Source organism: Rhodopseudomonas telluris (assembly GCF_042432815.1).
Lineage (GTDB): Bacteria > Pseudomonadota > Alphaproteobacteria > Rhizobiales > Xanthobacteraceae > Rhodopseudomonas > Rhodopseudomonas telluris.
Genome location: NZ_JBHLWM010000001.1, coordinates 622080 through 677836, shown reverse-complemented (window position 1 = coordinate 677836; position 55757 = coordinate 622080). Strand labels below are relative to the sequence as shown.

General features: G+C 66.5%; 53 protein-coding genes and 1 tRNA gene (2 of these 54 cut by a window edge). 24 read left to right on the top strand and 30 right to left on the bottom strand.

Translation table 11 applies throughout. The annotated features are described in order from the left end of the window. On the bottom strand, positions 1–333 hold the 5' portion of the coding sequence (locus tag ACFFJ6_RS03100; protein WP_378384240.1) for an aspartate aminotransferase family protein. It extends 1047 nt beyond the left edge of the window; the window shows 333 of its 1380 coding nt (coding positions 1–333); its start codon is at positions 331–333; its stop codon lies off the left edge, out of view. Positions 334–657: 324 nt separating this feature from the next. On the opposite strand from ACFFJ6_RS03100, the gene ACFFJ6_RS03095 reads away from it, so the two are divergent. From ACFFJ6_RS03095 to ACFFJ6_RS03085, 3 genes are read left to right on the top strand one after another with little or no spacing between them, the layout of a single operon-like run. After that, on the top strand, positions 658–1494 hold the full coding sequence (locus ACFFJ6_RS03095; protein WP_378384237.1) for a DeoR/GlpR family DNA-binding transcription regulator: 837 nt from the start codon (positions 658–660) through the stop codon (positions 1492–1494). 59 nt (positions 1495–1553) lie between these two features. Then, on the top strand, positions 1554–2501 hold the full coding sequence (locus tag ACFFJ6_RS03090) for a helix-turn-helix domain-containing protein (protein WP_378384235.1): 948 nt from the start codon (positions 1554–1556) through the stop codon (positions 2499–2501). Between the two features lie 48 nt (positions 2502–2549). Further along, positions 2550–3344 (top strand): inositol monophosphatase family protein, encoded by a 795-nt coding sequence (locus ACFFJ6_RS03085; protein ID WP_378384232.1) that lies wholly within the window; start codon positions 2550–2552, stop codon positions 3342–3344. Between the two features lie 31 nt (positions 3345–3375). Here ACFFJ6_RS03085 and ACFFJ6_RS03080 read toward each other — a convergent pair whose 3' ends face one another. Beyond that, complete coding sequence (locus ACFFJ6_RS03080) at positions 3376–3885, bottom strand: winged helix-turn-helix transcriptional regulator (RefSeq protein WP_378384230.1); 510 nt, start codon at positions 3883–3885, stop codon at positions 3376–3378. A gap of 123 nt (positions 3886–4008) precedes the next feature. Here ACFFJ6_RS03080 and ACFFJ6_RS03075 point away from each other — a divergent pair, with 123 nt between their 5' ends. After that, positions 4009–5259 carry an MFS transporter gene (locus tag ACFFJ6_RS03075; RefSeq protein ID WP_378384227.1) on the top strand — a complete coding sequence of 417 codons (1251 nt, stop codon included), beginning with the start codon at positions 4009–4011 and terminating at the stop codon, positions 5257–5259. On the opposite strand, the gene ACFFJ6_RS03070 is transcribed toward ACFFJ6_RS03075, so the two are convergent. Continuing rightward, positions 5216–6172, bottom strand: a complete 957-nt coding sequence (locus ACFFJ6_RS03070) for a phosphotransferase (protein ID WP_378384225.1) — start codon at positions 6170–6172, stop codon at positions 5216–5218. The genes ACFFJ6_RS03075 and ACFFJ6_RS03070 overlap by 44 nt on opposite strands. Continuing rightward, positions 6172–7125, bottom strand: a complete 954-nt coding sequence (locus ACFFJ6_RS03065; protein WP_378384222.1) for a phosphotransferase — start codon at positions 7123–7125, stop codon at positions 6172–6174. Before ACFFJ6_RS03065 ends, ACFFJ6_RS03070 begins: the two co-directional genes overlap by 1 nt. 205 nt (positions 7126–7330) lie before the next feature. Between ACFFJ6_RS03065 and ACFFJ6_RS03060 the strand changes: the two genes are divergently transcribed. Then, the gene (locus ACFFJ6_RS03060; RefSeq protein ID WP_378384220.1) at positions 7331–8731 is read left to right on the top strand and encodes an amidase; all 1401 of its coding nucleotides are present in this window, start codon (positions 7331–7333) and stop codon (positions 8729–8731) included. A gap of 10 nt (positions 8732–8741) precedes the next feature. Further along, entirely contained in the window at positions 8742–9959 is a 1218-nt protein-coding gene (locus tag ACFFJ6_RS03055; RefSeq protein ID WP_378384217.1) for a Zn-dependent hydrolase, read from the top strand. A 407-nt stretch (positions 9960–10366) separates the two neighbouring features. On the opposite strand, the gene ACFFJ6_RS03050 is transcribed toward ACFFJ6_RS03055, so the two are convergent. The 4 genes from ACFFJ6_RS03050 to ACFFJ6_RS03035 all read right to left on the bottom strand — a co-directional run bounded on the left by ACFFJ6_RS03050 (position 10367) and on the right by ACFFJ6_RS03035 (position 15730). Then, the gene (locus ACFFJ6_RS03050; RefSeq protein WP_378384215.1) at positions 10367–12193 is read right to left on the bottom strand and encodes an ABC transporter ATP-binding protein; all 1827 of its coding nucleotides are present in this window, start codon (positions 12191–12193) and stop codon (positions 10367–10369) included. Positions 12194–12195: 2 nt separating this feature from the next. Beyond that, positions 12196–13110, bottom strand: a complete 915-nt coding sequence (locus ACFFJ6_RS03045) for an ABC transporter permease (protein ID WP_378384212.1) — start codon at positions 13108–13110, stop codon at positions 12196–12198. A 1-nt stretch (position 13111) separates the two neighbouring features. Then, positions 13112–14092 (bottom strand): ABC transporter permease, encoded by a 981-nt coding sequence (locus ACFFJ6_RS03040; protein WP_378384209.1) that lies wholly within the window; start codon positions 14090–14092, stop codon positions 13112–13114. A 75-nt stretch (positions 14093–14167) separates the two neighbouring features. After that, positions 14168–15730: an ABC transporter substrate-binding protein gene (locus ACFFJ6_RS03035; RefSeq protein WP_254983231.1), complete on the bottom strand. Its 1563-nt coding sequence runs from the start codon at positions 15728–15730 to the stop codon at positions 14168–14170. A 358-nt stretch (positions 15731–16088) separates the two neighbouring features. Here ACFFJ6_RS03035 and ACFFJ6_RS03030 point away from each other — a divergent pair, with 358 nt between their 5' ends. After that, positions 16089–16880: an HAD-IIA family hydrolase gene (locus tag ACFFJ6_RS03030; protein WP_378385716.1), complete on the top strand. Its 792-nt coding sequence runs from the start codon at positions 16089–16091 to the stop codon at positions 16878–16880. Positions 16881–16890: 10 nt separating this feature from the next. Here the strand turns inward: ACFFJ6_RS03030 and ACFFJ6_RS03025 are convergent, their stop codons facing one another. The 6 genes from ACFFJ6_RS03025 to ACFFJ6_RS03000 form a co-directional block, all read right to left on the bottom strand. After that, the gene (locus ACFFJ6_RS03025; protein WP_378385714.1) at positions 16891–18801 is read right to left on the bottom strand and encodes a nitric oxide reductase activation protein NorD; all 1911 of its coding nucleotides are present in this window, start codon (positions 18799–18801) and stop codon (positions 16891–16893) included. Between the two features lie 148 nt (positions 18802–18949). Further along, positions 18950–19762 (bottom strand): CbbQ/NirQ/NorQ/GpvN family protein, encoded by an 813-nt coding sequence (locus tag ACFFJ6_RS03020; RefSeq protein ID WP_378384206.1) that lies wholly within the window; start codon positions 19760–19762, stop codon positions 18950–18952. Positions 19763–19825: 63 nt separating this feature from the next. Beyond that, on the bottom strand, positions 19826–21172 hold the full coding sequence (locus ACFFJ6_RS03015; RefSeq protein ID WP_378385712.1) for a cbb3-type cytochrome c oxidase subunit I: 1347 nt from the start codon (positions 21170–21172) through the stop codon (positions 19826–19828). Positions 21173–21209: 37 nt separating this feature from the next. Continuing rightward, positions 21210–21662, bottom strand: a complete 453-nt coding sequence (locus tag ACFFJ6_RS03010; RefSeq protein WP_378384203.1) for a c-type cytochrome — start codon at positions 21660–21662, stop codon at positions 21210–21212. 104 nt (positions 21663–21766) lie between these two features. Further along, the gene (locus ACFFJ6_RS03005; protein ID WP_378384201.1) at positions 21767–22003 is read right to left on the bottom strand and encodes a cytochrome C oxidase subunit IV family protein; all 237 of its coding nucleotides are present in this window, start codon (positions 22001–22003) and stop codon (positions 21767–21769) included. 37 nt (positions 22004–22040) lie between these two features. Further along, a complete protein-coding gene (locus ACFFJ6_RS03000; RefSeq protein ID WP_378384198.1) occupies positions 22041–22634 on the bottom strand; it encodes a cytochrome c oxidase subunit 3 in 594 nt (197 codons plus the stop codon). Between the two features lie 151 nt (positions 22635–22785). Between ACFFJ6_RS03000 and ACFFJ6_RS02995 the strand changes: the two genes are divergently transcribed. Beyond that, positions 22786–22941 (top strand): hypothetical protein, encoded by a 156-nt coding sequence (locus ACFFJ6_RS02995; RefSeq protein WP_378384196.1) that lies wholly within the window; start codon positions 22786–22788, stop codon positions 22939–22941. A 12-nt stretch (positions 22942–22953) separates the two neighbouring features. Here the strand turns inward: ACFFJ6_RS02995 and ACFFJ6_RS02990 are convergent, their stop codons facing one another. The 5 genes from ACFFJ6_RS02990 to ACFFJ6_RS02970 form a co-directional block, all read right to left on the bottom strand. Beyond that, positions 22954–23934 carry an NADPH:quinone oxidoreductase family protein gene (locus tag ACFFJ6_RS02990; protein ID WP_378384193.1) on the bottom strand — a complete coding sequence of 327 codons (981 nt, stop codon included), beginning with the start codon at positions 23932–23934 and terminating at the stop codon, positions 22954–22956. Between the two features lie 189 nt (positions 23935–24123). Then, positions 24124–24200, bottom strand: a tRNA-Pro gene (locus ACFFJ6_RS02985). A 121-nt stretch (positions 24201–24321) separates the two neighbouring features. After that, positions 24322–25212: an amidohydrolase family protein gene (locus tag ACFFJ6_RS02980; protein ID WP_378384191.1), complete on the bottom strand. Its 891-nt coding sequence runs from the start codon at positions 25210–25212 to the stop codon at positions 24322–24324. Between the two features lie 4 nt (positions 25213–25216). Beyond that, positions 25217–26503 (bottom strand): MFS transporter, encoded by a 1287-nt coding sequence (locus ACFFJ6_RS02975; protein WP_378384188.1) that lies wholly within the window; start codon positions 26501–26503, stop codon positions 25217–25219. Positions 26504–26627: 124 nt separating this feature from the next. Beyond that, positions 26628–27434 carry a helix-turn-helix domain-containing protein gene (locus tag ACFFJ6_RS02970; protein ID WP_378384186.1) on the bottom strand — a complete coding sequence of 269 codons (807 nt, stop codon included), beginning with the start codon at positions 27432–27434 and terminating at the stop codon, positions 26628–26630. A gap of 332 nt (positions 27435–27766) precedes the next feature. On the opposite strand from ACFFJ6_RS02970, the gene ACFFJ6_RS02965 reads away from it, so the two are divergent. Together ACFFJ6_RS02965 and ACFFJ6_RS02960 are read left to right on the top strand one after the other, a co-directional pair. Further along, complete coding sequence (locus tag ACFFJ6_RS02965; RefSeq protein ID WP_378384183.1) at positions 27767–28750, top strand: L-threonylcarbamoyladenylate synthase; 984 nt, start codon at positions 27767–27769, stop codon at positions 28748–28750. 122 nt (positions 28751–28872) lie between these two features. Further along, the gene (locus ACFFJ6_RS02960) at positions 28873–30300 is read left to right on the top strand and encodes an FAD-binding oxidoreductase (protein WP_378384181.1); all 1428 of its coding nucleotides are present in this window, start codon (positions 28873–28875) and stop codon (positions 30298–30300) included. 139 nt (positions 30301–30439) lie between these two features. On the opposite strand, the gene ACFFJ6_RS02955 is transcribed toward ACFFJ6_RS02960, so the two are convergent. Further along, entirely contained in the window at positions 30440–31213 is a 774-nt protein-coding gene (locus ACFFJ6_RS02955; RefSeq protein ID WP_378384179.1) for an SOS response-associated peptidase, read from the bottom strand. Positions 31214–31277: 64 nt separating this feature from the next. On the opposite strand from ACFFJ6_RS02955, the gene ACFFJ6_RS02950 reads away from it, so the two are divergent. The 4 genes from ACFFJ6_RS02950 (at position 31278) to ACFFJ6_RS02935 (ending at position 33041) form a co-directional block, all read left to right on the top strand. Next, entirely contained in the window at positions 31278–31784 is a 507-nt protein-coding gene (locus ACFFJ6_RS02950; RefSeq protein WP_378385710.1) for a hypothetical protein, read from the top strand. 6 nt (positions 31785–31790) lie between these two features. Further along, positions 31791–32213 carry an NUDIX hydrolase gene (locus ACFFJ6_RS02945; protein WP_378384176.1) on the top strand — a complete coding sequence of 141 codons (423 nt, stop codon included), beginning with the start codon at positions 31791–31793 and terminating at the stop codon, positions 32211–32213. Positions 32214–32273: 60 nt separating this feature from the next. Beyond that, a complete protein-coding gene (locus ACFFJ6_RS02940) occupies positions 32274–32651 on the top strand; it encodes a TIGR02301 family protein (RefSeq protein ID WP_378384173.1) in 378 nt (125 codons plus the stop codon). Between the two features lie 126 nt (positions 32652–32777). Next, positions 32778–33041 (top strand): hypothetical protein, encoded by a 264-nt coding sequence (locus tag ACFFJ6_RS02935; protein ID WP_378384171.1) that lies wholly within the window; start codon positions 32778–32780, stop codon positions 33039–33041. Between the two features lie 110 nt (positions 33042–33151). On the opposite strand, the gene ACFFJ6_RS02930 is transcribed toward ACFFJ6_RS02935, so the two are convergent. Next, positions 33152–33307, bottom strand: coding sequence for a hypothetical protein (locus ACFFJ6_RS02930; RefSeq protein WP_378384168.1), 156 nt, complete (start codon positions 33305–33307; stop codon positions 33152–33154). A gap of 252 nt (positions 33308–33559) precedes the next feature. Here ACFFJ6_RS02930 and ACFFJ6_RS02925 point away from each other — a divergent pair, with 252 nt between their 5' ends. Further along, positions 33560–33697, top strand: coding sequence for a hypothetical protein (locus ACFFJ6_RS02925; RefSeq protein ID WP_378384166.1), 138 nt, complete (start codon positions 33560–33562; stop codon positions 33695–33697). Between the two features lie 228 nt (positions 33698–33925). Here the strand turns inward: ACFFJ6_RS02925 and ACFFJ6_RS02920 are convergent, their stop codons facing one another. Continuing rightward, positions 33926–35260 carry a dihydroorotase gene (locus ACFFJ6_RS02920; protein ID WP_378384164.1) on the bottom strand — a complete coding sequence of 445 codons (1335 nt, stop codon included), beginning with the start codon at positions 35258–35260 and terminating at the stop codon, positions 33926–33928. Between the two features lie 176 nt (positions 35261–35436). On the opposite strand from ACFFJ6_RS02920, the gene ygfZ reads away from it, so the two are divergent. Further along, a complete protein-coding gene (ygfZ, locus tag ACFFJ6_RS02915) occupies positions 35437–36318 on the top strand; it encodes a CAF17-like 4Fe-4S cluster assembly/insertion protein YgfZ (RefSeq protein ID WP_378384162.1) in 882 nt (293 codons plus the stop codon). Next, complete coding sequence (locus tag ACFFJ6_RS02910; RefSeq protein WP_378384160.1) at positions 36315–36971, top strand: DNA-3-methyladenine glycosylase I; 657 nt, start codon at positions 36315–36317, stop codon at positions 36969–36971. The genes ygfZ and ACFFJ6_RS02910 overlap by 4 nt, the downstream gene beginning before the upstream one ends. Here ACFFJ6_RS02910 and ACFFJ6_RS02905 read toward each other — a convergent pair. Continuing rightward, on the bottom strand, positions 36962–37135 hold the full coding sequence (locus ACFFJ6_RS02905) for a hypothetical protein (RefSeq protein ID WP_378384158.1): 174 nt from the start codon (positions 37133–37135) through the stop codon (positions 36962–36964). The two genes, ACFFJ6_RS02910 and ACFFJ6_RS02905, sit on opposite strands and share 10 nt — an antisense overlap. Positions 37136–37363: 228 nt before the next feature. On the opposite strand from ACFFJ6_RS02905, the gene ACFFJ6_RS02900 reads away from it, so the two are divergent. From ACFFJ6_RS02900 to ACFFJ6_RS02885, 4 genes are all read left to right on the top strand, one after another. Next, on the top strand, positions 37364–37999 hold the full coding sequence (locus tag ACFFJ6_RS02900) for a YfbR-like 5'-deoxynucleotidase (protein ID WP_378384156.1): 636 nt from the start codon (positions 37364–37366) through the stop codon (positions 37997–37999). Positions 38000–38127: 128 nt separating this feature from the next. Further along, positions 38128–38634, top strand: a complete 507-nt coding sequence (locus ACFFJ6_RS02895) for a tyrosine phosphatase family protein (protein ID WP_378384154.1) — start codon at positions 38128–38130, stop codon at positions 38632–38634. Positions 38635–38647: 13 nt separating this feature from the next. Beyond that, a complete protein-coding gene (locus tag ACFFJ6_RS02890) occupies positions 38648–39652 on the top strand; it encodes an NUDIX hydrolase (RefSeq protein ID WP_378384152.1) in 1005 nt (334 codons plus the stop codon). A gap of 53 nt (positions 39653–39705) precedes the next feature. After that, on the top strand, positions 39706–42408 hold the full coding sequence (locus ACFFJ6_RS02885; protein ID WP_378384150.1) for a DUF2339 domain-containing protein: 2703 nt from the start codon (positions 39706–39708) through the stop codon (positions 42406–42408). Positions 42409–42741: 333 nt separating this feature from the next. Here ACFFJ6_RS02885 and ACFFJ6_RS02880 read toward each other — a convergent pair whose 3' ends face one another. Next, complete coding sequence (locus ACFFJ6_RS02880) at positions 42742–43320, bottom strand: hypothetical protein (RefSeq protein ID WP_378384148.1); 579 nt, start codon at positions 43318–43320, stop codon at positions 42742–42744. Positions 43321–43420: 100 nt separating this feature from the next. Beyond that, positions 43421–44407, bottom strand: a complete 987-nt coding sequence (gene acuI / locus ACFFJ6_RS02875) for an acrylyl-CoA reductase (NADPH) (RefSeq protein ID WP_378384146.1) — start codon at positions 44405–44407, stop codon at positions 43421–43423. Between the two features lie 335 nt (positions 44408–44742). On the opposite strand from acuI, the gene nadA reads away from it, so the two are divergent. From nadA to nadC, 3 genes are all read left to right on the top strand, one after another. Next, complete coding sequence (gene nadA / locus ACFFJ6_RS02870) at positions 44743–45855, top strand: quinolinate synthase NadA (RefSeq protein ID WP_378384145.1); 1113 nt, start codon at positions 44743–44745, stop codon at positions 45853–45855. A gap of 103 nt (positions 45856–45958) precedes the next feature. Continuing rightward, positions 45959–47578 (top strand): L-aspartate oxidase, encoded by a 1620-nt coding sequence (locus ACFFJ6_RS02865; RefSeq protein WP_378384143.1) that lies wholly within the window; start codon positions 45959–45961, stop codon positions 47576–47578. 34 nt (positions 47579–47612) lie between these two features. Beyond that, the gene (gene nadC / locus ACFFJ6_RS02860; protein WP_378384141.1) at positions 47613–48488 is read left to right on the top strand and encodes a carboxylating nicotinate-nucleotide diphosphorylase; all 876 of its coding nucleotides are present in this window, start codon (positions 47613–47615) and stop codon (positions 48486–48488) included. A 415-nt stretch (positions 48489–48903) separates the two neighbouring features. On the opposite strand, the gene ACFFJ6_RS02855 is transcribed toward nadC, so the two are convergent. The 5 genes from ACFFJ6_RS02855 to ACFFJ6_RS02835 all read right to left on the bottom strand — a co-directional run. Beyond that, positions 48904–50307, bottom strand: a complete 1404-nt coding sequence (locus tag ACFFJ6_RS02855; RefSeq protein ID WP_378384139.1) for a cell wall hydrolase — start codon at positions 50305–50307, stop codon at positions 48904–48906. Between the two features lie 359 nt (positions 50308–50666). Next, positions 50667–53810: an efflux RND transporter permease subunit gene (locus tag ACFFJ6_RS02850; RefSeq protein ID WP_378384137.1), complete on the bottom strand. Its 3144-nt coding sequence runs from the start codon at positions 53808–53810 to the stop codon at positions 50667–50669. After that, positions 53807–55210: an efflux RND transporter periplasmic adaptor subunit gene (locus ACFFJ6_RS02845; RefSeq protein WP_378384135.1), complete on the bottom strand. Its 1404-nt coding sequence runs from the start codon at positions 55208–55210 to the stop codon at positions 53807–53809. Before ACFFJ6_RS02845 ends, ACFFJ6_RS02850 begins: the two co-directional genes overlap by 4 nt. Further along, positions 55207–55611 (bottom strand): FixH family protein, encoded by a 405-nt coding sequence (locus ACFFJ6_RS02840; protein WP_378384133.1) that lies wholly within the window; start codon positions 55609–55611, stop codon positions 55207–55209. The genes ACFFJ6_RS02845 and ACFFJ6_RS02840 overlap by 4 nt, the downstream gene beginning before the upstream one ends. Positions 55612–55707: 96 nt before the next feature. Beyond that, positions 55708–55757: the 3' portion of a hypothetical protein gene (locus ACFFJ6_RS02835; protein ID WP_378384131.1), read on the bottom strand. Its footprint extends 424 nt past the window's final position; 50 of the gene's 474 nt are visible here — the last part of the coding sequence; the start codon falls outside the window, past its right edge; it ends in the stop codon at positions 55708–55710.

Below are 55757 nucleotides of genomic sequence, written 5' to 3'. Positions count from 1 at the left end.
ACGGGTGTGGGTGTTGAGCTGTGCGGCCTGCCGGCTGATCGCCGCCACCACGGCCGGATGCGAATGGCCAACCGAGGGCACATTATTATAGACATCGAGATAGCGGCGGCCATCGGCGTCGATCATCCAGACGCCCTCGGCGCGCACCATGCGGATCGGCTCCTGATAGAACAGCACGGAACTCGAGCCGAACGAACGCATCCGGCGCTGCAGCGCCGCGCGCAATTCCGGATCGGCGGGGCCGGCCGCGTTCGGATCGAACGCGTTCAACGCCAGGATTTCCTTGTCGCGCGCCACGTGCCCTCCCTCGACATTCGCCTGCGAGCTGTGCATCGCAACACATCCCGACCCGGCGCACTGTGAGCCAAGGTGGAAGCTCCCACAACCTCGCCACAACGTCGGCAACGGCATTGCGGAACGATGGATGAGGTTTCCTGCACCGCATTGCAACGGGACCTCATCATTCGATGTGCACCGCCGATAGGGAGTATTAGCCGGCCGCTCCGCCTATTATTTGCGCAGGGCGCCGCCCAACATATGGGGGAGTTGCCACATTCTTGGTGTGGACTCGCAACCCCGTCGGCCTGAAGCTCCGCACATGGACCGGACTGCAGATCCCCCCGTCGGGGATCGTGAAGCCGGTCTCGTCGAGGGCGCATGGTAAGCATCCCGGTCACGTCAGATTCCGACCAGCTCGCGGTTCGAAAATCGCGGCGTCCCGATGGCGACCGACTGTCCAAATCGGCCCGCCACCAGCACATCATCTCGCAACTCACCGCTGCGCCGACGCTGCGCGCCTCCGAGCTTGCCGCCGTGCTCGGCGTCTCGACCGAGACGATCCGGCGTGACCTCATGGAGCTGCAGGAGCAGAAACTGATCAATCGCACCTATGGGGGCGCCTCGCGGCCGTTCGCGCTGGAGCCCTCGCTGGTGGATCGCAAGCGGCTGCTGATCGTCGAGCGCGAAGCGATCGCGGCGGCCATCGCCGAGCTGATCCAGCCCAACGAGGTGCTGATGCTCGGCGCCGGCGCGACGACGTTTCATGTCGCCCGCCGGCTCGCCGCCACCGCGCGCGACATCACCGTGATCGTCAACGATTTCGCGATCGCCGGCGCGCTCGCCACCAACGGATCGATCCGCATCCTGTGCTGCCCCGGCCGCTATCACGCCACCGAAGGTTACGTGTTCGGCACGCAGACGATCGCCAGCATCAACAGCTACGAGGCCAACCGCGCCATCGTCGGCGCCACCGGCGTCGGCGCGCGCGGCATCAACGACGCCGACGAGGAAGCCGGCGCGGTGTACGGCGCGATGGTGAAGCGCGCGGCCGAGGCCATCATCGTGGCCGACCACAGCAAGTTCGAGCAGCGCGCCCTCACGGTGTTCGCGCAATGGAGCGAAATCGACCGCTTCGTCACGGACCGCCCCCCCGAAGGCGCGCTCGCCACCGCCGTGCGTGAAGCGGGCACCGAACTCATCGTCGCCCCATGCTGATCTCCCGAGACTCTTCTTCGTCCGCCCCGCCAGAAAGGGTAATTGCCATGCATGACACCATGACCAGAAGCACCCCGACGACGATGCGGCAGATCCAGATCGGCCGCCTGCAGATCGACAGCGTCGCTGCCGATCAGGCCTATGTCTGGAAAAGCGAGATCGCCGACCTCGACCGCGACGCCTGCTACATCCTGGCGATCCCGACCTCGGGATGCGTGACGCTGACACAGTGCGGCGAGACCAAGATTGTCCGCGCGGGCGAATACGTGCTGCTCGGCCAGCGCGGCTCGACGGCGCTGTCGGCGGCGGCCGGCCTGCGGATGCTGATGCTGCACATCCCGGCCACGGAGCTGCGCGGCCGGCTGGTGTCGGTCGAGGATCACGTCGGCGGCCGGTTCTGCGCCAATGAGCGCATGACCTGCCTGCTGGTCGATCTGGTGAAGGGCATCGCCGATCTGTTCGCCGATCGCGCGCCGCCGAACCCGCAGGCGCTCGCCACCGAGATCGTCAGCTTCGTGGCGCTGACGCTCGGCGCCGAAGATCGCGGCGCCGCGATCGACGTGCGCAACACCCGCTATCAGTTGCGTCGCAGAATCTTCGATTTCATCGAGAAGCATCTCGGCGACCAGAACCTGTCGCCCCGCAAGATCGCCGAGAGCAGCCGGATCTCGATGAGCTATCTCTACAGCCTGTTCAACGACGACGAGACCACCGTCGGCCAGTTCGTGCAGGTGAAGCGCCTGCAGCGCGCCTACGAATTGCTGGTCGCCGATCCCAAGGGCCATCGCACCGTGGCCGAGGTCGCTTACGAAGTCGGCTTCAAGAACGTCTCCCACTTCTCGCGCAGCTTCAGCCGGCACTTCAGCATTGCGCCGCGTGACGTGCGCCAGGCCGGCAGCGCCGATCCGGCGGCGGCTGCAAAGCCAGCGCGCGACCGCAAGGCCGCAGGCGCGCGTCGCTTCGGCACGGCCTATTGGGAAGCCGACCGGCTGCAGGAGACGGCCTAGCCGGTCTCCACCTTCCTTCCTGTTTAACGACCCCTGCCGGAGTTTCCCGTGGCCACGTCCGATCACGCCTCGATCGAAGCCGAGCTTGTCCCGTTCTTCAACGATCTCGCCGACGCCGCCGGCGTCATCGCGCGTCATCACTTCCGTACCCGGATCGACTTCGAACAGAAGGACGACCTGTCTCCGGTGACGATCGCCGACCAGGGCATCGAGCGTGAGTTGCGGCGACGGATCGAAGCCCGCTTCCCGGACCACGGCATTCTCGGCGAGGAGATGGGCTCGACGCCGGGCGAGCGATACACCTGGTATCTCGACCCGATCGACGGCACCAAAAGCTTTATCTCCGGAATGCCGCTGTTCGGCACGCTGATCGCACTGAACGACGATCGCGAGGGCTGCGTCGTCGCCGGGATGATCGACATGCCGGCGCTCGGCGAGCGCTGGTACGGCACCGCTGACGGCGCCACGTTCAACGGCCTGCCGGTGAGCGTCAGCGCCACCACCGAGCTGGCTGCGGCACAGATCTACACCTCGTCGCCGGATTTCTTCACCCCGGAGGACTGGCAGCGCTACGACACGCTCAGCCGCAAGGCGATGTTCCGCCGGTTCGGCGGCGACTGCTATCAATACGGCCTGCTTGCCTCGGGCTATTGCGACCTCGTGGTCGAGACCTCGCTGAAGTCGTTCGACTTCATGGCGCTGGTGCCGGTCATCGAAGGCGCCGGCGGCATCATCCGCGACTGGGCTGGGCGCCCGCTCGACCCAAGCTCCGACGGCCGCGTCATCGCGGCGGCGAACGAGAAGCTGCTGGAGCAGGCGCTGGAGGTGCTGGATCGGGCGTGAGCCGGACGGCTCTCGTCTGGCACTCTTGCTGTCACGCCTGCCCGCCGCGTCGATCGGTTCGCGTTGAACGCGAGCGCACGCGTTGCCGCGCCGCCTTTACTGGTTTGCGCACGGCGGTCTCGTCCCAAGCCAACGGACGACCATCCTTCGCACGCAGCTCGAGCCTGGCGACAGGAGCCCCGCGTTCGGCGTCGACGATTGAGGATCGCGGTTCGCCCGGGTCATAGAGATGGTCTTCACCCCACTGGCGCAGCGCGACGATCACGAGGAAGAGCGCGCGGCCTTTGGCTGTCAGGACGTATTCGTTGTAGGCGCTGCCGTCCGAGGCCGGCGCGATTGTCAGGATGCCGCGCTCGGTCAGATCGCGAAGCCGCGTCGCCAGCATGCCCTTGGCGATGCCCAGATTGGTTTGAAACCCGCCGAAGCGCCGGATGCCATCAAAGGCGTCCCGGATGATCAGCAGCGACCACCAGTCCCCGATGACATCGAGTGCGCGGGCCACCGGGCACTCCGCGTTCCGCATGCTGACCCGCTTCACCATCGGCCCGCTCCCTGTCGGCGATCTGGTCTTAAAATAGAACTAGAACGGACGCGCCGCAAGTAGTCTTATGATGAGACTATTTAGGTGAGTGGAGGAAATGCGATGCGGCGCGCGGATGGAAGCATGGCTCAGGACGCCGGGACGCCCGGCGCGTCGCGGCTTACCTCCCTGATCTTCGCCGTCGCCGCCGGCCTCAGTGTGGCGAACATCTATTACGCGCAGCCGCTGCTCGACGCGATGGCGGCGGATTTCGGCATCGCTCCCGCCGTGATCGGCGCAGTCGTGACGCTGACCCAGATCGGCTACGGGCTGGGACTGATCTTCATCGTTCCACTCGGCGATCTGCTCGATCGTCGCCGTCTCATCATCGTCCAGGGATTGCTGTCGGCTGTTGCGCTGATTGCCGTCGCGACCGCACGAACGGAGGCGATCCTGTTCGCCGGTATGGCGGCGATCGGGCTCCTCGCCGTGGTGGTTCAGGTTCTGGTCGCATTTGCCGCGACGTTGGCCGCGCCGACGGAGCGGGGCAAGGCAATCGGAGCCGTGACGAGCGGTGTCGTGATCGGAATCCTCGCTGCGCGTTTTGTCGCGGGACTACTCGCCGATCTCGGCGGCTGGCGGGCCGTCTACGCGACCTCCGCCGCACTGACGCTGGTGATGGTGGCTTTGCTCGCCCAAGTCCTGCCACGCCATCTGCCGCGGGACAGCGACGACAGCTATCCGGCGGCGGTGCGCTCGATCCCGCGCCTGTTCTCGCGCGACCCGATCTCGGTCGGACGCGGCCTTCTGGCGTTGCTGATTTTCGCGTCGTTCAGCGCGTTCTGGACGGCGCTGGTGCTTCCTCTCAGTGCCGAGCCGTTCGGTTATTCGCATACCCGGATCGGACTGTTCGGGCTCGTCGGCATGGCGGGGGCCATCGCGGCGACCGCCGCGGGCAAACTGGCCGACCGCGGTCTCGGCCAATGGACCACCGGCATTTCGCTATTGCTGTTGCTCGCGTCGTGGGCCCTGCTCGCCCTGTTGCCGGTGTCGATCGTCGCACTGATCGTCGGGATCGTCGTTCTCGACCTCTCGGTCCAGGCGGTTCATGTCACCAATCAAAGCATCCTGTTGGGCCGGCACCCGGAGGCGCGCAGCCGATTGATCGGCGGCTACATGGTGTTCTATTCGATCGGAAGCGCGCTCGGCGCGATCGCCGCGACGATCGCCTTCTCCCGGGCGGGCTGGGCCGGGGTGTCGACGCTCGGCGCCGGATTCAGCTTGCTGGCCTTGCTGGTCTGGTCGCTCACGCTTCGGCTCGGGACGGTGTGCGCGGCCGCGACGGATGCGATCACACCATCCGCAGCCAGCTGTCCCAGCGCGGATCGTACATGAGGCTGCGGGCGCGCATGTATTTCCAGATGCCGTATTTCTGGTAGTCGAAGTCCCACTCCTTGAGCTTGCGGTTGACCACAGCCCAGGAGGCCCATTTGATATCGGCCAGCGAGCGGTTGAGGATCACGCGCGCGACCATCGAGGGGCGGACCTCGCCGCAATATTGCTCGATCAGGCCGAGCGTGAGCTGCTCGTCGAAGAACATTTCGGCGAACAGCACGCCGAGTTCGTAGCTGCGCTCATTGTTCGAGGCGAATTCGTAGTCGATCAGCCGCATCGGCTTCGGCGCCGACGGATCGGCGCTGATCAGGAAGTTGCCCGGCATCGGATCGTTGAAGCACGGCACCAGATCGAGGCCGGACGCCATGAAGGCGTCCTTGGCCTGGCGATAGCGATGCTCGATCCACGGCATGTCGGCGGGGAAATGCGCGCCGAGTTCTCGGCCCTGCTCGATGTGCTCCTCGATCATGTCGAAGATCGTCTTGGTCTGCGCCAGCGCCGGGCCGGCATGCAGCCGGCGATACAGCGCCAAAACGTCCGACTGGATCGCGGCGTCGCCGAAATCGCCGTTGGTGCAGGCGCGATAGCCTTCAAGGAATTCGCTGACTTCGAGGCCGTCCTCGGCATCGAAGAACACCACCTCGGGCGCGATCTGCATCGCATGGGCGTTGCGCGCCGCCTCGTTGGCGGTGACGCGGTCGATGAACATCTCCGAGCCTTCGCCCGGCACCTTGACGAAGTAGCGACGGTCGTCGCCGTCGATCTCGACGATCCAGTTCTGGTTCATCAGGCCGCCGACCAGCGACGCGTAGCTGAAGCCACGTCCCTGCCATTGCGGCACGCGCTTCACCGCCGCTTCCAGCGCCTGTTCGTGCTCGGTGCCGGCCTCGCCGGCGCGCCGCTTGATCGACATCAGACCCTCCGCACCATGTCGCCGAAGCGCGGCTCACGCACGGCCATCGAGCAGCGCAGGAAGCGCCAGCTCGCGAATTTGTAAAACTCGAACGTGTTGCGCGGCGATTTTGCCGACAGCAGCGCGCCGATCAGTCCATGGCGCAGATCGTCGGCGATGCCGTAGATCCGCGTGCGATTGAACGCCGATTCGTCGAAGCCGCCGGTCGCGCGGATGAAGGCGTCGCGCGCTTCCGGCTCGCGGTCGAACGCTTCGACCAGAAGGCTGCCGAGATCCTCCAGCGGATCGGCATTGCCGGCGCGGTCCCAATCGATCAGCCGAACTTCGCCCGCATCGCTGATCAGGATGTTGGAGACGTTGCCGTCGCCATGGATCGGCGCGGTCTGCACCGGCACGCTGGCCAGCGCCGCCGCGGCGAAGCGCAACTCCGCCATCATCCAGTCGATGTCGGAGGGCAGCTGCGCGTTGATCTCCTTCACCGCCTGATAGAACCGCTCGATCTCGTCGAACACGCCGGCGCTGCGAGGCAGCGGTGGTCCCTCTTGAAAGCGTTTGCGCGCGGCGATCACCGCGTCGACCAGCTTGGGATCGAGCATTCGCTCCAGCGTGCCGACGCGCCAGCCGGCGTTGAGGTCTTCCATCACCAGCACGCCGGTGGCGGCGTCGGCGACATACACCTTCGGGCCGATACCGAGCTTGGAGGCGCGCTGCGCCGCCTCGAACCCGCAGGCGACGTCGATATACAGCGCCGCGTCGGGGTCCATCACCTTGACGAACAGGCTCTCGCCGCTCGCTTTGTCGGTGGCCCGCCACGGCGCGCCGTCAACGCCGCGCCAGCTCGGCGAGGCCAGCACGGACAGCGCCGGTTCGATCACCAGCGACCGGTCGCTCCAGCCCGGAACGGCAGCGACGTGGCTTCGGACCTGCTGCATCTGCGCGTCGAAACTGATCATCAATTCTCCCGACCTTGCGCACGCCGCATGCCGTCGCCGGCAGCGGCCTGTCTCCTGCGTGAAGTTTCCTCAGGATCGCCGCAAAGGGGATGTCCGCCGTTCCACCAAATCGTGCCGATGAAATCTCCCGTCGTTTGCCGGTCCGCAAAGTCCGCTATCCCGAAGGGAAAGGCCCCGCATGTCCGGGGCGGCTGCGGAGTGACGGATGTCGATTGAAGAGCTGATTGCCATGAATCTCGGCGACCTCGCGGACGCCTATGCGGCGCGCAAGCTGTCGCCGGTCGAGGTGCTGCAAACCGTCATGGCGCATGCCGAGGCCGTCAATCCCGCCATCAACGCGCTGTTCTGCTTCCGCCCGGACGAGGCGCTGAGCGCCGCGCGCGCCTCCGAGGCGCGGTGGAAGGCGAACACGCCGGCCGGCCCCCTCGACGGCGTGCCGATGACCGTGAAGGACAGCGTCGCGATGGTCGGCTGGCCGTATCTGCACGGCATCAAGGCCAATGCGGAGCTGCCGCCATCGAGCTACAACTCGCCGCCGGCGATCGCCCTGCAGGAGAGCGGCGCGGTGATCTTTGCAAAGACCACCATGCCGGATTGCGGCCTGCTCGCCGCCGGCGTCAGCTCGATGCACGGCATCACCCGCAACCCGTGGGGCCTCAAGTGGAACACCGGCGGCTCGTCCGCGGGAGCCGGTGCCTCGGTCGCGGCCGGCGCCGGCCTGGTATCGGTCGGCACCGATATCGCCGGCTCGGTGCGCTTGCCGGCGGGCCACTGCGGCCTCGCCTCGCTGAAGCCGACGCACGGCCGCATCCCGCATCTGCCCGCCGATACGATGCGGATGGCCGGCCCGATGGCGCGCAGCGTCGACGACGCCGCGCGGCTGCTCACCGTGCTGACGCGCGCCGACGAACGCGACACCTGGAGCTTCCCGAACGACGGCACCCAGTATCACCAGCGTCTCGGCCGCGACATCAAGGGCCTTCGCATCGGCGTGCTGACCGACATGGGCTTCGGCGCGAAGCCGGAGCCCGCGGTGCGCGGGGCGATCGAGGCCGCCGGCCGATTGCTCGCCGGCGCCGGCGCGATCGTCGAACCGATGGCGCCGCCGCTCGATTTCGACGGCTACGCGCCGATCGACCTGTTCCTGCAGGTGCGCGGCTTCGTCGAAGTCAGCGGCCTGCCGCCGCATGGCGACGACGGCATCAATCCTTACGTCAAGGCGTGGGCGATGGGCGGCGAGCGCCATTCCGGCGCCGACATGTATCGGGCGCTCGGCGCGATCGGGAAGATGAAGACGGCACTGCTCGCGGCGTTCGAAGGCTGGGACTACGTGATCGCGCCGGTGCTGCCGGTGGTGAACTTCCCGGCCGAGGAGCCCGGCGTATCGCGCGAGGTGCCGCTCGCCCACACGGTGTTCACCGCGATGTTCAACCAGACCGGCCAGCCGGCCGCCACCGTGTGCACCGCGTTCGACGACAGGCATCTGCCGATCGGCGTGCAGGTGATCGGCCATCGCTGCGACGATCTCGGCGTGCTGCAGATCGCCAAGGCGCTCGAGCAGCTTCGCGAGGTGACGATGGACTGGCCGCTGACGCCGCGGGCCTGAGGAGAGCAGCGTGGCGCCAGAACTGCACCAACTCCTCGCGACCTTCGCCGGCTTCGGCGCGACCGAAAATGGCGGCGTCTGCCGCCTCACCGGGACACCGGAGGACAAGGCCGCACGCGATCAGTTCGCCGTCGAACTTGCGCAGCGCGGGCTGCGGCTCGATCTCGACGCGATCGGCAACATGTTCGGCACCGCGCTGCTGGCGTCCCAATCGTCGGACGCGGTGCTGGTCGGCTCGCATCTCGACAGCCAGCCGACCGGCGGACGCTATGACGGCGTGTATGGCGTGCTTGCAGGCCTGCTCGCGGTCGAGACGATCGCGGCGCGCGCGGCGGCGATGCCCGGCGCGGCGCGGCGCAACCTCGTCGTCGTCAACTGGACCAACGAGGAGGGCGCGCGGTTTCAGCCGAGCCTCACCGGCAGCTCGGTCTATGCCGGCACACAGTCGCTCGAACAGGCGCTGGCGCTGGCGGACGGAAACGGCGCGACGCTCGGCGATGCGCTCGCGGCGATCGGTTATCGCGGCACCGGCGCGCTGCCGCTGACGCCGCTGCGCTACGTCGAACTGCACATCGAGCAGGGCGCCCGGCTGGAAGACAGCGCCACCGAGATCGGCCTGGTGGAAGGCGCCTGGTCGGCGCGAAAGATCTCCGTGGTGTTCGAGGGCGAAGCCTCGCACACCGGCCCGATGCCGATGCCGCGCCGCCGCGACGCGCTGCGCGCCGCGGCGCGCTGCATCGACATGCTCTACGAGGATCTCGACGAGGGCGCCCATGCGTCGGCCGCGCGGATCAGCGTCTATCCGAATTCACCGAACGTCGTGCCGTCGCGCGTGCAGGTGTGGTTCGAGATCCGCCACGAAGACGAAGCCGTCGCCACCGCTATCGGCGATCGCTTCCTGTCGCGGATCGACTCGGCGATCGCGCCGCTCGGTGTCTCGGCCTCGATCGCCATCGACGAGCGCCGCGGCACCGCGCTGCTCGATGCGGCGGGAGTCAAGATCGTGGAACGCGTCGCCGACGAACTCGGCTTCAGCTCGATGCGGATGAAGACCGTCGCCGGCCACGACGCGCTCGCGCTGCAGAAACGCGTACCCGCGACGCTGATCTTCGTCCCGAGCCACAACGGCCTCAGCCACAACGCCCACGAATTTACGGCGCCCGAGGCGCTGGACAAGGGCTTGGCGGTCCTGACCGAGACGCTGTGGAAGATGGTGACGGCGGAGTAGCTCTCGCGCAACAGAGAGGAATGCTTCGCTGAACGCCGGGCTCAGCCCACCGCCACATGAGTTAGAGAAAGACAAAGACCGTGTCCCGGTGCGCGATGCGGCATGCAATGCCGCTTCGCAGACCCGGGACCCCGGTTGCTTTGCACGCGTTGCCCGGAGCCCTGGTTGATCCCCGAAGAAACCGGGGCCCCGGATCTGCAGCGCACCACGCCGCAAGGGCGGCGCGTTGCGCAGCTTCCGGGGCACGGGAAGTTGGAGAGTTACGTCGCGCCTTGCGCGCTGTTCACACCTCTCCGTCATTGCGAGGAGCGCAGCGACGAAGCAATCCAACGCCACGCATGCGGCCATGGATTGCTTCGCTTCGCTCGCAATGACGCGCGGCGAGGTCGAGGATCACTTCAGCGGCCTTACGCCGCCGCCGGCTCGGCCTCCGCAGTATCGAGCAGGTGACACGCGGCAAACCGCCCGGGCTGATGTTCCTGCAGGCGCGGGGTTTCGACGCGGCAGCGGGCGAAGGCTTTCGGGCAGCGCGAGGCGAAGCTGCAGCCGGGGGGGATGTCGATCGGGCTCGGCGGCTCGCCTTCGAGCAGAAAGTCGCCGGCGTTGAACGGCTTCTCCTCCAGCGTCGGCGCCGCCGACAGCAGCGCCTTGGTGTAGGGATGCTGCGGATCGAAGAACAGATCGCGGTTGTCGGCGATCTCGACCATCTCGCCCAGATACATCACGGCGATCCGGGTACAGACTTTGCGCACCATCGCCAGATCGTGCGAGATGAACACGTAAGTGAGATCGTTCTTGGCCTGCAGCCGCGAGAACAGATCGATCAGCTTGCCCTGCTCGCGCTGATCGATCGCCGACAGCGTCTCGTCGAGGATCAGCAGCTTCGGATCGAGGATCAGCGCGCGGGCGATCGAGATGCGCTGGCGCTCGCCCGTCGACAGCGCGTTCGGCAGCGCGTCATAGAGTTTCGCCGGCAGACCAACCTCGGCCATCGCGGCAGTCACTTTCGCGCGCATCTCTTTGCGCGGGATTTCGCCGCGAATCCGCAAGCTTTCCTCGATCATGCGGCCGACCGTGGTACGCGGCGGCAGCGCCGTGTAGGGATCCTGCAGCAGCAGCTGGAATTCGTTGCGCTTGCGGATCAGCTCGCGCGGCGTCAGCTTGGCGAGGTCCGTGCCGCCGAGCACGATCGTGCCGGTGTCGGGCGTCTCCAGCCACGCCAGCATGCGCGTCAGAGTCGACTTACCGCAGCCGGACTCGCCGACGATGCCGAAATTCTCGCGCGGCATGATGTCGAGCGTGACGCCACGCACCGCCTGAATGTTGCGATAGGTGTTGAAAGTGCCGCGCTTGCGCTGGCGATACGTCCGATGCACGCCGGCGACCCGCATCAACGGCGCTTCGCCCTCGGCGTGGCGCCGGACTGCCGGCCCCTCGCCGGCCGACCAGATCCGCGGCACGCTGTCGATCGCGCTGCGCGCGGCGTCGGTCTGCGGCGCCTTCAGCAGATCCTCGAACGGCTGCTCCTCGACGAAGCGTCCGTGATGCATCAGCGCGGTGCGCTTGCCGAACTGGCCGAGGATCGGCAGCGACGAGGTCAGGTAGATCGTCGCCATCTTGTGGCGCAGGCAGAGATCGTGCAGTAGCGCCACGATCTGCGCCGCGATGGTGACGTCGAGCGGCTGGGTGATGTTGTCGGCGATCAGCACCGCCGGCTCGGCGCAGATCGCGTCGACGATCATCGCACGCTGCATCATGCCGCCGGAGAACTTCGACGGATATTCGTAGTAGCGCTCCGCCGGCGACGGAATCCGCACCTCGCCGAGCAACTGGACGACGCGCTCGCGGCACTCGTTCGGAGTCCATTCCGGGCGCACGCTGTGCAGCTTCTCGGCGATCTGGACGCCGACCGGCATGGTCGGATCGAGCGAACTCTGCGGTTTGGAGCCGATATAGGCGATGTCGCGGCCGACCCGGAACGTGCCGGTCGACGTTTTCTTCAGCGTATCATGCCCGGCGAACATCACGCGGCCGGACCGATAGGTCAGGCTATCCGGCAGCCAGTCGGCCAGCGCGCGGCTCAGCATGGTCTTGCCGCCGCCGCTTTCCGCATAGATGCCGAAGATCTCCGAGGTGTGCAGGCGGAAGCTGATGCCGTCGAGGATCGGCGCGGTGCCCTCGGCGCGCGGCCCGACGGTGAGATTGTCGACTTCGAGGATCAGCGACAGATCCATCTTCACAGGCCTCCGTACACCCGGTTGCGGGCCTTCTCGAGCGCGGCGCCCATCAGGTTGATCGATGTCAGCGCGATCGCGAGGAATACGCCGGGGCTGGTGGCGATCCACCAGGCGTTGATCAGATATTTGCGCGAGTCGGCGATGATACTGCCGAAGCTCGGCGTCGGCGGCTGGATGCCGAGCCCGAGAAAGCCGAGGATCGCCTCGAAGATCATCATGCGCGCGACGTCGAGCACCGCCACGAAGGCGATCGGCGGCAGGATGTTGGGCGCGGCGAACAACAGCAGAATGCGCCAGTCGCCGGCGCCGAGCACGCGCAGGCCGCGGACATATTCCAGCCCGCGCTCGGTCACGGCGGCGCTGCGCGCCACGCGGGCGTAGAGCGGCCACCCCGACAGCGCCAGCACGATGATGATGGTCGGCACCGTCGGCCGCGACACGCCGAGGATGGTGATGGCCAGGATGATCATCGGGATCGAGAGCTGCGCGTCGGTGATGCGCATGATGATGGTGTCCCACCATTTGCCCTTGAAGCCGGCGAACAGGCCGAGGCCGCAGCCGATGATGAAGATCAGCAGCACCGTGACGATGCCGATCAGCAGCGAGTAGCGGAGCCCGATCAGGCAGCGCAGCAGCATGTCGCGGCCGAGCTGGTCGGTGCCGAGCGGGTGACCCCAGCTCCATTTGTCGCCGAGGAACAGCGGCGGCAGGAACTTGTCCTTCACCACCATCTTGGTGGCGCTCATCGACGAGATTTCCGGCACGATCGCCGACGCCAGCAGCAGCGCCAGGAACACGAACAGCCCGATCCGAAAGCTGGTCATGCCCCAGGCGGCCGACAGGATGCGGCGATTGACCGACTGCGTCGCGGCGGCAGGCTCGGGCGCGATGGTCACGGTCGAGGCCAGCGTCATCTCAAAGCTCCACGCGCGGATCGATCAGATAGGCGACCAGATCGACGATGATGTTGATGAACACGAACACCGCGCTGGTGGTGATGGCGATGCCTTGAATGACCGGAAAGTCGCGGCCGACCACCGAGACCACGGTCAGGTTGCCGAGGCCCGGGTAGTCGAAGATATACTCGATCACCAGCACGCCGCCGATCAGCGTCGAGAGCTGGATGCCGAGCAGATTGACCAGCGGCACGGCGGCATTGCGCAGCGCGTGCGCATAGACGATGCGCCGCCGCGACAGGCCGCGCACCCGCGCCTCGTCGATGAACGGCGCCTGCATCACCTCGCCGAACGAGGTGGTCAGCGTGCGGATGATGAACGGCGCGATCTCCACCGACAGCACCAGCGCCGGCAGCAGCACATAGGAGAAGCCCTGATAGCCGAGCGCCGGCAGCAGATTGAGCTTCACCGACAGGAACAGGATCAGCACGATCGCCAGCCAGAAATTCGGGATCGACACGAACAGCGATTGCAGGCCGAACGCGAGCTTGTTCGGCCAGCCGTCGGGTCTGAGCCCGCCGGCGATGCCGACCGGGAACGACAGCAGCAGCGCGAACACCAGCGCGACGGCGCCGAGCTGCAGCGTGAACGGCAGGCGCTCGAGGATCAGGTCTGTCACCGGCGCCATGTCGGACTTGGTCGGATCGACATATTGGCCGCCGGCCGCCACCATGCCGCTGCGCGGCCGCAGATAGGATTGACCGAGGTCGCCCTGCAGCAGCCCCGCCATGTAGCGCCCATACTGGACGATGATCGGGTCGCGCAGCCCCATCTTGGTGGCGACTTTCTCGACCACGTCGGCCGGCGCCATGCCGCCGACGATCAGCCGCACCGGATCGCCCGGCACCACGCGCAGCAGCGTGAAGATGATGAACGAGGTGATGCCGATGATCAGGAAGCCCTGCAGAATCCGCTTGATCAGGAATTCGAGGATCAACATGAAGGCGTCCTGTCCATCGTCAGAAGAAGGCACGGCGGACCGGGATGCCCCCCGGTCCGCCGCGTTGGTGACCGATCAGGCCAGCGTGGCCTTGGTCATGTCCTGCATGCCGTTCGGGTAGATGTAGAGGCCGTCCAGCTTCTTGCTGTAAGCGTGGATGAACACCGAGGTGAACAGCGCCAGCGCCGGAGCCTTCTTGGCGATGGTCGGCAACGTCTCGGTCTGCAGGATCTTCTTACGTTCTTCCAGAGACGGCGCGTTGCGCTCCTTGTCGAGCACTGCGTCGATTTCCTTGTCGACGATGCCGGTGATGCGCTTCGATGACGAGTGGAAGTGCGTGCGCAGGACGAGATCGGGCTCCGGCGAACCGGTGCACCAGCCGCAGTCGATCATGTTGCCTTCGCCGCCGCCGGGCTTGTCGTACAAAAGGTTGCCCCAGGCCGCGACTTCCAGCGTCTGCAGGTTCACCTTGAAGCCCTGCTCCTGCAGCATGCCGGTGATCAGCTCGGCGTATTCCTTGGTCTTCGGATAGAAGCCGACGGAGGTGTAGTAAGTGAGCTCCGGCAGGCCCGCGCCCTTCGGAAAGCCGGCCTCGGCGAGCAGCTTCTGCGCCTTGTCCGGATCGTATTCCGGATAGTCGGCGACCTCGGCATAGCCGAACTTCACCGGAGAGATATGCGCCTTGGAGAAGGTGCCCGAGACCCCGAGAATTTCCAGGATCTGCTTGCGGTCGATCGAATGGCAGGCGGCGAGCCGGATGCGCGGATCGTCGAACGGCTTCTTCGAGCAGCGGAAGAACAGATATTTGTTCTCGACCGAGATCGCCTTGTGGATGTTGAAGCGCTTGTCTTTGGAGATGGTCTCGACCTGCTCCTGCTCGAGCCGCTCGATGATGTCGGCCTCGCCGTTGAGCAGCGACAGCGTGCGCGTCGTGGTGTCGCCGACGAACTTGTACTCGACGCCCGGGATCTTCGGCGCGCCCATGAAGAAGTCCGGGTTGGCCTTCAGCACCGTGGTGTCGCCCTTCTGCTCGACATACATGAACGGGCCGGTGCCGTTCATGCGCGCCGAAAGCTGGGCCTTGTTGGCGACGTCCTTGGCCGACATGATCGGCAGGAACGACGACAGGTAGTAGAACAGCGTCGCCGGGTAGCCCTGCTCCTTGGTGTTGATGCGGCAGGTGAAGTCGTCGACGATGTCGACCTTGACGAGGCCGGGGTACCACTGCGCCGGACGGTCGGGCAGGCAGCCGTATTCATAGGTCGCCTTGACGTCGGCCGAGGTAAACGGCGCGCCGTTGTGGAATTTGACGCCCTTGCGCAGCTTCACTTCCATGGTAAAGGGATCGATCGGCGTCAGCGACTCGGCGAGTTCGAAGATCAGCTCGTCCGGCTTCTCGGGCTTCATCGGCGCGCGGGTCAGATAGCCGAACACGAAGCCTTCGACGATCAGCTGGCCGAGATTGGTGTGGGTGGTCGGGTCCCAGTTGCCGGTGAGGGCCTCGGCGCCGAGGAAGCGCAGCGTCCGGCCTTCCGCCGCGAAGGCGGAGTTGAACAGGAAATTGGGATCGACGCGGCCGAATCCCAGCGCGGCCGCCCCCGCGGCGCCGCCCAGCAACAGGTTTCTGCGATTGATCATGGTGCCCTTTCCCCTCGGGGTGATTATCAGGTGACGCCGAATGCCGCGGACCGCGTTCAGTCGCTTCGCTCGCAGAGCAAGGACACCGGGGCGGCATCGTCCCCGTGACACTGTGAAGCCTAGACCAACTGCCCGCGCGGCCTGATACCCGCTGCTCCACGATTCCGTTGCTCACGCTTCTCCCGCAGGCATGAACCGGACTCCGGGTCGGATGTGCTGTTGCAGTGCGGCTTATTGCGCGCGCACAACGCCCTTTCGACGTGCAGAACATGAACGGTGCATGGGCAGAAATGGCCTGCGTGAGTCCCCTCGCCTATCGTCCCGGGCGATCATGAGCAGAAGGAGACGCGATTTGGCTGTGGCCGGCGGAGACGGAACTGCGATCCGGGGTATCATCTCGGATCTCGACGGAGTGTTGTATCGCGGTGATCAGCCGATCGCGGAATCAATCGAGGCCTTCAAAGTCTGGCACGCACGCGGCGTGCCCTACGCCTTCGTCACCAACAACGCGACCAAGTCAGCCGCACAATTCGCCGCCAAGCTCGAACGCATGGGCGTGCCGACCACGGCCGCGCAGGTGTTCAACGCCGTGTCGGCCACCGCCAGCCTGATGCAGCAGCGCTGGCAACCGGGCACGCGCGTGTTCGCGATCGGCGAGGCGCCGCTGTTCGAAGCGATCGAAGAAGCCGGCTACACGCTGGCCGGCGACGACGCCGACGTCGTCGTGCTCGGCTTCGACTACGCGCTCAACTACGACAAGCTACGCACCGCGGTTCGCGCGGCCCTGAACGGCGCAAGCGTCGTCGTCACCAACCCCGACCTGCTGACGCCCGCCGACGACGGCTTCGAGCCCTGCGTCGGCGTGCTCGGCGCAGCCGTGACTGCCGCGGTGCCTGCGGTCGTGCCGATCGTGGTCGGCAAGCCGCAGCCGTTCATGGTCGAGGCGGCGCTGGCACATGTCGGCACCGGCAAATCCGAGACCATCATGATCGGCGATCAAGTCGCAACTGACATCGTCGCGGGTCAGCGCGCCGGAATTCGGTCGTTTCTGGTTGCCACAGGTTTGCCTCATACTCCGGTGGCGGGTGTAACGCCGGATCGGATCATCGCCAACCTGCGCGACCTGATCGACGAGGTCGGCGCGACCTAGTCCTCTCGGCTCAGCGCATCAGGTGCTGATAGATCCGCGGCAGCGCGGACGGCAGTCGCTCGACCTGGCCGACAATCGCATAGCCGGCACGGCCGAACAGTGGCGCGAAGTAATCCTGCGCATCGACATCAATGGTGACGCCGAACACCGCGACGCCGCTGCGCCGCGCCTGCTGTACCGCCTTCCGGCTGTCCTCCAGCGCGAAACGGCCTTCATAGTGATCGACGTCGTTCGGCTTGCCGTCGGTCAGCAGCAGCACCAGCTTCTTGCGCTGCGGCTGCGCGGCGAGTTCGGCAGTGGCGTGGCGCAGCGCAGCGCCGATCCGCGTGTAGTAGCCCGGCCGCAGCGCGGCGATCCGCTGCTCCACGAGCGGCCCCATCTGTTCGCCGAACGCCTTCACGGTCTCGACCCGCACCCAGTCGCGGCGCCGCGACGTGAAGGTGAGGATGCTGTGAGCATCGCCGCAAGCGGCGAGTCCGTGGGCCAGCACCATCAGCGCTTCCTTCTCGACATCGAGCACGCGGCGATTGTCGATCCACGCATCCGTCGACAGCGACACGTCGACCAGCAGCGTCACCGCGAGATCGCGCGCCTGCGCCCGCGCGGCGAGATGCAGCCGCTCCGACCCGGCGCTGCCCGCGGACAGATCGCAGCGCGCCCGCACCACGGCGTCGAGATCGAGATCGTTGCCGTCGGGCTGCGCCCGCAGCACCTCGTGTCGCGGCCGCAATGTCTCGAACTGGCGCTTTACCCGCTCGATGAGCGCGCGCGTCGCGTCGCTGCAGTGCCAGACTTCGCCCGTGGCCGAGGCTGGCCCGGCTACGACGCGACAGTGATCCGGCAGATAGGCGGCGCGCTTGTAGTCCCACTCCGGATACAGCTTGCCAGCCGTGCGTCGCCCGGCCTCGACCGCCTGCGGCGGCAGATCGAGGTCGAAGCGGAACTTACTCGACGGTTTCTTGGTGGATCTGCCGAGCGTGATCTCATCGAGATCGTCAGCGGCCTGATCGGCATGCTCGTCGTCGTCCTCATCGGTCGGGCGATCGACGTTGACCATCTCGGCCATCGCCAGGATCTTCTCGAATCGGTTGAGCGCCAGCGGATCGCGCTGCGGGCCGTCATTGGTCTTGCGCTTGGCGGCCTTGCGGCGCGGCTCCGAGGTTTGGCGCGCCGCGGTGTCGCCCGGCTCGTCGGCCTCGCGGCGAGAAGCATCATCCGGACGAGTCCAAACCTCACCCCACATCGGACACGGCAGAAACGTTTGATAGACGGACGGCGCCTTCGGCGGCAGCTCTGCATCGCCGGTGATGATCCGCCATAGCGCAGGATCGGGCCGCGCATCGGCTCCGAGCAGCGAAAGGATCAGCGTTTCAATGTCGCGCTCGATACGCGACAGGGACCGCCTCGGCCGCGCTTGCACCAAAGCACAGCCGAGATCGGCGTATACGCTGCTCAGACCGGGAAACGCCGCGAGTACAGCGCGCGTCGTTTGCTCCGCGCGGCGCAGCACGCGGAGATCCCGACGCAGCGGATCAGTCTCGGTGATCGCCTCCTCCGACCCCACCGCGAACCACGCCGCGAGCCAGCGATACAACGCGCGATTGAGCGCCGCATCCGGAAACAGCGCGATCCGCTCCGGCAGGAACAACGTCGCCTCGTCGCGACCGGGCTGCGCCAACCGTTCTTCACCGAGGCCGATGCGCTGCTTCCAGCCGAGCCGATGACCGGATGTTCGCGCTCCGGCCGGCGCGAGCTGGACGCCAACCTCGCCACCGAGCCCGCGATACATCACGCCGAGCGCACCGCGCTCGTCACTCAGCAACGCCGCCGCCTCCGGATAGTCCGCGTAACTCGCCGCCCGCCCAACCATTCGGTGCCAGGCCCGGCCGACGGTTTCTTCGAGTTCGAGGAAGTCGAGCATCGTCGTCGTCCAATCAACAGGTATCACCTCTCCTCCGTCATTCCGGGACGCGCCTCTTGGCGCGCGCCCGGAATCCATAGCCCCTGCTTGGGAGTATGGATTCCGGGTTCGCCGCTGCGCGGCGTCCCGGAGTGACGAGAGGCATGAGCTAGCCGATCACCGCTTGCGCGACTTCGATCAGCGCCGCCTTGACGTCCGCATCGTCGGTGAGCGGCTCGATCATGGCCGCGAGCACGGCGTCGCGGAGTGGCAGGCCTTCGGCGATCAGGCTGGCGCAGTACACCAGCAGGCGCGTCGAGACGCCCTCTTCGAGATCGTGGCCCTTGAGATGGCGCAGCCGCGCCGCGAGCGTCACCAGCGGCGCGACGCGCTCCGGCACTAGCCCGCTTTCGGCAGCGACCACGGCGACTTCCTGCGCATGCGGCAGGAAACCGAATTCGATCGCGGCGAAGCGCTGCCGTGTCGACGGCTTCAACGCTTTGAGCAGGCTCTGGTAGCCGGGATTGTACGACACCACGAGCATGAAATGCGGCGGTGCGATGAGCTGCTCGCCGGTGCGCTCGAGTGGCAGTACGCGGCGGTCGTCGGCGAGCGGATGCAGCACCACCGCGACGTCCTTGCGCGCCTCGACCACCTCGTCGAGATAGCAGATGCCGCCCTGCCGCACCGCGCGGGTCAGCGGCCCGTCGACCCACACCGTCTCGCCGCCCTTGAGCAGATAGCGGCCCGTGAGATCGGCGGCGGTGAGATCGTCGTGGCACGACACGGTGAACAACGGCAGGCCAAGCTTCGCCGCCATATGGGCGACGAAGCGTGTCTTGCCGCAGCCGGTCGGCCCCTTGACCAGCAGCGGCACCCGCCGCTTCCAGGCCAGCTCGAACAGGGCGCATTCGTGCCCCGCCGGCGCGTAGTAAGGCAGCGGGGGGGCGTTGGCGTCGATGGCATGCAAGGCGGGCTTCATGGCGATGTCTCCCAACGAGGAAAAGACTGGCGGCCACGGCGTCATCCTGGCCGCCAGTTCGGCCTATTCGGCCGGTTGCAGGGCGCCGCTGAGGGCGGCCTGCTTGGTGCGTCCGGGAACCAGAATCGCCCAGACGAACATCAGCGCGGAGATCAGCACGCAGACGCCGGACCCGAGCCGCACCCAGTAGAACAGAGCGAGCTGATCCTGCACCTCGATGAAGCTCTGGCCGAGCACGCGCTGCAGATGCACCTGGATGACGCCGGCGAAGGTCAGCGCGAAGGTCATCACGCTCATCGCCGTGCACATCAGCCAGAACGAGGCGATCGACAGCATCTGGTTGTAGGGCGCGCGGCCGCGCAGTTGCGGGATCGCGTAGGTCATCATCGCCAGGTTCAACATCACATAGGCGCCGAAGAAGGCGAGATGGCCGTGAGCCGCGGTGACCTGGGTGCCGTGGGTGTAGTAGTTCACGCTGGACAACGTGTGCAGGAAGCCCCAGACGCCGGCACCGAAGAACGCCATCACCGAGCAGCCGACCGACCACAGCAGCGCGGCGCGGTTCTCGTGCTTGCGGCCGGCCTTCCAGGTCATCTGCACGGTGAAGATCACCATGGTGAAGAACGGCGCGACTTCGAGCGTCGAGAACAAGGAGCCGATCCACTGCCAATAGCCCGGCGCGCCGATCCAGTAATAATGATGGCCGGTGCCGAGGATGCCGGAGAACAGCGCGAGCCCGATGATGACGTAGAGCCATTTCTCGACCACTTCACGGTCGATGCCGTTGAGCTTGATCATCAGGAACGCCAAAACCGACGCCATGATCAATTCCCAGACGCCCTCGACCCAGAGATGAACGACGTACCACCAGTACATCTTGTCGAGCCCGAGATTGGCCGGGTTGTAGAACGAGAACAGGAAGAAGATCGCGACGCCCCACAGCCCGAACAGCAGGATGTTGGTCACCGTGGTCTTGCGCCCCTTCAGCACCGTCATGGTGATGTTGAACAGGAACATCAGGCAAACCACGACGATGCCGATCTTGATCACGAACGGCTGCTCGAGGAATTCGCGCCCTTCGTGATAGTGGAACAGATATCCGACCACCGCGGCGCCGGCCGCACCGAAGAACAGCCAGAATTGCAGCTTGGCGAGGAACGGGCTGAACAGCTCGTTCTCGCTCTCCTCGGGCACCAAATAATAGGTGCAGCCCATGAAGCCCATCAGCAACCAGACGATCAGCGCGTTGGTGTGGATCATCCGGACGATGTTGAAGGGCAGCAATTCGGACAACGTATTCGGCAGCACGTAGATCGTGCCGGCCAGCACACCGAACGAGACCTGGGCGAGAAACAGCGTCAGCGCGCCGTAGAAATACAGCAGCGCGACCTTCTGGGTTTGATATTTGATCATGACGGTCTTCCGATGAAGGGCGATTGAAGGCGGATCAGCCGGCGTTATTCGGCGGCCAGGACTGGGTCTTGATCCGGCTGGTCCATTCGAGGAAATCGGCGAGGTCGTTGACCTCCTGATCGCTCAGATGGAATTGCGGCATCTGGCGACGGCCTTCGACGCCGGAGGGCTGTGAGGCCATCCAGGATTTCAGCATCTCGCGGGCCTGCGCGGGATCCTTGTCACCGCCCCAGCGGACCCAGACATTGCCGACCTCTGGCGCGTAATAGGCGCCTTCACCGAGCAGCGTGTGGCAATTGATGCAGGAATTCTTCTCCCAGATGTGCTTTCCGCGCGCCACCGCGGCGGTCAGCGTCGACGCATCGGTCGACCGCGTCACGATGTAGTAATGGCTGTGCGCGGTAAGGCCGACGAAGATCGCGAAGAAGAATGCCGAGCCGCCGAAGAAGACGTTGCGGGCGGCGGATTTGGTGAGGCGCTCGGCCATCACGAGGTTCCTTTCGATGCGGAGGATGTGGAGCTTGCAGCTTCGCAACCGATGCTATCGAAGGCGGCAACAGCAACGTTGTGCTGGCACAACGTTCAAGGCGATCAGCGCAGGAGTTGCGCGAGGCCAGGGATCAGCGCGGCGAGCGCGACGAAGCCGATCCACACCCAAAGGATGGCACGCCAGGGACCGGCGGCATTTCGGAAGCCGAAGTAATCAAGCACGAGCAGCCGGGCCTTGACCGCAGCGATCGCAATCAGCAGCGCGCCGCCGACGAAGCCAGCGGCCGGACCGCGGCTGAGCGCGATGGTTACTCCGGTGAGGATCAGCAATGCCGGCAAGGCGCGATCGCGTCGATCAGAGAGCCGCATCATCCCCTCACCGCATCAGATAGATGATTGGGACCAACATCAGCCAGACGAGGTCGACCATGTGCCAGAACGCGGCGCCGGTCTCGACATCGGCCGGCTCGGCACGCCAGGCCACAACGGCGAGAATGACGAGGCCGAGCACGACGTGCAGCAGATGGAAACCGGTGAGCAGGAAGTACAGCGTGAAGAACGCACTGGTCTCGACGTCGATACCGCGGCCGATCTCGTCGGCATATTCGACCAGCTTGAGTGCGATGAAGAGAACGCCGAGCAGGCCGGCGCCCGCGAGCCATCGCCGGGCGGCGGCGCGCGCGTCGGCCTGGGCCGAGGCGCAGGCGCGGGCCGCACACCAGCCGCTCGTGATCAGACAAAGGGTGTTGACAGACGCGATCAACGGATCGAGCTGCGCCTGCCCCGCTGCGAATGTAGTAGGGTCGAGCGCCTTCGCCACCGCAAACGCCACCAGCAGCGCGCCGAACGCGGCGAGTTCGCTGAAGATCAGCAGCCAGATCATCGGATGGCCGGGCAGCGAGTCCAGCACGGAGGCTTCGGACGCCGCCGTCGGCACGTCGGCCATGGTCGCAGGGGGACAGGAGGTCATGGCGCGACCGTAACGGTCGATCCGACTCGCCGTTTGTCGCGGCACAAGCTCGCGGCATTTTCCGCCGATCGCCCGAAAGGTTGTGCTGCGGCAAACACGATCGACCCGCGGCCGCTAGGGTCTCGCCACGTTACGCCGACCGGAGGCCGCCATGACCGAAGCGCAATGGGGATTGATCGTCGTCACCGCCATCATCATCGTGTTCGCCGCGGCGATGCGGTCGATCGGCGCGCTGCGGACAGGCGGCACGGTCACGGCGATCGTCGTCACGATCGTCGTGGCGACGTCGCTGTTTCTCACGCAATAGTGGCGCGTGAAACTACGCGCCGATCCTGACCACCATCTTGCCGAGCGCCGCGCGCGTCGTCATCGCCGTGAAGGCATCGCGAAACTCCGCGAACGGAAACACCCGGCCGACGACAGGCACGAGTTCACCATCGCGCAGCCAGGCAAACAGCTGCCGCATCGCCTCGTCACGCACCGCCGACTCTCGACGAGCGATCTGGGCCAGATCGACGCCGAGCAGCGCGCCGCCCTTGAGCAGCGGCAGGTTGAACGGCAGCGCCGGGATCGTGCCGGCCGCAAAGCCGACCACGAGGTGGCGCCCGTTCCAGGCGATCGAGCGGAAGGCCTGCAGACTCACCTCACCGCCGACCGGATCGTAGATCACGTCGGGGCCGTGCCCGCCCGTAAGCTCTTTCAACTGGTCGCGCCAGTCCGCGCGGGTGTAGTCGACGGCCGCATCGGCGCCGTGTTCGATGGCGAACTGGCGTTTCTCCTCGGTTGAAGCCGCCGCGATGACCCGCGCGCCGAGCAGCTTGCCGATCTGCACCGCCGCAATGCCGACACCTCCGGCAGCACCGAGAACCAGCAGGATGTCGCCGGCCTGAAGCCGCGCGCGGTAGCGCAACGCATAGAGACCCGTCAGATAGTTGGCGAAGAACGAGGCGCCGATCTCTGGCGCGAGCCCTTCGGGGGCCACCATCAGATCCGTCGCCGGCACACAGATGTATTCGGCGAGACCGCCGTTCCGGGCCATCCCGATGACCGGTGTCCCCGGCAGCGGCGCGGACACGCCATCGGCCGCCTGATCGACGACGCCAGAGAATTCCGTTCCGGGCGTGAAAGGCAACGGATCTTTGGTCTGATAAAGCCCTTGCACCTTGAGCCCGTCGACGAAGCCCACCGCGGCCGCCTGGATGCGGACCCGCACCATGCCGGGCGCGAGAAAAGGTTCTGGCACATCCTTGATGCCGATATTCTCGATGCGGCTAAAATCGTCGACCACGACTGCTTTCATGTCATCCTCTTGGCGAGATCTGCCTCCTGCATAGCCGGAAAACGGCGACAGTGAACAGGCTCGCCAGCGCATGGCGTAGCGACATGAAGGGCACCCGCGGCGCGACCGGGGTGCAAAAAGCAGGACAATCTTACGAGCCCCGTGGCTTCGCCACCGGGGGTGCAGACTGATGATTTTTCGGGGAAATCTTGGTCGGAGTGGCAGGATTCGAACCTGCGACCCCTGCGTCCCGAACGCAGTGCTCTACCGGGCTGAGCCACACTCCGACAAGGTGGCCGGCTTATAGCGTCCGCCTTCCGGCTTCGCAAGCGTTCCTATGGGGACAATTCGAGGATTTTATCCAAGCCGCCGTCCGCAGACGGGGGCGACGGCGTCAACGAACGTGACTCAGCTCAGAACGGGCGTAAAGCCATAAAAACGCTGCGCGTTTTCGGCCAGTACGCGATCGCGGGCAGCGGCGTCGGGCACCCAGTCGGCGAGCAGATCGAGCAGATCGCCGACATTCATCATGTGCTGCCAGGTCGCGACATGCGGCCAGTCACTGCCCCAGACGCAACGATCGGGCGCGGTCTCGTGCAGCAGCCGCGCGAACGGGATCGTGTCGGCATAGGGGAAACCAGCGACCGTGTTGCGATAGGCGCCCGACAGCTTCACCCAGGCCCCGTCCCGCACCAGCGACACCAGCGTCTGGAAGCCCGGATCATCGATGCCGCGTGCCACCGGGAAGTGGCCCCAGTGGTCGACGATGAAGGGCACCGGCAGCCGTCCGAGCTGCGGCGCCAGCGGCACGAGGTCTTTGGCGTCGATCAGGAACTGCAGGTGCCATCCCAGGTCCTTGGCCATCGCCGCGTATTCGCCGACGCGTTCGAACCCGATGCCACCGCCATACAGGATGTTGAGGCGAAGGCCGACAATGCCGGCGTCCTTCAGCGCCGCCAGCTCCTTGTCCGACAGACCGAGCGGGATCACCGCGATTCCCTTCAGCCGGTCCGGATGGGCCCGCAGCGTTTCCAATAGCAGCCGGTTGTCGGTGCCGTGCACGCTGACCTGCACCAGCACGCCATAGGTCATGCCGGTGGCGTCGAGCATCGCCAGATAGGCCTCCGTTGTCGCCGCCGGCGGCGTGTAGCTGCGGCCTTCGACGAACGGATAGGCCGGCGGCAGCCCGATGACATGGGCGTGGGTGTCGACGGCTCCCGGCGGCACGACGAAGCGAGTCGGCGGGCGCGGCGACGGATCGGGCCCTGGACAGGCCGGAGCCGGATCCGTCGAGGTCACAGGCTCACTCATCGGCGCTGAGCACGGTGCCGCGGGTTTCCGGCAGCGCGTAGGCCGCCGCGAAGAACAGCACATAGGCGAACATCGCAAACAGACAAATAGCGTTCGCCAACGTGGTCACTTGCGACAGATAGCCGACCAGGAACGGAAACAGCGCGCCGACGCCGCGGCCGAAATTATAGCAGAAGCCCTGTCCCGAGCCGCGCAGGCTGGTCGGAAAAAGCTCGGTCAGAAACGCGCCCATGCCGGAGAAATAGCCGGAAGCGAAGAAGCCGAGCGGGAAGCCCAGCACCCACAGCATCTCGTTCGACAGCGGAAGCTGGGTATAGGCCAGCACCACCACCATCGCGCCCAGCGAGAAGGTGAGGAACAGGCTGCGGCGGCCGAACCGATCAGCGAACCAGGCGCCGACCAGATAACCGACGAAAGACCCGACAATCAGCGTCGCCAGATAGCCGGTCGAACCGACGATCGAGAGCTTGCGCTCGGTCGTCAGGAAGCGCGGCACCCAGAAGGTGATCGCGTAGTAACCGCCCTGACATCCGGTGGCGACCAGCGAGGCCAGGATCGTCGTCTTCAGAATACGCCCCTGGAAGATCGCGAGGATCGAACGGCTGCCGCCCGCCGCCGTGATCCTGGCGCGGGTTTGCGCCGCGACTTCCGGCTCCTTCACATAGGCACGCAGATACAGCACCAGCAGCGCCGGCAGCGCGCCGATCGCGAACATCCAGCGCCACGCCTGCTCGGGCGGCAGCAGCGAGAACAGCGCGGCTTGCGCCAGCACCGCCATGCCCCAGCCAACCGCCCAGCCCGACTGCACCGAGCCGACTGCACGGCCACGATATTGCGGACGGATGGTCTCGCCGATCAGCACCGCGCCGGCCGCCCACTCACCGCCGAAACCGAAGCCGAGCAGCGCACGCAGGATCAGCAATTGTTCGAAGTTCTGCGCGAACGCGCACAGCAGCGAGAACAGCGAGAACCAGATGATGGTGAGTTGCAGCGTGCGGACTCGGCCGATCCGATCGGCCAGATAGCCCGCGGCCCAGCCGCCAACAGCGGAAGCGAGCAGCGTCACCGTGCCCGCGAGGCCGGCCGAGCCGGCGTCGACTTTCCACAGCGCGATGATCGTCCCGATCACCAGCGGGTAGATCATGAAATCCATGCCGTCGAGCGCCCAGCCCGTCGCGCAGGCCCAGAAGGTGCGCTTCTCGGGAACGGTCATGTCTTTGTAGAAGCCGGTCAGGCTGGTATCCGCGATCGGCGCGACCGTGCTCGAAGATGTCGTCATCGTATCCTCCCTCGCTCGCCTTCACCGGGCGATCGCTCGTGTGCGACAAATTTATCAATCGAGAGGACGCGTCTGCCGGAAAATTGTCAGCTGACCGTGGAGACGGCGGCTTTCTGTCGAAAAATTACTCGCGGCCACGCTGCAGCCGGCGATAGCGCGCAGGGCTTTCGCCGGTCACCTGACGGAACGCGACGCCGAAATGAGATTGCGACGAGAAGCCGACGCCCAGCGCGATTTCGACAATCGGAAGGTCCGACGTCTCGAGCAATCGTCTGGCGGCAGCTATCCGCTGTTCGACAACGAAGCGATGCGGCGTCATCCCGGTGGAGCGCTTGAAGCTGCGGATGAAGTTGGACGGACTCATGCCCGCAACCTGCGCCATCGCCGCCAAGGTGATCGGCGCTCCGGGATCCGACCTGACAAACTCGGCGATCCGCTCGCGCACCGGTCCTTCCAGCGGCGCGGTTTGCTCGGCTGGGGTCGAACGCGGCGCCGAATAGCGATCCGTCAGATGCAGGGCGAGCGTGTAGGCGAGTTGCTCAGCCAGCAACGCGTTCGGCCGTCCACCGCTCTCGCTGGCCTCGACGAGACGCTTGGCCGACGCTTCGAGCAGCGCATCGTCGACATCCCAAGCGGTGTCCCGCAGCGCGATCGCATCGGCTGCGCCGAGGGAACGCCCGACATCCCTGAGCAGCGGCTCGCCCAGATACAACAGCAACAGCTTGCCCTGATTGGTGTCGGGCACGGCATCGACCACTACCCGTCGCCCGGGCTGGCCGATGCGAAATCGCCCGGCATGGACCGGCGCGTCGCGCCGCACCTTGCCGTTCTCGATCAGGACATGACGGCGAACGTCATACAACGTGATCGCGACCGTCGGGACCGGTAGCTCGCCGAACTCATAGAGATGCGGGCCCGTCACTTCGCTCACTGCAGCGGCAAATCCTGTCGTTGACCAAAGATCGATCAGAGCGGATTGCCTGCGGCCGGTGACGCGTTCGGCATGAAGCAGCGGGTTGAGTTGCATCGGATAAGCGCCTGTGTGAACAATCCATCCTCACTCTATATTGGAACGCGTTGCAAGTCCGTCGCACGGCCTCTTTCGACCTTCTTCAAACGGGATTTCACGCGTGCGCGGAGGAAGGCTTCGCGATTTGGGCGAGCACCTGATCCATTTCGATCATGACGTCTCCCGCGTGTGATGCAGCGCAGCGCGTCGACTTTGCTACTTCGCATCTGCGCGAATTGCGATATGAACCGGGCATGATGCTCGACCTGACCACCACCAGACTGACCGCCGGGGATGCCGAGGCTGCCGCGCACGCCTTGCGAGGCGGCAGCCTGGTCGCGTTCCCGACCGAGACGGTCTATGGGCTGGGCGCGGATGCCACCAACGCCGACGCCGTCGCGCGGCTCTACGCCGCCAAGGGAAGGCCGTCATTCAACCCTCTGATCGCCCACGTTGCCGATCTGGCTGCAGCGCGCGCGGTCGCCAAACTCGACGAGGTGTCACTGCGATTGGCCGAGGCCTTTTGGCCTGGGCCGCTGACGCTGGTCCTGCCCAAGGCAACGAATTGTTCGGTTTGCGATCTCGCCACCGCCGGACTCGTTAGCGTGGCCCTGCGCGTGCCCGCGCATCCGGTGGCACAGTCGATCCTACGAGCATTCGGAGGACCGGTCGTTGCGCCCTCCGCCAACCGCTCCGGCCACGTCTCCCCGACCACAGCGGCCCATGTCGCAGCGGACCTCGACGGGCGCATCGACGTCATCGTCGACGGCGGCCCTGTGATGGTCGGGGTCGAATCCACGATCATCGGCTGCCTCGGCGTACCCGTGCTGCTACGTCCCGGAGGTGTGCCGCGCGAGGCGATCGAGCGTGTGCTGGGGCGGACGCTTAGCACACCCATGGCAATCCCTGATGCCGGCCGTGCGCCGGTCGCGCCTGGGATGCTGGCATCGCACTACGCGCCGCGTGCCCGCGTGCGTCTCGAGGCGACGACCGTCGAGTCGGGCGAAGCCCTGCTGGCGTTTGGTCCCGACCTGCCTCCGGGTGCAGAAACGGCCGTCGCGGTGCGCAATCTATCTACGCGCGGCGATCTCGCTGAAGCCGCGGCCCGTCTGTTCGGCGCGCTGCGTGCTCTCGATGAGGTCGAAGCGCGCGCGATCGCAGTGATGCCGATTCCAACGCACGGCCTTGGTGAGGCGATCAACGATCGCCTGCGCCGCGCCGCCGCGCCGCGCCCATGAAGACCGGACCAACAAATCATTGCGTCGTCGCGAGCGGCGCGAAGCCATCGAGAACCGCCTGATAGGCGCTCCGCATTGCTTCGCCGCTCGGCTCCTCGCAACGACAGGGAAGAGGAAACATCATGAACATCGTCGCCCCGCACTCGCCCGAGGCTCTGTCCTCCGACCTGATCGCGCGCTTTGCGGCAATCGTCGGCGACAGGCATGCCCTGACGGATCCGATCGAACTCGAGGCTTACGTCACCGAGGAGCGCAATCTGTATCACGGCCGGTCGCCGTTGGTGCTGCGTCCGGGATCGACTGCGGAAGTCGCGGCGATCTGCAAGCTCGCGCACGACACGCGCGTCGCTCTGGTGCCACAGGGCGGCAATACCGGGCTTGTCGGCGGCCAGACGCCGCACAATGGCGAGGTCGTGATCTCGTTGAAGCGGATGGACAAGATCCGGGAAATCGACCTCGCGTCGAATACCATGACGGTCGAAGCCGGAGTCATTCTGCAGACCGCGCAGGAGCGCGCCGCGAATATCGACCGGCTGTTTCCGCTGTCGCTCGGCGCGCAGGGAAGTTGCACCATCGGCGGCAATCTGGCGACCAATGCCGGCGGCACTGCCGCGCTCGCCTACGGGTTGGCCCGCGACATGGCGCTCGGCGTGGAAGTCGTCCTCGCCGACGGCCGCGTGCTGAACCTGCTGTCGAAGTTGAAAAAGGACAACACCGGCTACGACCTGCGCGACCTGTTCATCGGCGCCGAAGGGACGCTCGGCATCATCACGGCTGCGACGCTGAAGCTGTTTCCGAAGCCACGGGCGGTGGAAACCGCATTCGTCGGACTGCAGTCGCCCGAGGCCGCGCTGCAATTGCTCTGCATCGCCCAGCGAGAAGCCGCGGGCCATCTCACCAGCTTCGAACTGATCGCCGAGATCGCGCTCGATTTCTCGGTGCGCCACGCCCATAACCGAGACCCACTGGAGAGCCGCTATCCGTGGTACGTGCTGATGGAGCTGTCGTCGATGCGCGAGGCCGCGCGCGGCGCCCTCGAGGCGATTCTCGAACGGGGTTTCGAGGACGGCATTGTCGATGACGCGGCGATCGCCGCGTCGCTACAGCAACAGGAAGCTTTCTGGAAACTACGCGAGGAGATCTCGCCGGCGCAGAAGCCGGAAGGTGGCTCGATCAAGCACGACATCTCGGTCCCGGTCGCCGCGGTTCCGGCCTTCATCACAGAGGCGAACGCGGCGGTGATCGAGCTGATCCCCGGCGCACGGCCGGTGCCATTCGGCCATCTCGGCGACGGCAACATCCACTACAATGTCAGCCAGCCGGTGGACGCCGATAAAGCCGAATTTCTCGCGCGCTGGCACGAGGTCAACAGCGTCGTGTTCGCGATCGTGCTGCGGCATGGCGGATCGATCTCGGCCGAACACGGCATCGGCGTGATGAAGCGCGACGAGCTCCCGAGCGTGAAGGACCCCACCGCGATGGAACTGATGCGCTCGATCAAGTCGCTGCTCGATCCGCACGGCATCATGAACCCTGGCAAGGTCGTGTAGTCACCGAGAAGAAAGTCGGCAGCACAAGCCACGGCGCGAAGGACGCCTTGGCGCCCTTGGCTGGCAGGCGCACACTTCGCTAAGTCGTCGAACAAATTGACGTGGATGCCCGAGGTCGCCAACAGGGCCGAGGAAGCGTTCAAAAAAACGAGCCCTGCCCGCTGTCTTCCGTCGGCAGCTTCGCCCGCCCGGCGCGCTTCGCCGCCGGCGGTTTCGGTGCCCGGGCCTGGACGGCCTGCGCCTCCTCGTCCGAAATCGGCAGGATCAGTTGCGGGTTGTCGTTGGCGACGCGGTTGACAGCGCTGGACACCGCGCACCAGACGAACAGGCCGTCCGGCGGCGAGCGAAGTAATCCGGCGACGCCTTCGACATCCGTTTCATCGGCGTCGAGCCAACACGCATAGTCGTCGGGCGCGATCGTGACGGGCACGCGGTCGTGCAGCTCGGTCATCCTGCCTTCGGCCGCAGTGGTCACGATCGCGACCGTGTCGAGTTCCTCGCCATTGGAGCCCACCCAGGTCTCCCAGACGCCGGCGAAACCGATCGGCCCGCCGCCCTGCGGCTGAATAAAATAGGGCTGCTTGCGTGAGCCGATCGCCCTCCACTCGTAGTAGCCATCTGTCGGAACGAGACAGCGGCGACGCCGGATCGCGTTGCGGAACGCGGGCTTCTCGAACACGGTTTCGGCGCGGGCATTGATCACCAGCGCAAACGCCTTCGGATCTTTCACCCAGGACGGCAGAAATCCCCACCGCATCAGCCGGAATCGACGCGCACCACCGTCGAGGATCACGACAGGAATGGGTTGGGTGGGCGCGATGTTGTAGCGCGCCGGGAAGTTTGGCTGATCCACATAGGCGAAGGCCTCGCGAATGGCTGCCGGTGCAGAAGTAATGACAAAGCGTCCGCACATTGCGCGTTTATCCCAGGTGGATTCTTCAGAGCCTATTAACCCCGGTATCCGAAGAATACCATTGATGGCATCGATGCAAACCAGCCCCTCACCGCGCCCAGGATCATCGGGTGGCGCAGATGCCGCCGCGCGTGCGGCGGAGCTGTCGGCTGCGAATATCAATCCGAAAACCGGGCTCGCAACCGACTATTTGAACCACTTCAACGAAGCCATCATGCTGCTCGAAATGATTCCGGACATGCCCGAATGTTCGGAGGACTTCCTCGGCTGGCAGCCCCTGTCCTATGCGGAACACTTCAAGCTCTCGAACTTCAAGGCGCGCGATCTCGCGATCGACGCCTATGAACATGCCGATCCCGGCATCCGCCAGGACTTCGACGAAGTCACCAGCAACATGACCGCGATTCTTTCGGCGATCGGCGATGCCATGCGCGGCGCCAAGCAGGATTCGACGCGCACCAAGCTGGCGGAGGAAGCGGTCGGTTGGATCAAACCGCTGATCGGGCGCGCCGGCGGCATCATCAACGGCCAGGGTAGCGCAGCGGACGTCGACTTCATCATGTCGCACTGACCAGCCGTGTCTTCGGAACCACCCCGCCATCCTCAACTCGCCGTCAGCGCCTCCATTTTTCGCGACGGCCGCGTGCTGCTGGTCCGCCGCGCGCGATCGCCCGGCAAGGGCTTCTATTCCCTGCCCGGCGGCCGGGTCGAATTCGGCGAAACGCTCGAAGCGGCATTGACGCGCGAGATCGCGGAGGAGACCGCTCTGACCGTCAGAATCACCGGTCTCTCCGGTTGGCGCGAGGTCGTGCCGGGGCCGACGAATGCCGGGCACTACGTGATTCTGTCCTTCGCAGCACGTTGGATCGCCGGCGATCCGGCACTGAACGACGAACTCGACGACGCCGTCTGGGTGGCCCCCGAGTCGGTCGGCAAGTTCAAGGTCACCGAGGGCCTGCCGGCGATCGTCGCGGCCGCGCGCGCCCTGATCGGAACCTGACCCGCCATAAGCTTGCCGCTGCGGCGGAAAAAGCCTATCAGGCCGCGTCGGGATCCCCTCATGCTGAAGCGCCTGTTCGCCCTTTCACTCGTGGTTGCGACCTGCAGCCTTGCCCCGGCGCGCGCGCAGGACGGCGCCGCGCCGTTCGATGCCGACCTCCAACGCTTCGCCGAGATTCTGGGAACGCTGCATTACCTGCGCGGAATCTGCGGCAGCAATGAAGGCGCCAAATGGCGCAACGAGATGCAGGCCTTGATCGACGCCGAAACGCCCTCAGGAGAGCGTCGCACCCGGCTGATCGCCGGATTCAATCGGGGCTACAACGGGTTCCAGCAGACCTATCGGACCTGCACGCCGGCCGCCAAGGTGGCGATTCGCCGATATCTCGAGGAAGGTTCCAAGATCTCCCGCGATCTGACCGCCCGCTACGCGAACTGAGCGGACCTCGGGTTTATCCCAGGCCGTTAACCTTTCCTAAAGAACTCCCTAGCCGGCGTCCGTGTGCGTGGTAACACTTCGGAATTGCCGGTCCGCAGTGGACCGGGCCCTACCTTGTTGAGATTCATGAGCGTCACGACTTACCCTCCCGAGCGCGACCTGCAGGCTGACCGCGAGCAGAAGCAGACGGCGCTCAGCTATCTCAGCGAAGCCTGGGCCGAGGCCTTGCACGACGGCGTCGACGGCGATTGCCTGGCGCAGGCGAGCTTGTTCACCGCCTTCGCGGAGCTGGTCGGCACCTACGGCGAGGATGCCGTGGCGAAGTTCGTCGAGGGCCTTCCGGGCCGGGTTCGCAACGGCGAATTCTCGATCGCGCTCGCAAAGCAGTAACGGCTCCCTGCAAGCGTCTGACGCCCGTCGCAAGCGGGCTCCGATACGCAGGCCGCATTTGACGGATTGTCCGCTGCACTTGGCCGTACGGAATGAGCCGACGCCGAACCTCAGTTTCGCGCGAAGGCCTGAAGCCCCTTGAAGGTGAGTCGCTTCGGATCCTTGACGCCCGCCAGATAAAATCGGCGGATGAATTCGGTCACGGCGGTTCGGTCACATCCGGTCAAGGTCACGATGGCATCGACCGCGGTCTTCTGAGCTTCCATCTGGAATCCCCCTTAGGCGTATCGGTCACTCCACGACCCGGCGATCGTTGCGACTTTCAAAGGCTGCGCCGCATTCGTTGATTTGCTGTTAACCAACGCCTCGAACCCGATCCGGCGCGCGCCAGCCGAATCGTGTGCCATCATCGCTGATGATACTCGCGGCGAGGATACGCAGAATCCCCCACCGGAGTTCCCCTGAGGTGCTGACAAAATGACGCAGGGCCTCAGCGCGCCTCGTGTCGGCTGCTGTCAATGCGCAGGCTCCATGCGGCTCGCGATCAGTTCGGCCGCCGCCGCCGAAATCGCAAGGACGAGATCGTGCTCGACTCGACTGGCCTCTACCGCGGCGATCTCGTGGTATTCAACACCACGATCGACGTGCCGGGCTGAAGCGTTCTGCCTCGTAGCATCAAAGCAGGCGCTCTGGATCGCTCACAACAAGCAAGACCTCATGGTGAGGAGGCGCGCAGCGCCGTCTCGAACCATGCGCCGCCGGCACTGCGTGGCCCCATCCTTCGAGACGCCCGGCTTCGCCGGGCTCCTCAGGATGAGGAGTCAGTGTACTTGGGCACGTCGCTTCAATTAGTCGAGGACGATGCCTTCCAGGACAAGCACAGCCTATGGCTTCAGCGTCTCCAGAAACCGCACCGGCTCGCCGGTGGACGGGGTCGTCAGTTCGCCCTGCCACATCACTTTGGCGCCGCGTACGAAGGTGCCTACCGGCCAGCCGGTGACGCGGACGCCGTCATAGGGCGTCCAGCCGGCGCGCGAGGCGACCCAGTCGTTGGTGATGGTCTCGCTTCGCTTGAGATCGACCACCGTGAAGTCGGCGTCGAAGCCGGCGGCAATGCGGCCCTTGCAGGCGATGTTGAACAGCCGCGCCGGGCCGGCGCTGGTGAGATCGACAAAGCGCGCCAGCGACAGCCGGCCGGCATTGACGTGATCCAGCATGGTCGGCACCAGCGTCTGTACGCCGGTCATGCCCGAGGGCGAGGCCGGATAGACCTTGGCCTTCTCTTCGAGCGTATGCGGCGCGTGGTCGGAGCCGAGCACATCGACGACGCCCTGGGCCAGACCGTGCCAGATGCCGTCGCGATGCCAGGCGTCGCGCACCGGCGGATTCATCTGCGCCTTGGTGCCGAGCCGCTCGTAACACTCCGGCGCCACCAGCGTCAGGTGATGCGGCGTCACCTCGACCGATGCGACGTCCTTATGCTCGCGTAAAAACTCCATCTCCTGCCGCGTCGAGATATGCAGCACGTGGATCCGCTTGCCGGTCTCGCGCGCGATCGCCACCAGCCGCTGTGTCGCCTGCAACGCCGCAACGTCGTCGCGCCAGACCGGATGCGAGCGCGGGTCGCCCTCGATCCGCTCGCCCTTGCGGTCGTTGAGCCGATACTCGTCTTCGGCGTGGAACGCCGCGCGACGCTGAATCACCGACAGGATGCGGCGCAGGCTCGGATCATCCTCGACCAGCAGGCTGCCGGTCGACGAGCCGATGAACACTTTCACGCCGGCGCAGCCGCGGGCGCGCTCGAGCTTGGGCAACTCCTCGACATTGTCGCGGGTGCCGCCGATGAAGAACGCAAAGTCGCAATGCATCCGGTGCTCGGCACGCGCGACCTTGTCGGTGAAGGTCTCCTCGGTCACCGTCAGCGGATTGGTGTTGGGCATTTCGAACACCGCGGTGACGCCGCCCATCACGGCGCTGCGCGAGCCGGTTTCGAGGTCTTCTTTGTGGGTGAGCCCCGGCTCGCGGAAATGCACCTGGGTGTCGATCACGCCAGGCAGCACATGCAGGCCGCGGCAATCGATCGTCTCGCCGGCCTGTTCGGCGCCGAGCGAGCCCAGCGCGGCGATCCGGCCATCCTTGATGCCGATGTCGCTAACGCCCTCGCCGTCCTGGTTGACGATGGTGCCGCCCTTCAGAATCGTGTCGAATGTGCCGGTCATGGTCCTCGAAAGCCTCTCGGCGGTGCGCATCTTGCAGGGCTTGTCGACCAAGCCTTGTTTGAGCGTGCCTTGTTGCGTGCGGTTCGGCCGCTTATTTTGGCAGTCATAGCCGGCCCGGGCGTCTGCGCAAAGGACGTTCCTGACCGGCGTTTCGGCAGAATTCGATCGAGAATTTGATGAAGGCGACATTTCTTTCCGACCGTGGCGTGCTCAAGATCAGCGGTCCCGACGCACGGCACCTGCTGAACGGCTTGGTCACCACCGACCTGACCAAGCTGGTTCCCGGGCAGGGCCGGTTCGGTGCGCTGCTGACGCCGCAAGGCAAGATCGTCAGCGATTTCTTCATCACGGAGCTGCCGCCCGAAGACGATGGCGGCCTGCTGCTCGATTGCCCAAAGGCGCTCGCCGAACCGCTCGCTACCAAGCTGAAATTCTACAAGCTGCGCGCCAAGGTGCTGATCGAGAACCTGTCCGACCGACTCGGCGTGCTGGCGGTGTGGGACGGCGTGCTGGCGCAGCCGCCCGAAATGGGCTTCGTCGATCCGCGCGCCGACCAGCTCGGCTGGCGAGTCATCGTTCCGGAATTGCTGGCAGAAGCGACCGCTGAAGCGCTCGGAGCCACGCTCGTCGCGCCAAGCGATTACGACACGCACAGGATCGCCTGCGGCGTGCCAAACGGCGGCGCCGACTTCGCCTATTCGGACGCGTTCCCGCATGAGGCCAATATGGACCGGCTGCACGGCGTCGATTTCAGCAAGGGCTGCTACATCGGCCAAGAGGTGGTGTCGCGGATGCACCATCGCGGCACCGCGCGCACCCGGATCGTGCGCGTGACCTTCGACGGCGACGCGCCGCAGGCCGGCAGCGACATCGCTGCAGGCGACAAGGCTGTCGGCACGATGGGGTCATCGGTGCCCGGCCGCGGGCTGGCGCTGCTGCGGATCGACCGTGTCGCCGAAGCGCGCCAGGCCGGACTGTCGCTCGTTGCTGGCGGCGTCACGCTGACGATCGCCGATCCCGACGACTTGACGCCCGCGCAGCGCAGGACCGGCACATGAGCCGCGGCCCCCGGCTCGGCGCCGATGGACTGAATCGCTGCCCGTGGCCGGGCGACGATCCCTTGTACGTCGCCTATCACGACACCGAATGGGGCGTCCCCGAATACGACGACCGCGCGCTGTTCGAGAAACTGATCCTCGACGGCTTTCAGGCCGGGCTGTCGTGGATCACCATCCTGCGCAAGCGCGACAATTTCCGCCGCGCCTTCGACGATTTCGATCCGGCCAAGATCGCGCGCTACGACGCAGACAAGATCGCCGCGCTGATGAACGATGTCGGCATTGTCCGTAACCGCGCCAAGATCGAAGGTGCGATCGGCAGCGCCAAAGCATGGCTGAAAATCCAGGAGGAAGGCCCCGGCTTTTCCAAATGGCTGTGGGGCTTCGTCGGCGGCGCACCGAAGGTGAACGCGTTCAAGACCACCGCGGGCGTGCCAGCTTCGACGCCGCTGTCGGTGAAAATTTCAAAGGAGCTGTCGGCGCGCGGATTTAAATTCGTCGGGCCGACCATCGTGTACGCCTTCATGCAGGCGGTCGGCATGGTCAACGATCATCTGGTCGACTGCCATTGCCACGCGCGGTGCGGCGCCATGACGAAACCGCAGCGGCGCATCGCTACTAAGCAGCCGAACCGGACCGTGCGTCAGCGCTGATCGACGGTCCGCCGCAGCACCATCTCGGACAGCGTCACCACCAGCTTCTTCAGCGATTCGTTCTCTTGCTGGAGCGACTCCAGTGTCGGTTCGGGCGCGCGCGCGTCATGCGTGCTCCCCGGCGGTGATCGCTTCACATCGGAGCGGGCAGACTGTCCGGCCATTTAATTCAACTCCCCAGGACTAGGATTAATTCGAACGCGCGGCGAATCTGCCGATTTAATTAACGTATCCTTATTTAATTTTTGCGGGCTGCTCAATGTCTCAAACAGCCCGTGCAAAACTTCGACGACACGGTGGCCGAGATCGGGCGGGCGGGCCCGCTCCGCACGGAACCGCGACCTCGGATTGCTGTCGATATGGCCGGCGAATCGCACTACTGACGAAGCCGTATGAGCAAAGCCGCCCCGCCCTCACGAGCCGCAGATCGCGTCTGGCAACGCATGTTGTCCGGCCGTCGTCTCGACCTTCTCGATCCATCGCCGCTCGATATCGAGATCGCCGACATCGCCCATGGCCTCGCGCGGGTTGCGCGATGGAATGGCCAGACCAGCGGCGCGAATATCTTTTCGGTGGCGCAGCACACGCTGCTGGTCGAAGCGGTGATGCGGCAGAAAAGCCCGCGGATCGACGCGCGCCTGCGCCTTGCCGCGCTGCTGCACGACGCGCCGGAATACGTGATCGGCGACATGATCTCGCCGTTCAAGGCGGTGATTGGCGCATCTTATAAGAGCGTCGAGAAGCGGTTGCTGGGAGCGATCCACATTCGCTTCGGGCTGCCGGCGGAACTCGACGAGGCGATCGAACGGCAGATCAAGGCGGCCGATCGCGGCGCTGCTTACCTCGAAGCAACTGCTTTGGCTGGCTTCACAAAAGCCGAGGCGAAGCGGCTGTTCGGCAACGATCCCAGGCTGCCGCCGAGCGTGCAGGACGATTATCTGACGCCGTGGTCGGCCGGAAAGGCCGAAAAGCGGTTCCTCGCCCGCTTCGACGCACTATGCGGCAAACCTGGGGCAGTCGCCGGGTGAGCCGAATTGGTGCGATGCGTTCGCATTTTTCGGTCCCCTGCCGTCCCCAGTTGGCAACCGCTCGCGTCATCGCGCTTTCACCGCCCCGGGCGCAGGATTAAGATCGCCCGCAACTCCGGGAAGGCTCCATGATTCACGTCTGCTCGCTCGCAGCCCTGCACCCGACCGTCGCGGCGACTGGCGCCAGCCATATCCTGTCGGTGATGGCGAATGTCGACCAGGTGCAGCGCCCCGCTTCGGTGCTCGAGGTCAACCATCTGCGGATCTCGATGGATGACATCACCGAGCACATGGACGGCTTCGTCGCGCCGAACGAAACCCATGTGGCCGACCTGCTCCACTTCGTCCGCGGCTGGGACCGCGCGGCGCCGCTGGTGGTGCATTGCTACGCGGGGATCAGCCGTTCGACCGCGAGCGCCTTCGCGGCCGCCTGCGCGCTCAACCCGCATCGCGACGAGCTGACGATCGCGCGGCAGATCCGCGACGCCTCGCCGAGCGCCTACCCCAACCGACTGATCGTGACGCTCGCCGACCGCGCGCTCGGCCGCGACGGCCGGATGCTGCGGGCGCTCGAGGCGATCGGACCGGGCAATCTCGGCGTCGAGGGCCAGCCGTTCCGCATCGATCTCGAATGACGATCGCAACCGCATGAGCGACAAGCTTTCGAGCGCCGACAAGCTTGCGAGCGATAGTCCGCCGATCCCGATCGAGATCGGACTAACCGCCGCGATCGTCGCGATCGAGAACAACGAGCCGCTGATCCTGACCGCGTCCGGCGGCAGCGCCGGCCTCGGCCTGCCGTACGGGCCGTTCGACGCGATCTCGCATCGGACGCTGGAAATCGGCCTGCGCGCATGGGTGGAGGAGCAGACCGGGCTGCGGCTCGGCTATGTCGAGCAGCTCTACACCTTCGGCGACCGTGGCCGTCACGCGCGGATCGGCGACACCGACGTGCACGTCGCCTCGATCGGTTACCTGGCGCTGACCCGCGCGGTCGACAACGCCGCGCGCGCCGCCGGCGCGAGCTTCGAGCCGTGGTATCGCTTCTTCCCCTGGGAAGACTGGCGCGAACGACGCCCCGAGATCATCGAGCGCAGCATCATTCCCGAACTCACGACCTGGGCGAACCAGGCCGAACAGCCCGACACCGCGCGTGCGCTGGCGCGCAAGGATCGGGTGCGGCTGTATTTCGGCATCGACGGCGCGCAGTGGGACGAGGAGCGCGTGCTCGACCGCTACGAGCTACTCTATGAGGCCGGCCTGATCGAAGAGGCTCGGCGCGACGGCCGCCCCGCGGCGCTGGCCCGCGCGAAGCTGCCGCCGCTCGGCGTGGCGATGCGATTCGATCATCGCCGCATCCTGGCGACCGCGATCGCGCGGCTGCGCGCCAAGCTCAAATACCGTCCGGTGGTCTTCGAATTGCTCCCGCCGGAATTCACGCTGACGGACTTGCAGCACACCGTCGAGGCCATTTCGGGCCGCCATTTGCACAAGCAGAACTTCCGGCGGCTGGTCGAAGCCGGGGCGCTCGTCGAACCAACCGGCGAGATGTCGACACGAACAGGCGGACGTCCCGCCGCGCTGTTCCGCTTCCGCCGCGAAGTGCTGCAGGAGCGCCCGGCGCCGGGCCTGCGCGTGCGCGGCCGGCGCTGATCCCGTAATATCCGCGACCAGCCCCGAGTCCGGGCGCCGCGCCTGGAGACATGATGTTCGAACTGCTGTCGCTCGTGATCGCCCTCGTCGCCTTGATGCTGGCGCGCAAGGCCAACAACCGCTCCCTCGCGCTGCAGGCGCGGCTCGACGCGCTGCAAGCCGGTCAGCCGCTGGCGCCGCGGCCGAGCGCCACAGCCGCCACGGCGCCGCCTCGCACGCCCGTCGTGGGCGAAGTGCCGCTGGCGCCCGACCTTCAACCTGCCGAGGAAATCACGACGACCGCGGCGGCTGAGCCTGCCGAGCCCGCGCTGTCCCCCACCGAACAGCCGGCGGCCACGGCCGTGCCGCCCGCGGCTCCTGCATCGCCGGAAGCGAAGCCCGGTTTCGAAGAGCGCATCGGCACTCGCTGGGTGGTGTGGGTCGGCGGCCTGACGCTGGCGCTCGGCGGCTTCTTCATGGTGCGCTACTCGATCGAGCAAGGCCTGCTGGGCCCGGGCGTGCGCGTGCTGCTCGGCGGCCTGTTCGCGCTGGCGCTGCTCGGCGCCGGCGAATGGACGCGGCGCAAGGACGACGTCGCCAACATCCGCACGCTGCCGATCGCCAACATCCCGGCGATCCTCACCGCCGCCGGCACCGCGACGGCGTTCGCGACGGTGTATGCCGCCTACGCGCTGTACGACTTCCTTGCGCCAGCCAGCGCCTTCATCCTGCTCGGACTGGTCGCGCTCGGCACGCTCGCGGCGGCGCTGCTACACGGCCCCGCGCTGGCCGGACTCGGCGTCGTTGCCGGCTTCGTCACGCCGATCCTGGTGTCGTCGGGCAAGCCGGACTACTGGGCGCTGTATATCTATCTGGCGGTGATCACCGCAGCCTCGTTCGGCCTCGCCCGAATCCGGCTGTGGCGATGGCTGGCGCTGGCGACGATCGCGCTCGCCTTCCTATGGACGCTGCCGGGGCTCGACATCGTGGCGCAATCGCTGGCGCCTCCGACCTTCCACGTCATCGCCAGCTTCGCGCTCGCCGCGCTGCTGGTGGTCGGCGGCTTCCTGTTCGGACCGTCGCAGGACGACGGCCGGATCGAACCGATCTCGTCCGGATCGCTGGCGACTTTCCTACTCGCGGCCGCGCTGATCGTGGTCGATTGCGGCCACAGCGATGCGGCGATGATCGTGTTCGCGCTGCTGGTCGCCGCGACGCTCGGCATCGCCTGGCGCGCGGCGTCGGCGACCGCGGCCGTCGCGGCCGCCGCTGTGCTGGCGGCCCTGGTGTTCCTGCTGTGGGCGGTGCGGACGATGCCCGAACTGCTCGTGCTGCAGGGTGCGCCGCTGCCCGGCATCGACGCGGATCCGCTCGCCGGTTCGGTGACGACGCATCTGATCGTCGCGGCGTTGTTCGCGCTCGGCTTCGGCGGCGCCGGCCTGCTGGCGCAGGGCCGCGGCACCAACGCGGCCGTGCCGGTTGTGTGGGCCGCAGCGGGCGTATTCGCGCCGCTGGCGCTGCTGATCGCGCTGTATGCGCGCATTGCTCATCTCGATCGCTCGATCCCGTTCGCGATCGTTGCGGTGCTGATCGCCGCGGCGTTCGGCGCGGCGACGGAAGCACTCAGCAAACGCGACAAACGTCCCGGCCTCGCGATCTCGACGGCGCTCTACGCCACCGGCACGCTCGGCGCCTTGGCGCTGGCGCTGACCTTCGCGCTGGAGAAGGGCTGGCTGACGATCGCGCTGGCGCTGATGAGCGCGGCCACCGCCTGGATCTCGCTGCAGCGGCCGATCCCGTTCCTGCGCTGGCTCGCCGCGATCCTCGCCGCCATCGTGGTGATGCGGATCGGCTGGGAACCGCGCATCGTCGGCGATGCGGTCGGCACCACGCCGATCTTCAACTGGCTGCTGTGGGGCTATGGCGTGCCGGCGGCGTCGTTCTGGCTGGGCAGCGTCTGGCTGCGCCGGCGCGGCGACGACGTGCCGCTACGCATGGTGGAATCCGCCGCGATCCTGTTCACCGTGCTGCTGGCCTTCCTGCAGATCCGCCACGCGGTGAACGGCGGCGACGTGTATCACGACAACGCCGGGCTGACCGAGGTCGCGCTGCAGGTCTGCGTCGCGCTGGCAATGGCGATCGGGCTGGAGCGGCTGCGTCGCCGCAGCCACAGCATCGTCCACAACGTCGCCGCGGTGCTGCTCGCCGTGTTCGCCGCGCTCGCGAGCCTCGGTGGATTGCTGCTGCTGGAAAACCCGCTGTTCTGGTCGGCATATATCAACGGCCTGGTGCTGAACCAGCTGCTGCTCGCTTATGCCGCGCCAGCGCTGCTCGCCTTGCTGCTGTCCTACGCGGTCGCGGGACTTCGTCGTCCGTCTTACGCCAACAGCTTCGCCGCGCTCGCGCTGCTGATGGGGCTCGCTTACGTGACGCTGGAAATCCGCCGCCTGTATCAAGGCCCGGTGCTGTCGATGGGCGACGCCAGCGATGCGGAGCAATACACCTACTCGCTGGCCTGGCTCGGCTGCGGCGTGCTGTTGCTCGGCGCCGGCTTGCTGTTCGACTCGCAACGCGCCCGCCTCGCGTCGGCGGTGGTGATCGCCCTCACGATCGGCAAGGCGTTCCTGATCGACATGTCGACACTCACCGGCGTGTACCGGGCGCTGTCGTTCATGGGTCTGGGTCTGGTGCTGGTGGCGATCGGCTGGCTGTACCAGCGTATCCTGTTCCGCCCGCGGTCGGGATCGCAGGCCCCTGTCGCACCGCCGACGACTTAGCTTGAGCGACTCGGGCTCTCTTTCGTCATGCCCGGCCTTGTGCCGGGCATCCACGCATGCGGCAGACGCGGCGCGCAAGACGTGGATGGCCGGGACAAGCCCGGCCACGACGAAGTAAGTGCGGTTACTCAGCGGCAGAGCACACGTCGAGAGATGGACGCCCCAAGCCTATCCACCGGCACTGAATCCTCATCCTGAAGGAGCCCGGCGAAGCCGGGCGTCTCGAAGGATGGGGCCACACCGTGTTCGCGGCGCATGCTTCGAGACAGCGCGTAGCGCCTCCTCAGCATGAGGAAGTGCGTGTGGCGAGAGGGTTCTGAAGCTCAGTGCTAATCAGTCCGTCGAGCGGCGGAGCTCGGACGCTGCTTCGACCTTCGCGGCTTCCCTGGGCGCTTCGAGGCGGGTCGCCTCGACGCGCGGGGTCGGGACGCTGGCGACGACTTCCTTCGGGGCAGCGTCGGCCGACCGGGCCGGACGCGGGGCGCGCGGCTGACGTGCCAGCGCGCGGGCCATCATCATCTGACCCGTGCCCTGATGGCGGAAGTCGCAATAGGCGAAGCCCATGCCTGACACCGAGCCACGGAAGCTACGCTCGCTGGTCTTGTCGAGATTGAAGCAGGGATCGAACGGGATGCCCTTGATGGATGCGCAGATGGACTGGCCGCGCACCTGGAGCGTGTTGCCGGGCAGCCGCATGAAGCGGTTCGGCCCGGAGCCGGAGAACTGCACCGAGCCGGCGGCGCCGCCGTCGTCGAAGACGCGGCCGGCGCCGCGGGTGCCGTCGAAGCAGGTAAAGGCAAACACCTTGCCGGAGACAAACTTGCGGGCTTCGTCTGCGTTCATCGACCCTGCCATCGCGGGCAGGACCGTCGCTCCAGCCATCAGGGCTCCGTAGACGATACGCGAGAACATGCCTGAACTCCTACTGGCGCGGGGATTCTTCCGTTAACCCGCTCCTTACCATACAAACTGCGGCAACATTGGCGCAGCTTGGTTGGTAAAGTCTGAACGGCTACGCAATTTTCACCACGATTCGACCGCGCACTTGGCCCGCCAGAACTTTGGCACCGGTGTCGATCACCTGGTCGAGGCCGATTTCCTGGGTCATCTGCCCGAGTTTTGCGCGATCGAGGTCGGTCGCGAGCCGGCTCCAGGCCTTCTGGCGCTCAGGAAGCGGGCACATCACCGAGTCGATGCCGTAAAGACACACTCCGCGCAAAATGAAGGGCGCGACCGACGCGGGCAGGTCCATGCCGGCCGCGAGGCCGCAGGCCGCGATGGCGCCGCGGTACTTGGTCATCGCCAGCAGATTGGCGAGCGTGGTCGAACCGACGCTGTCGATACCGCCGGCCCAGCGTTCCTTGCCGAGCGGCTTGCCGGGCGCGGAGAGTTCGTTGCGGTCGATGATCTCGGTAGCGCCGAGCTCGCGCAGATAGGCCTCCTCCGAGGTGCGACCGGTCGAGGCGATGACGTGGTAGCCGAGCTTCGACAGCAGCGCGATCGCCACCGAGCCGACACCGCCGGCCGCGCCGGTCACCACCACCGGGCCGTCCTTCGGCGTCAGGCCGTGCTTCTCCAGCGCCAGCACGCTGAGCATCGCGGTGTAGCCCGCGGTGCCGATCGCCATCGCGTCGCGCGCGCTGATGCCGTCGGGCAGCCGCACCAGCCAGTCGCCCTTCACCCGCGCCTTCTCGGCGTAGGCGCCAAGATGCGTCTCGCCCATGCCCCAGCCGTTACAGACGACCTTGTCGCCGGCCTTCCACGACGGATGACTACTCTCGAGCACGGTGCCGGCGAAATCGATGCCGGCGATCATCGGGAAACGGCGCACCACCGGCGACTTGCCGGTGACCGCGAGGCCATCCTTGTAGTTCACGGTGGACCACTCGACCGCGACGGTGACGTCGCCATCCATCAGCTCGGCGTCGTCGAACTGCGTCAGCGCTGCGGTGGTGCCCTTCTCCGCCTTGTCGATGCGGATCGCCTTGAACGTCGCCATGTCGTTTCCTCTGTGGTGTTCTTGAAACCTGCCGCTGAGTTAGAGAAAGCGGCGGTGCGCTGTAAAGATCGCGTTGCGCTGCAGCGATGCAATTCTGGCGTTCTGCTGTGACGATTTGGTCCTTTGGGCGACTGGCGGAACCACAACCTGCATGCTATATTAGATTTGCTCTTAATGAGGATAAGTCAGCATCGCTGAGCTATCCGGCGGGAAGACGCCGGACGCAGGCGATCGCGAAGATCAGATGTGTGACAGCGCCGGCCCTCCGCGGCCGGATTTCTCAGACCCAGCATATGCTCATGTTGAGCATATTTGGAGCCGAACAGGAGGCCGGGATGCCGCTTGCTGAATTGTACGGGCCGGAGAATTTCGGCCGGCCGGCATATGGCCGCGAGGCTGCGCTCCCCCGCACCGCGCCGACGCCGTCCGAGACCGCGCGCGCGCTGCCGATGCCACCGCTCGACTGGACTCCCGAGGTCGAGGCCGCGACCGCGCATCTCTATGCGCGCGTGCAGAACGTCATCCCGCCGGTCGAGTGGCCGTTCATGGCGCCCTACGTCAAGGCGATCAACGAGCTGAAGCGCGAGCGCGACGCCGTGATCCTGGCGCACAACTACCAGACGCCGGAGATCTTCCACTGCGTTTCCGACATCGTCGGCGACTCGCTGCAGCTCGCGGTCGAGGCCACCAAGGTGAAGGCCTCGACCATCATCCAGTGCGGCGTGCACTTCATGGCGGAGACCTCGAAGATCCTCAGCCCGGAGAAGCGCGTGCTGATCCCGGATTCGCGCGCCGGCTGCTCGCTGGCGTCGTCGATCACGGGCGCGGATGTGCGTTTGCTGCGCGACAAATTCCCCGGCGTGCCGGTGGTCGCTTACGTCAACACGTCCGCGGACGTGAAGGCCGAAGTCGATATCTGCTGCACCTCGTCCAACGCCGTGCAGGTCGTGGAGAGCCTCGGCGTCGACCGCGTCATCATGGTGCCGGATCAATATCTGGCGCGCTACGTCGCGTCGCAGACCAAGGTGAAGATCATCGCCTGGAAGGGCGCCTGCGAAGTGCACGAGCGCTTCACCGGCGACGAACTACGCGTGTATCGCGAGGCCGATCCGAGCGTGAAGATCATCGCGCATCCGGAATGCCCGCCGGACGTGCTGGCCGAGGCCGACTTCACCGGCTCGACCGCCCATATGATCAACTGGGTCAAGACCAAGCATCCCAGGCGCGTGGTGATGATCACCGAGTGCTCGATGGCCGACAACGTCCAGGCCGAGCTGCCGGACGTCGAGATGGTGCGACCGTGCAATCTGTGCCCGCACATGAAGCGGATCACGCTGGCGAAGATTCTCGACAGCCTGGTGTACCTGCGCGAGGAAGTAACGGTCGATCCCGCCATCATCGCGCCGGCCCGCCGCTCCGTGGAGCGGATGATCAACCTGAAGAACTGACGCCGCAGCTGGCGGCGAAGCGGACGACGGCGCCTCTGTGCGATCTCCGGCCGTCGTCCGCGTCAAGGCGTTCGCGAGACAGCGTGCGAGAGTTGGATCGCCGATGAGTATCACCCCGGATCTTGAATCGCTCGGCCGGCATGGCGACATCGTCATCGTCGGCGGCGGGCTCGCGGGCCTGTTCTGCGCGCTGAAGCTGGCGCCGCGTCCGGTGACGGTGATCAGCGCCGCGCCGCTCGGCGAAGGCGCCTCCACCGCGTGGGCGCAAGGCGGCATCGCCGCTGCAGTGGGCGAAGGCGACAGCGCGGAGTCGCACGCCGCCGACACCATCGCGGTCGGCGCCGGCATCGTCGACGAGGCGGTGGCGCTCGGGCTGGCGCGCGAAGCCGCGCCGCGCATCCACGATCTGCTCGCCTATGGCGTGCCGTTCGACCGGGACCTCGAAGGCCGCCTCGCAGTGGCGCGCGAAGCCGCGCATTCGGCGCGCCGCATCGTGCATGTCCGCGGCGACATGGCCGGCCAGGCGATCATCACCGCGCTGACCCAGGCGGTGCGCGCGACGCCCTCGATCCGCGTGCTCGAAGGCTGGAGCGCCGAAGCGCTGCTCACCGACGGCGACGCCGTCAGCGGCCTGCAACTGCGCAAGGTCGGCGCGCCATCCGCGCCGGTGCTGATCGCCGCCTCCGCCGTGGTGCTCGCCACCGGCGGCATCGGCCATCTCTACGCGGTGACGACCAATCCCGCCGAAGCCTCCGGCCAGGGTCTCGCGATCGCGGCGCGTGCCGGCGCGCTGATCGCCGATCCGGAATTCGTGCAGTTTCATCCGACCGCCATCATGGTCGGCCGCGATCCCGCGCCGCTCGCCACCGAGGCGCTGCGCGGCGAAGGCGCGACGCTGATCAACGGCGCCGGCGAGCGCTTCATGCCGGCGCTGCATCCGCTCGCCGAACTCGCGCCGCGCGACATCGTCGCCCGCGGTGTGTTCGCCGAAGTCGCCGCCGGCCGCGGCGCGTTTCTCGACGCCACGCAGGCGCTCGGCGCCAGGTTCGCGCACGAATTTCCGACCGTGTATCAGAGCTGCATCTCGGCCGGCATCGATCCGGCGACGCAGCCGATTCCGATCGCGCCGGCGGCGCATTATCACATGGGCGGCATCGCGGTGGACGAGCACGGCCGCAGCTCGCTCGGCGGCTTGTGGGCCGCCGGCGAAGTGTCGTCCACCGGCGCGCACGGCGCCAACCGCCTCGCCTCCAACTCGCTGCTCGAAGCCGTGGTGTATGCGGCGCGGATCGCCGAGGATATCGCGGGTCGCGAGTTCGCGGCCAGCAACGGCCGCTTCGATCCCGCGCAGTATCTGCGCGAAGGCACGCACGATCCCGTCCAGGAACAGAGCCTGCGCGCGCTGATGTCAGCCAAGGTCGGCGTGATCCGCGAGCGCAGCGGGCTCACCGAAGCGGTGCGCGCACTGGCTGAGTTCGAGCGAACGGCTGCCTCGCCGGCGCTTTCGAACAGCGCGACCGCCGCCCTGCTGGTTGCGACCGCCGCTCTGGCGCGGACCGAAAGCCGCGGCGCGCATTATCGCGCCGACTATCCGGCCGAGAACCCGGCGCTGGCGAAGCGCACGCTCACCACGCTGGCGGAAGCCCGCGACCGCGCGGCCGAGCTGCCCGGCGGCGCCGTGATCCTGCCGTTCCCCACCCAGCCGCAAACCGCGCTGGTCTGACCGTCCTCATTCGTCTGCTCAGGAGCAGCCTCCCATGACCCCGACCGCCTTGCTGCATCCCGACGCCTTCCTGTCGCCGCTCGCCATCGCCGATGCGGTGCGCCGCGCGCTCGACGAAGACCTCGGCCGCGCAGGCGACGTCACCTCGCTGGCGACCATCCCCGAAGCCACCCAGGCCCACGCCATCATGGTGGCGCGGCAGGCGGGCGTGATCGCCGGACTGCCGCTGGCGATCGAAGCGCTCAATCAACTGTCCGCCGACATCGCCATCACCGCGCATGTCCGCGACGGCGAGGCGGTGGCCGCCGGCGTGCATCTGCTGACATTATCCGGCCCCGCGCGCGCGATCCTCACCGCCGAGCGCACCGCGCTGAATTTCATCGGCCGGCTGTCGGGCATCGCAACGCTGACGGCCGACTACGTCCGCCACACCGCCGGCACCAAGCTGCGGGTCTGCTGCACGCGCAAGACGACGCCCGGCCTGCGCGCGCTGGAGAAATACGCGGTGCGCTGCGGCGGCGGCTTCAATCACCGCTTCGGTCTCGACGACGCGGTGCTGATCAAGGACAACCACATCGCGGTCGCCGGCGGCATCCGCCCGGTGCTGGAAGCGGCGCGGGCGAAGATCGGTCATCTCGTCAAGGTCGAGATCGAGGTCGATACGCTGGAGCAGTTGCAGGACGTGCTCGACACCGGCCTCGCCGACGTCGTGCTGCTCGACAACATGGACCTCGCTACGCTGCAGCGCGCGGTGGCGATGAGCGCAGGCCGCGTCGTGTTAGAGGCCTCCGGCGGCGTCACGCTGCAGTCGATCCGCGCCATCGCCGACACCGGCGTGGACTACGTGTCGTCCGGCGCGCTGACGCATTCCGCGCCGAACTTCGACGTCGCGCTCGATATCGACGCGTAGTTCAGCGCACCTCTCCCGCTTGCGGGAGAGGTGCGGATCGCGCAGCGATCCGGGTGAGGGCACTCCACTCCACGCGGGCTGACTCACTGCCCGGGGCACCCTCACCCCAGCCCTCTCCCGCAAGCGGGAGAGGGGGCGCGCTGTGCTCGGGGACGGCGACCTCATCTTACGCGATGGCAGCAGAACTATCGCCGAGTATAGCGCAAACCTCTCCCGCGCGCGGGAGAGGTCGGATCGCGCAGCGATCCGGGTGAGGGCACTCCACTCCACGCGGGCCGACTCACTGCCTGGGGCCCCCTCACCCCAGCCCTCTCCCGCAAGCGGGAGAGGGGGCGCGCTGCCGGTGGCGCGGGCTTGGTGCGTCTCAAATGCTTTCGGGGGCGGACGTGGCTCGCGAGCCCTGAAAAACGGTGAGTTAGTTCTTCGCGTTGATCTCGGCGGAGCTCTGCGCGGCGGCGGTGAGTTGGGCCGAGATGGCGGCGGTCTGCGCGGCGTCGCCCCAGCTCGGCGCGTCGCTGCCGTCGCCCCAGGCGCGCGGGCGATAGAAGGTGTGCACGCCGGTCTTGTACATCTTCTTCATCTCGTGCACCCAGGACGGGCGCACCCAATAGGCGTGATAATGCGTCGACTTGGCGACTTCCGGCAGCCACAGCTTGCCGTCGAGCATCGCGGCGGCGATCCGCTTGGCGCGATCCCACATCTCGGGTTCGCGCACCACGTCGGCGACGCGGTCGCAGGCGAAGGTGAACTGGCAGGCGTAACGACGGTGCTTGTTCTGATACACCACGCCGCACACATTGGTCGGATAGAAGCCGGAGAACGCCCGGTTCAGCACCACCTGCGCCACCGCGATCTGACCGCGCACCTTCTCGCCGCGCGATTCGAAATACACGGCTTCGGCCAGGCACTTCTCGTGCTTGGCGCGGAGCTTCGGATCGCTCAGTCCGAGCCGCTCCGCCGGCGTGCGGACGTGGTGATCGACGTTGACTTCGCCCTTGCCGGCGATGGTTTCGCCGGACGAATCCGGACCGACGGTCGCGGACGCCAGCGGCGCCTTCATGTCGGGATCGGCGCCGTTCGGCGACACGATCATCGGTTCTTCACCCGGCTCCCACTGCTCGAGCGATTCCTGCACGCCGCCGAGCGAGCCGGTGCCGAAGAACAGGCTCGAGGTCTTGACGGTGAATGGATCGCGCGGCGGCGCACCGGGCGTCGCGGCGCTGGCGGATGCCGGGCCATGAACCGCATCGATATCGGCGCCGGCGCCGTATTGCGGCAGCGGCTCCGACGTCAGGGCTTCGGCGAGTTCCGGATCGAGCGGCGACGTATCGCTCGGCGCCTGCTCGGCGGTCTTGGCGCCGGCGACGTTCGGCGCAGCCGAGTCGTCGGCACTGGACGGCGCGGCATCGGACGGCGCGGTCTGATCCGGCTTGAAGATCGCGAGGCGATCGCCCTTCAGGGTGCGATCGACGGTGGGGAATTCCGAGGCCTGATACTGCGACGGCGGCTGCATCAGCCGGTTGCGGCCCGCCGCTCCGGACAGACCGAGCTTTCCGTCGAGGCTGGCGAGCTGATAGGTCGAGCCCTGCGGCGTCCAGGTGCCGATCGGGCGGCCGAACGAGAACGTCGCGACCTGGATCGAGCCGACCGACGACGCGAACATCCGCTTCTGCCAGCGCTCGGTGACGCCCGGCTGGCGCACCAGCAGCGACGCTATATCCTGATAGCCGATTTCGGTCGGCATCCCCGCGAAGGCGCAGAGACCGAGACCGAAGGCCGCAATCTTTGCGCCCTTCGGCCGGTTACGCATGACTGACATCGGTACGCTCACGCAACGCTTACTCGGATCCACGTCCGACGATTTCGGACAAGTTGATCGTTTCTGGTGATATCCAATTAAAGTTGCTCACCGGTTAATCAGCGATGCGCGCGAGACACAGGCAAGCCGGACTCGTGATCGACCGAGTTCGATCGAAAAGCCTGGTAAACGGCGGCTTTTCGAAAAGCGTAAACGAACCGTTGACGATGCGATCGTCTGTGCTGGCCTGTTCACATCCCCACAGCACCGTCATGACCGGGCTCGTCCCGGCCAACCACGCCTTGCTGCGTCGCCAGGTTCGTAGAAGGCGTGGATGCCCGGCACAAGGCCGGGCATGACGCGTGGAGAGGCGGAGGCGACTAACTGGCGACAACCTTCGCGGCCGGCATGGTCTTGCGCAGCGCAAAGCCTTTCACCAGCGCGTAGATCGCCGGGATCACGATCAGGGTCAGCAGCGTCGACGACACCATGCCGCCGATCATCGGCACGGCGATGCGCTGCATGATCTCCGAGCCGGTGCCGGTGCTCCACAGGATCGGCAGCAGGCCGGCCATGATCGCCACCACGGTCATCACCTTCGGCCGCACCCGCTCGACCGCGCCGTGCTTGATCGCCTCCGCGAGATCGACGCGGTCGATCGCTCTGCCCTCCGCGGCGCGGCGGGCGCGGACCTCGTCGAGCGCGTGCTCGAGATAGATCAGCATCACCACGCCGGTTTCGGCGGCGACGCCGGCGAGCGCGATGAAGCCGACCACCACCGCAACCGACAGGTTGAAGCCGAGCGCCCACATCAGCCAGATGCCGCCGACCAGCGCGAACGGCAGCGACAGCATCACGATCAGCGTGTCCGCCACCGAGCGGAAGTTGAGGTACAGCAGCAGGAAGATGATCAGCAGCGTCACCGGCACGACGATCTTGAGCCGCGCCGCGGCGCGTTCGAGATATTCGTACTGCCCGCTCCAGACGAGATATGAGCCGGGCGGGAACGTGACGCTGGCCTTCACCGCGTCGCGCGCGTCGGCCACATAGCCGCCGAGATCGCGATCACGGATATCGATGTAGATATACACCGCAAGCTGGCCGTTCTCGGTGCGGATCGAGCTCGGCCCGCGCGCCGGGGTGATGCTGGCGACTTCGCCGAGCGGCACCGCGCCGCCCGCCGGCATCGGCACCAGCACCTCCCGGCCGATCGTCTGCGGGCTGTCGCGCAGATCGCGCGGATAGCGCATGTTGACGCCGAAGCGCTGGCGGCCTTCCACCGTGGTGGTGACGGTCTGGCCGCCGAGCGCGGTCGCGATCACGTCCTGCACGTCCTGGATCGCGAGGCCATAGCGCGCCATCGCGGTGCGGTCCGGCGTGATCTCCAGATAGTAGCCGCCGAGCGCGCGCTCGGCGTAGGCCGAGGACGTGCCCGGCACGGTTTTCAGCACCTGCTCGATCTGCTTGGCGAGCTTCTCGATCTCGCCGAGCTCGGTGCCGATCACCTTGATGCCGAGCGGCGTGCGGATGCCGGTCGACAGCATGTCGATGCGCGACTTGATGGGCATGGTCCAGGCGTTGGAGACGCCGGGAAACTGCAGCGCGCGGTCCATCTCGGCGGTGAGGCTCTGCAACGTCACACCGGCGCGCCACTGTTCCTTAGGCTTGAGGTTGATGATGGTCTCGAACATCTCCGACGGCGCCGGGTCGGTCGCGGTCGCGGCGCGGCCGGCCTTGCCGTAGACCGAGGCGACTTCCGGGAACGAGCGGATGATGCGGTCCTGCGTCTGCAGCAGCTCCGCCGCCTTGGTGATCGAGATGCCCGGTAGCGTCGTCGGCATGTACAAGAGCGTGCCTTCGTTGAGGTTCGGCATGAACTCGGTGCCGAGCTGCCGCGCCGGCCAGATCGTCACGGCGAGGATCGCCAGCGCCGCGACGATCACCAGCAGCTTGGCTTTCAGCACCGCGTCGATCACCGGCCGATAGATCGCGATCAGCACGCGGTTGATCGGGTTCTTGTGCTCGGGGACGATGCGGCCGCGCACGAAGATCACCATCAGGGCCGGCACCAGCGTCACCGACAGCAGCGCCGCAGCCGCCATCGCGAAGGTTTTGGTGAAGGCCAGCGGGCTGAACAGCCGGCCTTCCTGCGACTCCAGCGTGAAGATCGGCATGAACGACACGGTGATGATCAGCAGGCTGAAGAACAGCGCCGGACCGACTTCCGCGGCGGCCTCGATCAGCACCTCGACGCGCGGCTGGTCCGGCGGCGCGCGCTCCAGATGCTTGTGGGCATTCTCGATCATCACGATCGCCGCATCGATCATCGCGCCGATCGCGATCGCGATGCCGCCGAGGCTCATGATGTTGGCGCCGATGCCGAGTAGCTTCATCGCCCCGAACGCTATCAGGATGCCGACCGGCAGCATGATGATCGCCACCAGCGCGCTGCGGACATGCAGCAGGAACACGATGCAGACCAGCGCCACCACGATGCTCTCTTCGACCAGCGTGCTCTTCAGCGTGGCGATCGCCGCGTCGATCAGTTGGGAGCGGTCGTAGACCGGCACGATCTCGACAGACTTGGGTAGGCTCGAGGCGATCTCGGCGAAGCGCTTCTTCACATTGTCGATCACATCGCGGGCGTTGACCCCGAAGCGTTGCAGCACGATGCCGCTGGCGACTTCGCCCTCGCCGTTCAGTTCGGTGAGGCCGCGCCGCTCGTCGGGGCCGAGCTCGACGCGGGCGACGTCGCGCAGCAGCACCGGCGTGCCGCCGGTCACTTTCAGCACGATGTTGCCGAGATCGTTGATGCCCTTGAGATAGCCCTTGCCGCGGATGACGTATTCGAACTCCGACAGCTCGACGGTGCGGCCGCCGACGTCGGCATTGCTGGCGCGGATCGCGTCGCGGATCTTCGGCATGGTGATGCCGAGGTCGCGCATCCGCTGCGGATCGAGCACGACGTTGTACTGCCGGACGAAGCCGCCGACGCTGGCGACTTCGGCGACGCCCTCGGCGCGGGCCAGCGCGAATTTCAGATTCCAGTCCTGAATGGCGCGGGTGTCGGCGAGGTTCAGCTCCTTCGACATCACCGCGTATTGGTACACCCAGCCGACGCCGGTCGCATCCGGGCCGATCGTCGGCGTCACGCCGCTCGGCAATCGCGACGCCGCGCCGTTGAGGAATTCCAGCACGCGCGAGCGCGCCCAGTAGATGTCGGTGCCGTCCTCGAAGATCACATAGACGAACGACACGCCGAAGAACGAGAAGCCGCGCACCACCTTGGCGCGCGGCACGGTGAGCATCGCGGTGGTCAGCGGATAGGTGACCTGATCCTCGATCACCTGCGGGGCCTGGCCGGGATAGTCGGTGTAGACGATGACTTGTGTATCGGAGAGATCCGGGATGGCGTCGAGCGGCAGATGCTTCAGCGCATAGACGCCGGCGGCCGCCGCGAAGCCGGCGCCGAACAGCACCAGCAGCAGATTGCGCGCCGACCAGGTGATCAGACGGGCGATCATGGCTGCGCTCCTTCGGCCGAGAAGCTCTTCAGCGCCGCGTTGAGATTGCTCTCGGCATCGATCAGGAAGTTGGCCGAGGTGACGACCGCCTCGCCTTCGCTGAGCCCGTCGCGAATCTCGACGGCACCGCTGCCGCGCTGGCCGAGCTTCACCGTCCGCGGCTCGTAGCGGCCGTCGCCCTTGTCGACGAACACCACCTGTTTGCTGCCGGAATCGAGCACGGCACTTTCCGGCACCGCCAGCACCGGTGCGGCGCTGCCGGTGTCGATCTCGGCGTCGACATACATCTCGGGCAGCAGCGCCAGATCGGGATTGTCGAGCTCGATCCGCACCCGCGCGGTGCGCGCGTCCTTGTTGAGCTGTGGGTAGATCAGCTTCACCTCGCCGCCGAAGCTGCGGCCCGGAAACGACCGCGCGCGGATCATCACCATCTGGCCCGGCGCCACCGCGCCGAGATCACGCTCGGCGATCTCGAGGGTGGCCCACAGCTTGGAGATATCGGCGATGCGGAACAGCACGTCGCCGGGCTGCGCCCGCATGCCTTCGATGGCGCTGCGCTCCAGCACCACGCCGTCGCGCGGTGCCTGCCATTCGATCGTCACGGGCGCGGTGCCGGTCTTGTCCATCGCGGCGATCGCCGCCTCCGGCACGTCGAGATTGATCAGGCGCTGACGCGAGCCGCGGCCGAACAGCGGCACGCTGCTGGTGGTCTTGGAGCCGATCGTCGAGATGTACTCGGCGGACGCGGCCGCGATCGCCGAGCTGTAGATCTGCATCAGCGGCTGGCCCTTGGCGACGCGGCTGCCGGTGGTGACGTCGGCGACGCTCTGCACGAAGCTTTCCGACCGCATCGCGATCACCGAGACGCGGCGCTCGTCGAGCTGGATCACGCCGGGCGCGCGGATCACGGCGCGAAGCTGCTTGCGCATCGCCGGCTCGGACTTGACGCCGCTGCGCTGGATCTTGCCGGGCGACAGCTTCACCGCGCCGTCGTCGCTGTCCTCGCCCTCATAGACCGGGATGTAGTCCATCCCCATCGAGTCCTTCTTCGGCACCGGCGAGGTGTCGGCGAGGCCCATCGGGTTGCGATAGAACTTCACCTTGCGCGTCGTCGACACAGGGGGCGGCGGCGGCATCTGCGGCGCGTCGTCGTCGAAGTTGAGATCGGCGCTGGCCGGGACCGGTCGGAAATCGCGGCCATCGGCGGTCTTGCGCGGCGTCAGCGAATAGGCCGGCTTGCCGTCGGGGTCCTGGTAATAGATCGGCTCGTCGCTGCCTTGCGCCGCGGCCGGCGCGATCAGCGATGTCGTCAGACGCAGGTGCTCGCGCACACCCGGCAGGCCGCCGACCGCCACCGCAAGCGCTGCGGTGGCGGCGGCCGCGAGGCCGATGCGCCTCACTTGTTGGCCGTGATGACGAGCTTGCCTTCGACCGTACCGGTCTCGCCCTGCACCTTGGCGCCGAGCGACAGCAGCCAGCGGCCTTCCATGCCGAACGCCGCCTTGAACCGGTAGGTGCCGGGTTCGCCGCCCGGCTCGCGCACGATCTTGGTCGCCATCTCGGCCATGCCGTCCGGCGCCATGTCGAGCCGCATCGCGAAGATCACCGCGTCCGGCACCGGCTTGCCGGTGGCCTTGTTGATGAGCTGCACGGTGACGAGCTTGTCTCGCCCGACCGAAACGGTCGGCGAGGCGAGGCGGAATTCATAGTCCTTGATGTCGGCAAGCGAGGGCGTGGCGAAGCCGAGCACGGCCGCGCCGACGAGCGCGGCCCGCAGGGCGCGCGAGAATGCGATCTTCATGTGAGTAACCTCTGATCTTGGGATCTGGCCGCAGACGCGGCAGCAATCGCGCCGCGCGACGTCAGTCACGCGACGATGCGCGGCGCCAAGCGCCGCTCAGATCAGCGATCGAGGTGGATGTTCGGGTGGTGGATGGCCGAGGCCGT

What these genes read in the sequence shown, in the direction of transcription:
- ACFFJ6_RS03095 (WP_378384237.1), top strand. Translation starts at nt 658, where the DNA reads ATGGTAAGCATCCCGGTCACGTCAGATTCCGACCAGCTCGCGGTTCGA.
- ACFFJ6_RS03090 (WP_378384235.1), top strand. Translation starts at nt 1,554, where the DNA reads ATGACCAGAAGCACCCCGACGACGATGCGGCAGATCCAGATCGGCCGC.
- ACFFJ6_RS03080 (WP_378384230.1), bottom strand. Translation starts at nt 3,885, where the DNA reads ATGGTGAAGCGGGTCAGCATGCGGAACGCGGAGTGCCCGGTGGCCCGC.
- ACFFJ6_RS03075 (WP_378384227.1), top strand. Translation starts at nt 4,009, where the DNA reads ATGGCTCAGGACGCCGGGACGCCCGGCGCGTCGCGGCTTACCTCCCTG.
- ACFFJ6_RS03070 (WP_378384225.1), bottom strand. Translation starts at nt 6,172, where the DNA reads ATGTCGATCAAGCGGCGCGCCGGCGAGGCCGGCACCGAGCACGAACAG.
- ACFFJ6_RS03065 (WP_378384222.1), bottom strand. Translation starts at nt 7,125, where the DNA reads ATGATCAGTTTCGACGCGCAGATGCAGCAGGTCCGAAGCCACGTCGCT.
- ACFFJ6_RS03060 (WP_378384220.1), top strand. Translation starts at nt 7,331, where the DNA reads ATGTCGATTGAAGAGCTGATTGCCATGAATCTCGGCGACCTCGCGGAC.
- ACFFJ6_RS03050 (WP_378384215.1), bottom strand. Translation starts at nt 12,193, where the DNA reads ATGGATCTGTCGCTGATCCTCGAAGTCGACAATCTCACCGTCGGGCCG.
- ACFFJ6_RS03045 (WP_378384212.1), bottom strand. Translation starts at nt 13,110, where the DNA reads ATGACGCTGGCCTCGACCGTGACCATCGCGCCCGAGCCTGCCGCCGCG.
- ACFFJ6_RS03040 (WP_378384209.1), bottom strand. Translation starts at nt 14,092, where the DNA reads ATGTTGATCCTCGAATTCCTGATCAAGCGGATTCTGCAGGGCTTCCTG.
- ACFFJ6_RS03035 (WP_254983231.1), bottom strand. Translation starts at nt 15,730, where the DNA reads ATGATCAATCGCAGAAACCTGTTGCTGGGCGGCGCCGCGGGGGCGGCC.
- ACFFJ6_RS03025 (WP_378385714.1), bottom strand. Translation starts at nt 18,801, where the DNA reads ATGCTCGACTTCCTCGAACTCGAAGAAACCGTCGGCCGGGCCTGGCAC.
- ACFFJ6_RS03020 (WP_378384206.1), bottom strand. Translation starts at nt 19,762, where the DNA reads ATGAAGCCCGCCTTGCATGCCATCGACGCCAACGCCCCCCCGCTGCCT.
- ACFFJ6_RS03010 (WP_378384203.1), bottom strand. Translation starts at nt 21,662, where the DNA reads ATGGCCGAGCGCCTCACCAAATCCGCCGCCCGCAACGTCTTCTTCGGC.
- ACFFJ6_RS03000 (WP_378384198.1), bottom strand. Translation starts at nt 22,634, where the DNA reads ATGACCTCCTGTCCCCCTGCGACCATGGCCGACGTGCCGACGGCGGCG.
- ACFFJ6_RS02995 (WP_378384196.1), top strand. Translation starts at nt 22,786, where the DNA reads ATGACCGAAGCGCAATGGGGATTGATCGTCGTCACCGCCATCATCATC.
- ACFFJ6_RS02990 (WP_378384193.1), bottom strand. Translation starts at nt 23,934, where the DNA reads ATGAAAGCAGTCGTGGTCGACGATTTTAGCCGCATCGAGAATATCGGC.
- ACFFJ6_RS02975 (WP_378384188.1), bottom strand. Translation starts at nt 26,503, where the DNA reads ATGACGACATCTTCGAGCACGGTCGCGCCGATCGCGGATACCAGCCTG.
- ACFFJ6_RS02965 (WP_378384183.1), top strand. Translation starts at nt 27,767, where the DNA reads ATGATGCTCGACCTGACCACCACCAGACTGACCGCCGGGGATGCCGAG.
- ACFFJ6_RS02960 (WP_378384181.1), top strand. Translation starts at nt 28,873, where the DNA reads ATGAACATCGTCGCCCCGCACTCGCCCGAGGCTCTGTCCTCCGACCTG.
- ACFFJ6_RS02955 (WP_378384179.1), bottom strand. Translation starts at nt 31,213, where the DNA reads ATGTGCGGACGCTTTGTCATTACTTCTGCACCGGCAGCCATTCGCGAG.
- ACFFJ6_RS02950 (WP_378385710.1), top strand. Translation starts at nt 31,278, where the DNA reads ATGGCATCGATGCAAACCAGCCCCTCACCGCGCCCAGGATCATCGGGT.
- ACFFJ6_RS02940 (WP_378384173.1), top strand. Translation starts at nt 32,274, where the DNA reads ATGCTGAAGCGCCTGTTCGCCCTTTCACTCGTGGTTGCGACCTGCAGC.
- ACFFJ6_RS02935 (WP_378384171.1), top strand. Translation starts at nt 32,778, where the DNA reads ATGAGCGTCACGACTTACCCTCCCGAGCGCGACCTGCAGGCTGACCGC.
- ACFFJ6_RS02930 (WP_378384168.1), bottom strand. Translation starts at nt 33,307, where the DNA reads ATGGAAGCTCAGAAGACCGCGGTCGATGCCATCGTGACCTTGACCGGA.
- ACFFJ6_RS02925 (WP_378384166.1), top strand. Translation starts at nt 33,560, where the DNA reads ATGCGCAGGCTCCATGCGGCTCGCGATCAGTTCGGCCGCCGCCGCCGA.
- ACFFJ6_RS02920 (WP_378384164.1), bottom strand. Translation starts at nt 35,260, where the DNA reads ATGACCGGCACATTCGACACGATTCTGAAGGGCGGCACCATCGTCAAC.
- ygfZ (WP_378384162.1), top strand. Translation starts at nt 35,437, where the DNA reads ATGAAGGCGACATTTCTTTCCGACCGTGGCGTGCTCAAGATCAGCGGT.
- ACFFJ6_RS02910 (WP_378384160.1), top strand. Translation starts at nt 36,315, where the DNA reads ATGAGCCGCGGCCCCCGGCTCGGCGCCGATGGACTGAATCGCTGCCCG.
- ACFFJ6_RS02905 (WP_378384158.1), bottom strand. Translation starts at nt 37,135, where the DNA reads ATGGCCGGACAGTCTGCCCGCTCCGATGTGAAGCGATCACCGCCGGGG.
- ACFFJ6_RS02900 (WP_378384156.1), top strand. Translation starts at nt 37,364, where the DNA reads ATGAGCAAAGCCGCCCCGCCCTCACGAGCCGCAGATCGCGTCTGGCAA.
- ACFFJ6_RS02895 (WP_378384154.1), top strand. Translation starts at nt 38,128, where the DNA reads ATGATTCACGTCTGCTCGCTCGCAGCCCTGCACCCGACCGTCGCGGCG.
- ACFFJ6_RS02890 (WP_378384152.1), top strand. Translation starts at nt 38,648, where the DNA reads ATGAGCGACAAGCTTTCGAGCGCCGACAAGCTTGCGAGCGATAGTCCG.
- ACFFJ6_RS02885 (WP_378384150.1), top strand. Translation starts at nt 39,706, where the DNA reads ATGTTCGAACTGCTGTCGCTCGTGATCGCCCTCGTCGCCTTGATGCTG.
- ACFFJ6_RS02880 (WP_378384148.1), bottom strand. Translation starts at nt 43,320, where the DNA reads ATGTTCTCGCGTATCGTCTACGGAGCCCTGATGGCTGGAGCGACGGTC.
- acuI (WP_378384146.1), bottom strand. Translation starts at nt 44,407, where the DNA reads ATGGCGACGTTCAAGGCGATCCGCATCGACAAGGCGGAGAAGGGCACC.
- nadA (WP_378384145.1), top strand. Translation starts at nt 44,743, where the DNA reads ATGCCGCTTGCTGAATTGTACGGGCCGGAGAATTTCGGCCGGCCGGCA.
- ACFFJ6_RS02865 (WP_378384143.1), top strand. Translation starts at nt 45,959, where the DNA reads ATGAGTATCACCCCGGATCTTGAATCGCTCGGCCGGCATGGCGACATC.
- nadC (WP_378384141.1), top strand. Translation starts at nt 47,613, where the DNA reads ATGACCCCGACCGCCTTGCTGCATCCCGACGCCTTCCTGTCGCCGCTC.
- ACFFJ6_RS02855 (WP_378384139.1), bottom strand. Translation starts at nt 50,307, where the DNA reads ATGTCAGTCATGCGTAACCGGCCGAAGGGCGCAAAGATTGCGGCCTTC.
- ACFFJ6_RS02850 (WP_378384137.1), bottom strand. Translation starts at nt 53,810, where the DNA reads ATGATCGCCCGTCTGATCACCTGGTCGGCGCGCAATCTGCTGCTGGTG.
- ACFFJ6_RS02840 (WP_378384133.1), bottom strand. Translation starts at nt 55,611, where the DNA reads ATGAAGATCGCATTCTCGCGCGCCCTGCGGGCCGCGCTCGTCGGCGCG.